The following is a 57,671-nucleotide window of genomic DNA, read 5'->3' as shown; positions in this document are numbered from 1 at the left end:
GCTGCCGCTGTCGCTCAGCGGAGCCGTGGTGGTGCTCAGCTCGGTCGGCATCGCGGCGCTCCAGGTCGCGGCCACCCGGCTCGCCACCTCGACCACCCGCGCCGCGCGCACGGCCGTCGGCGCGGGGGTTGCTCTGGCGGCGAGCTGCCTGCTGCTGGCGGTGACCGGTTCCACCGGCACGGGTGTCGGCGTGGGGATCGTCCTGATCGCGGCCCTGCTGCACCTGGCGGGCGAACTGGGCTACGTCGCCGCCGGGTGGCGGCTGTCGATCTCCCTCATGCGACCGCACGCCCACGGCGCCTACCAAGGGGCGACCGAGGCGGCCACGGCCACCGCGCAGATGCTCGCGCCGAGCTTCTTCACGGTGGGGCTGGCCGGCCTCGGCGCGGGCGGGTGGGTGCTGGCCGCGGCCGTGTTCCTGGCCGCAGGCGCGGCGGTGCCCGCGTTGACCCGGTGGGCGGTGCGCACCCGCTGATCAGGACTCCGGCCCGTCGAGCCAGATCAGGTGGAGCTTCACGTCCCCGTCCACCGCCCGAGCGAAGGTGGTCAGCGCGCTCTCCGGGCTCGCGGCGCGGGTGTGGAAGCCGCCTTCGACGGAGAAGACCTCGGCCCGGTCGTGGAACGCCATGCCGTAAGCGGCGATCCAACCGTCACGGCGCTCGCCGTACTCGTGGGCGATGGCGAACAACCTGGGCGCGTCATCGGCGGCCAAGCCCTTCAGGAACCCGGCGAAACCGGCCTCATCCCACAACTGCTCCTGCTCGGCCTGCGCGGTCATCATGTCCATGCTCCGGGTTTCGGTGCACCCGGCTCGCGACCGCAGTGCTGCCGCAGGTGTCGAAAGTGGTGACGCGGCCGTGTCACCCCCGCAGCACCCCGGCCTGCTGCCACACTCGGCGAAGGGCGGTTCGACACCAGGAGGTGGACCGATGGGCGACGGGATTCCGAGCTGGGCCCGGCGCATCCGAGCGCTCCGCGAAGCCAGGGGGTGGTCGCAGGCAGAAGCCGCCGAGCGGATGCGCGAGCACAGCCGCGCCGCGCTCCCCGACCCCGATCACCTGCTGCGGCGGTGGAAGGCGTGGGAACGCGGCGAGAACAAGCCGAGCCCCCACTACGCACCGCTCATCGCCGCCGCGCTGCACACCGTCACGACCGCCCTGTTCCCGCCCGAACACCGCGCGCGAGCGGAAATCCTCGGCGTGACCGGCATGGACACGATGGAGATCGTGTCGCGGTTGCGGGCCTCGTCGGTGGACGAGGCCACGGTGCAGGCGCTGCGGATCACGGTCGACCGGCTCTGCTCCGAGTACGCGCACCGCCATCCGGACGAGCTGCTCGTCGAAGGGCGCGAGTGGCTGCGACGCATCGTCGACCTGCAGGAACAGCGCCTCGGCTTCCGGCAGCGGCGGGACACGCTGGAGCTGGCCGGGTGGCTGGCGCTGCTGGTCGGCTGCCTGGAGTACGACACGGGCGACCGCCGGTCCGCCGAAGCGACCCGGCAGGCAGCCCTCTCCCTTGGGCAGGAGGTCGGCAGCGCAGGCGTGCTCGGGTGGGCGCACGAGATGAGGGCGTGGTTCGCCCTCACCTCCGGCGATCACCGGGGAGCCGTCGCGGCGGCGCGAGCGGGGCGAGCCGTGTCGGGCGGGCACTCGGTCGGCGTCCAACTGCTGGCGCAGGAGGCCAAGGCGTGGGCGCGCATGGGCCGTCCGGCCGAGATGGAGGACGCCTTGGAGCGTGGCAGAGTGCTGCTGGACTCGCTGCCCTACCCGGACAACGTCGACAACCACTTCGTGGTCGACCCGTCGAAGTTCGACTTCTACGCGATGGACTGCTACCGCCACGTCGGGGGCGACCGGCTGGCCAGTGCGCTGGCGAACGAGGTGATCCGAGGGGGCACCGACTTCAACGGCTTCGAACGCTCGCCCATGCGGATCGCGGAAGCCCGGATCACTCTCGGTGTCGCCGCGGCACGCGAAGGCGACCTGGAGGGCGCCGTGGCCTTCGGGCGGCAGGCGCTCACCGGGCAGCGGAAGTCGTTGCCATCGTTGGCGATGGTTTCCCAGGACCTAGCCGCTGTCCTGAGCAGCCGGTTCTCCGGCGAGACCGAGGCCGAGGCATACCTGGCCCAACTGCGCGAGATCCACCACGCCCGCTGAGCGCGAGTCGCGCGTTCGGACACCGCGAGCCGAGCGTTCGCGCTTCCTGGCCGTCGGTGCGGTGTCGGCGTCGACCTCAACGGTCGGCTTTGACGATCAACTGTTCACAGAATGTGAACCCACACCGAGCCGACTCTTCAGCGACTTCAGCTCCCACGTGCGCACGCGGGCGCGCTGATCGAGCTCGATCAGCAGTTCGCGGGCCACCGGGTCGTGTCGGATGCGTTGCGGCGCGATCCGGTCGGCGGTGTCCAGGTGCCGCAGCGCCGCCGCGTCCCGCGAGCCGCCCGCCTGGCAGTGGGCTCGGGCGAGGTCGAAGTGCAGCGCGGCACGCCGGTCGGCGGCGGTGAGGGCATCGGCGTAACCAGGAGTGGCCTCGACCCGCTCGGCCTCGACCGGGCCGCGTCCGGATTCCACGGCCACGGACAGCGCCCACGCCCGCACGTTCGCCGGGCCGAAGCTGAACCACAGCGCGTTCCGCTCCCCCGTCCGTCGCGCCAGTTCGACCGCCTCCGCGAGGTGCGCCGCCGCGTCCGCCGCGCGTCCGGACTTGGCGGCCAGCTGCGCCGACGACAGGTGCAACATGCCGGCCGCTTCCGCCGCCGCGGTGTCCGACGCGGTCGGGTCGGCCACGTCCACGAGGTGCTCCAGGGCGGTGCGGGCGATCCGCTCGGCCCGGTGCCGAGCGCCCAGCCTGCTCAACACCCCGGTAGCCGCCATGGCTGTGAACCCCTGCAGTGCCGGGGACTCCACCCTGCGGGCAGCCTCCTGCGCACGGGCGGCGGCGGTGACCGCCAGGTCCGCGTTGCCGAGGCTGCGGGCGACACCACAGGCCACTAGGCAGGTCTCCACCAGGGCGATGAGCGCGGCTCGGCGGTCCTCGCCGGTCACGACGTGGACGTGCAGGTCGGTCAGCAGTGAACCCAAGCCTCGTCCGGCTGCCGCGTAGCGGCTGTGCGCGGTGTGCTCGTTCGCCTGAGCCGCCAGCCCCGCCAACTCGTGCAGCGGCCGGGCGGGCAAGTCCGGAACATCGTCCAAAGTGGCGTCGTACAGGGCTACGGAGATTTCCGGCAGCGCGGTCAGCGCCTCAGCGGCCACGCGGTCACCGGGCAAGTACGGCTGGCCGGTCAGGTCTGCGACGGAGCAGCCCAGCGCGCGGGCGATGTCCTCCAGCAGACCCCGCCGCTCGAACCAGCGCTGACCGCGTTCGAGCATGGACAGGTACGACTTCGTGATCCCGGCCAGCCCGGCGGCGGTGTCGAGCCCGAGGCCGCGGCGCCTCCGGATGGTCCGCACGCGTTCACCGATCTCGGGCGGGGTCGGCTCGGATCGTGAGCCTTCTGCGACGTTCATCGGCACCTCCCGGCTGCTGCCGAGGGTAGCCGGCCCGGCCCGAACACGATCGAGTCCGTCCACGCCGCAAGCCGCGCGTTCGAGTGGTCGGGTAGTGGTTACCGGCCCCGAGGAGCACGTCGGGTAGTACTTGCAGACGTTGAGGGGCGGTGGAAGCGGAAGTTCAGCGGCGGTAAAGCGCGGCTCCCTACGTTGGCGCCGTGATGCGATTCGCCCACCTCGTCCTGCTGGCCCTGGTCGTGGGCCTGCTACCGCCACCGGTCGCCGCGGCCAGCGGTGTCTCACCGTCCACCTCGCTGGTCGGCACCCAGCAGGTGCTGTTCCGCACGGGCACCAACGGCTACGGGTGCTTCCGCATCCCCGTGCTGGTGCGCACCGCCGCGGGCAGCCTGCTGGCGTTCTCGGAAGCGCGCAAGTCGCCGTCCTGCGCCGACCGCGGCGACATCGACCTGGTGGTGCGGCGGTCCACCAACGACGGCCGCACGTGGGGGCCCATCCGGGTGGTCCTCTCCGGCACCCCCGACGACCCGAACGCGCCGTTCACCAGGGGCAACGCCGTGCCCGTGGTGGACCGGCGCACCGGCCGGGTCGTGCTGGTGACCACCTCCAACGAGGCCGTGCCCGGCGGACAGCGGCTGCCGTGGGTGCAGCACAGCGACGACGACGGCCTGACCTGGAGCACCGCCCGTCCGCTGGGCGCGAGCTTCGACGGGACCAACGACGGCTGGTTCGCCACCGGGCCCGCGCACGGCATCCAGCTCCAGCACGGCGAGCACGCCGGGCGGCTGGTCGTCGGGGCGCACCAGAAGCCCAGGAACGGCACCGTGCTGGCGGGCGTGCTCTACAGCGACGACGGTGGCGACACCTGGCGTGCCAGCACGGTGCCCAACTCCTACGTGGAGGGCCAGCTCAGCCCCGGTGAGATCGCCGTGGCGGAGCTGCCCGACGGCGCGGTCTACGCCCTCGCGCGCAACGAGGTCACCGACGGCAACCACCGGGCCAAGGCGGTCAGCCTCGACGGCGGCACCACGATGCCCTCCTTCACCACCGTGCCCTCGCTGGTGACGCCGACCGTGCAGGGCTCGGTGCTGGCGCTCCAGCGGACCTACCGGTCCACCCCCGGCGACGTGCTGGTGTTCTCCGGCCCCTCCGACCCGAACGACCGCGAGCACCTCAAGATCCGCTACTCCACCGACCGCGGCAACACCTGGCTCAGCCCGGCGAGCGGTCTGGTCACCAACGACCGCTCGGGCTACTCCGACCTGGCGGAGTTGGCGGGCGGCGAGATCGGGGTGCTCTACGAGGGCGGCGTGGCGTTCTCCGCCGACGAGATCCGCTTCACCCGCTTCACGCCGGGCCAGCTGGGTCTGCCGGGGACCACCCGCGGCACGCCGTCGGCGCAGCCGTCCACCCCGGCGGGCCCGACCACGCCGGACAGCTCGCCCGAGGCCAACGACGCCTACCTGGTCGGGAACGCGGCGCTGGACGACGGACTGCTGCTCGACGGCGCGGGCGATCACGCAGACGTCCCGCACTCGCACACCCTGGACCCCGGCGCGGACGACTTCACCTTCACCACCCGGTTCCGCTACAGCGCCACGGCGAGCAGCCCCAACCAGGCGCTGCTGTGGGCCTACGGCGTCGGTTCCGGTCAGCCGCAGGTGTGGCTGCGCGCGCAGCCCGCGAACGACCAGCTGACCGCGTGGGTGCAGGGCAGCGGTGGCGGCGCGTCGGTCTCGCTCCCGGACACCGCGGCGCGGGTCGCGTTCGGCGACGGGGCCTGGCACCACCTGTCCTTGACGCGCGCCGGGAGCAGGGTCGAGCTGACCGTGGACGGCGTGACCGCGAGCGCCACCGGCGTGGTGGGCCCGGTGAACAGCGGCGTCGGCGGCATCCGCCTCGGCGCCAAGCAGGACGCGGGCGCCAGCGACAGCTTCGCGGGCAGGCTCAAGGACTTCCGGCTGTTCCGCAGGGCGCTGAGCGTCGAGGAGCTGACCTCGGTGCGCGGCGGCTACGGGCCGACGGGCGTGCTGCGGCTGGCGTTCCAGTCGGTCGACACGGCGACCGTGCCGAGCCGGACGGCCACGCCGATCACCGACGACGTGTCCGGCCACTGCGCCACGGCGACCCTGCTGGGCGGGCTCCAGTCGCCGGTGGAGGGCAAGTCCTCGTCCGCGATCCAGGTGAACGCGGCGCACCCCGGTGTGGAGACGCCCTTCTCCCCCGCGCTCGACCTCGGCTCGGGGGACTTCACCTTCGCCACCTGGTTCCGCTACAGCGCCACGGCGAGCAGCCCGAACCAGGCGCTGGTGTGGGCCTACGGGACGACCTCGGGCAAGCGGTCGCTGTGGGTGCGGGCCCAGCCGGGGCAGGACCGCCTCTACGCGTGGGTGCAGACCGACACCGCCCAGGTCTCCGTCGCCCTGCCGGACACCTCGGCGTCGCGCACCGCGTTCGGCGACGGCGGGTGGCACCTGATGGCGCTGTCCCGCGAGGGCGGCACCGTGCGGCTCAGCGTCGACGGCGGCACGCCCGCCTCGGTCACCGGCCTGACCGGTTCGGTGACCGCGGAGCAGGACACCATCAGCGGGTTGCGCGCGGGGTCCAAGATGGGCGGCACCGACGTGCTGCAGGGGGCGTTGGACGACTTCCGGCTCTACCACCGCGCGTTGACCGCCACCGAGCTGGCGCAGGCCGCGGCGGGCCGGTTCCCCGGCGACCTGCCCGCGGTGTGGTGGACGTTCGACGGCCAGCGGACCCAGTCGCACGACATGGTGGACCCGGTCACCGGGCCCAGCACCCCGGACGCCTCGGCGCACTGCGTGCGCGCGGCGGCGCTGGGCGACCCGGCCGTGGTCACCGGGAAGGTGGGCGGCGCGCTGTCGTTCGACGGCGTGGACGACGCCGTGCGGCTGCCGTACGCGCCGAGCACCGCGCTGGGGTCCGGCGACTTCACCACGTCCGCGTGGGTGCAGTACCGCGCCACGAGCACGACCGCCGACCAGGTGCTGTTCTGGGCCTACGGCTCCGGGTCCACCGAGCGCAACCTCTGGCTGCGCGCCCAGCCGGGCAGGGACCGGCTGCACGCCTACGTGCAGACCGACGCAGGCGTCGCCGAGGTGTCCGCACCGGACCAGTCGACGGCGGTCGCGTTCGGTGACGGGACCTGGCACCACGTGACCCTGCGCCGCTCCGGCGACTCGGTGGCGCTGCTGGTGGACGGCGCCCAGTTGGGCAGCGCGGCCGTGTCGGGCTCGCTGACCTACGGCGACACCTTCGCGGTGGACGGCTTCCGGCTCGGCGCGAAACCCGACGGCACCAACCGGTTCAAGGGCCTGCTCGACGACTTCACGATCCACCGCAGGGCCCTGACCGACGTCGAGCTGACCGCGCTGCGCCGGGGAACCGACTTCGGTCCCGTCACCGCGGTCCGACTGCCGCTGGACAACGCGGGCTGACACGTCCTCGCGAGTCGAACGCTCGGGTTGCCCGAGTTCAACGCCTGGGCAACCCGAGCCCTACCCGAACGCGGAACTCGCGCCACCCCGGCGTTCGACTCGCGCCACCCCGGCGTTCGACTCGCGGGTCCGGGCGAGGAAGCGGCGGACCAGCGGGTGCCAGCGGTACCGGCCGGGCCGGGGCTGCGCCAGCAGGCAGGCCCCGGCCAACGCCCGCAGGGCGGTCCCGGCGTCGAACACCGGGCACCCGGCCACCGCCGCGGCGGTGCGCGCGCTGAACTCCGACACCGGCAGCGGAGCCCACCGCAACGCCACGTCGCGCAACTCGGCGGGCAACGCGGCGAACCACCCGGCGAACGCCCCGGCCACCGACTCCCCGCCCACGACCAACCGGTCCAGCACCCGATCCGGGGGAGTCTCGGCCAACCACCGGGCGGCACCACCGGGGTCGGCGGCGGCGATCCGCAGCGCCAGCGGCAGGTGGCCGCACAACTCCGCCAACTCCTCCGCCGCCGCCCCCCGCTCCCCCAACACCTCCAGCGAATCCCCGACCGCCAGCACGTCCAGCGGCAACGCCCGAGCACCATCGCGGACCACCAGGTCGCCGAGCCGGTTCCTGCTGGTCACCACGACCACCGCCGACCCACCCGGCAACAACCGCCGCACCTGCGCGGCGTCCTCGGCGTGGTCGAGCAGCAGCAGGAACCGCCGATCCGCCACCGCCGTCCGGTAGCGCCGGTCCGGCTCCCCCGTTCCCCGCCCGTGCGGCTCCACGGTGCGCAGCAGCCGCGCCACCGGGTCACCGGGATCGCGCAGGTCCAGATACAGCTGACCGTCGGGAAAGCGGTCGCGCACCCGATGCGCCCAGTGCACCGCCAGCGCCGACTTGCCCACACCGGGCATCCCGCTGACCACGCACACCCGCACCCCGCCCGCGCGCTCCCACTCCTCCAACCAGCCGGTCAGCTCGGCCAGCTCCCGCTCCCGCCCCGCGAAACCGGGAACGTCGTGCGGCAGCTCAGCGGGTCGCGGCCCCGCCTCCCGCCCCTGGAGGATGCTCCGGTGCAGCCCGACCAGGGCGTCACCGGGGTCCAACCCCTGCTCGACGGCCAACCCGCGGCGGAACGCGTCATAAGCCGCCAACGCCTCGGGCACGCGGCCCGCACGGGACAGCGCCACCATCAGCTGCCACGTCAGCCGCTCCCGCAGCGGGTGCTCGCGCACCAGCGCGGTCAGCTCGCCGATCACCCCGGCGTGCCCGCCCAACGCCAACTGCGCCTCGGCGAAGTGCTCGAACGCGACGACCCGCCGCTCCTGCAGCGCCGGTCCCTCGCGCGCCACCAGCGACTCCGGCACACCGCCCAGCGCGGGGCCGCGCCACAGCGCCAGCGCCTCGCGCAACGCCTCCGACGCCGCAGCGGCCCGACCGCGCGCCAACTCCTCGACACCGCGCCCGACCAGCCCGGTGAACACCTCCAGGTCCAGCTCGCCGGGTGCCACCACCAGCCGGTAGCCGCGCGACTCGCGGACCACGGCCGCCTTGCCCAGCAGTCCGCGCAGACCCGACACGTAGACCTGGAGCTGGCCGCGCGCGTTGGCGGGCGGGTGGTCGCCCCACAGCAGCGCGCACAGCCGCTCGTCGGCGACCTCCCGGTTGGCGTGCAGCAACAACACCGCCAGCAGGCCCCGGCGCTTCGGTCCGCCCACGCGCAGGGGCCCGGTCGCGCCGTCCGCGGCGACCGGGCCCAGCACGCGGAAGCGGACCGGGGACCGCGCGGCCCCCGGCCGTTCCGGTTCGGTCACGACGTCGGGATCTCCCGCCCGTAGAACCTCATCGCGCCGTTGGCGTTGAGGTAGGAGAACAGCAGCTCCGAGGTGTTGGAGTTGCGGTACGCCAAGGCGAACGGGTCGGTCGCCACCGGGTCCGGGTTCGGGCCGGACATGTCGTACACCGAACCCCACTCGTTGCTGGCCGTGGCCGTCTCCCAGATGCCGTGCGCCTCCCCGTCGGTTCCGCGCACCACGACCGCGACGCGGCCGAGCGCCGGGTCCAGGATCGCGGCGGGCGCACCCGCGGAGGTCAGCGCACCGACCGGCGTCCAGTCCGCAGGCCACGCGCCGCTGCCGTCCTGGAGCTTGCTCACGATCGCACCGCCCGCGTCGCGGACGAACACCTGCGCCGAGTAGCCGGGGCGCACCACGACGGACGGAGCGCTGTTGAGGCCGACGCCGCCCAGGTCGGCCCACGCCGAGACGGAACCGTCGTCGTAGTACTGGATCACCTTGATCGACCCCGCGGTGGTCAGGCCGAACACCTGAACGCCGCTGCGCACCGCGACCACCTCCAGCGAGCCGGTGAGGTCCTGGTCGCCCAGGTTGCGCCAGTACGGCACCGAACCGGTCTGCGCGTGGGCCCACAGCTTGCCGTCGGCGTCCACCGCGAAGTGCACCGCGGTCCCGGCGACCAGCGCGGTCTTCGGCGGCGACGCCATCGAGCCGCCCAGGTCCGCCCACGCGCCCCAGCTCACCGCGTCCAGCGCGGTCTGGGTGATCGACCGCAGGTCGCCGTCGGTGTGCTGCGCGGTGATCCGCACGCGGCCGTCGGACAGCCGCACCAGGGTGGGCTGACCGGTGAACGCCTCGTTGCCCGAGAGCACCTGCCACCGCACGGCGCCCACGACGTCGGGGTTCTCCTGCAGGCCCGCCACCACGCGACCCGAGTTGTCCACGTAGGCGTGCCAGATCTTGCCCGTCAACGCCCCCTCGACGGGCGGCAGCTGCAACGCCGCCATCCGGGTGTTCTTCGCGATCTCCAGCGTCGGCAGCGGGTCGGCGAACCAGCCCAGCAGGTCCACGACCACGTGCGCGGTGCCGGAACTGCCGTTGCGGAGGCGGATCTTGCCGTCGGTGCCGGGCTTGAGCACGATCATGTTGTCGCGCCAGGAGTCCGCCTTGAAGTCCATCACGCTGACCGACGGCTCGGCCTGGCCGACCGGCCACGCCTTGAGGTAGCCCGCCTCCGCGGGCGTGACGACCACGTTCACCGCCGCGCCCGCGATGCCGCGGGTCGGCAGGCCGTTGGTGCCGCCCACCTGGACGTCGATCGTGCCGTTGGCGGCCACCGGCAGGCCCGCGCCCGCCGTGCGGGTGTTGAGCAGCCGCTTGGCCACCGGTCGGTAGCCCGCGCCCTGGCTGGCGTTGGCGGTGAAGTAGCCCTGCACGGTGACGCTGAGGTTGACCGCGGCGGAGCCGTTGTTGCGGAAGACCACCTTGCCGTCGGCGGACAGCGGGATGATCGCCTGCGACTGGGTGGACCCGGCCGCGTAGTTGAACACCGGCCGGGTGCTGGACGCGCCCGCGTTCAGCCAGCCCCCCGCGCTCGCGCCCGGCACCAGCAGGTTGACCACGACCGCCGCGGCGCCGACCGGGACCAGGCCGCCCGCCAGCGTCACGGTCCGGTTCGCGTCCGAGGCGATCGTGCCGGTCGTGGTGCCCAGACCTTCACGGGTGTCGACGACCCTGGTGTGCGCCACCGGGACGAACCCGCCGCCGGTGGTGCCCTGGCTGCTCTTGAAGTAGCCGTGCACCTCGACGCCGATGTCCACCTTGCCGGAGGCGTTGTAGACGGCCAGCTTGCCGTTGGCGCCGACCTGCACCACGGCGAAGTTGGAGATGGTCTCGCCCTTGACCGCCGAGATGTGGGTCAGCGTCGGCCGGGCCGCGCCGTCGGGCCACAGCTCGGCGAAGGTCGACTCGGTGGGGTTCATCAGCGTGATCCGCACCACCACCGACCCCACACCGGAGGTGGGCACCCCGCCCACGCCCAGCACCGGGAACGCGGTCGTGCTGGCCGCGCCCCGCTCCCCGGTCACCCCGCCCACGCCGGACCGGGTGTCCAGCACAGCCGGGGCCGCGGGCAGCGGCACGTAGTCGCCGCCGCCGCCCGCGGCGTCCGCCAGCGCGGCGGGCGCCTGCGGCAGGGTGGTCACCAGCAGCAGGGCCGCCAGCGCCATCGTTGTTCTTCTGAACACTTCACTCTCCTCGACCGAGCTGGCTCGCGCAGCTCGCGTTCAGGGGACGGGCGGCGGTCACGGTGTGGCCCCGACGGGGACGGGCGCGCCGCCGTCCTCGATCAGGCCGAGGTTGTGCCTGCCGCCGGTCTTGGGGCTGTAGATCGTGTTGGGCACCACGGCGTGCATGTTGATCCCCGGTGCGCCGCCCTCGTACATGCCCTCGGCGGTCATCTCGTAGGACACCGGCACCGTGCGCCGCCCCTTGTAGATCGGGGTGACCTCGTAGCGGACGATCTGCTTGCTCCTCAAGGCCGCCTCGACCTTCTTCTCGAAGTTGTACATGTGGTGGTTGATGGGCTGGTCCCTGGTGGCGACCTTGGTGGCGTTGGCGGTCCGGCCGCACGTGGACAGGTTGCGCAGGTCGCTGCCGCTGCCGCCGAACTGCTTGCCCAGCAGGTGGCACCGGTTGATCCAGCGCGTCAGCTCCTCGCGCTCGACGCCCAGGCTCCGGGCGTACCCGAAGGCCCACCCCATGCCGGGCGGGTTGACCGAGGCCGGGGTGCCCTTGCCGTTGTCGAGGTCATCGATGGTCAGGCACGCCTCCACGCCGGTCGCCCGGCCGCCCCTGGCCGTGTCCACCGGCTTGTAGTTCGGCTCGGGCAGCTGCTCGCGGCAGTCGCCGCCGCGCGCGTTGGTCACCCGCATCGAGTACGGGTCGCCGAGCGAGCTGACCGTGGCCACCACGACGCGGGCCGCGCTGGACACGTCGTGCACGAGCCTGCCGACCCGCCGCACGGCGTTCTGGTAGATGTCGTCGGTCGCGGCCTTGGCGTCCTTGACCACGTCGCGGCTGGTGCCCAGCTTCGCGGCGGGCTTGGACGGCGAGGACGACACCAGCTTGGGCAGCGTGACCACCGGCGCGGTCGCCCCGGCGGGCAGCGCGATCGGCGTGTTCTTGGCCGCGTGCTCGTTCTCCGCCCGCGCCTGGTCGGAGATCCGCTTGGCGCGCAGGTAGGCCGCCAGCCGGGCCGCCGCCGCGATCTCCTCCGCGGTCGGCCCGCCACCGCCACCGCCGCCCGGACCCGCGCCGGTTCCGGGGGAGGCGTCGGTGCCGGGGTCGCCGACGGGCGGGTAGAACCTGGTGCCGCTGCCGCCGCACTGGTTGGTCCACGGGTGGGTGTCGCAGAACCGCTCCAGCACCGACGGTTGGTGCTGCCAGCCGGCGCTGTAGTACACGTCGCAGGTCACGCCGTACCGGCCGGTGCAGGAGGAGTCACCGAGCGGGGTCGGCTTGATGACGTTCCAGATCATCCCCAGGCCGATGCCGACCCAGCCGAACTTGCCGCCCTTGGGTCCGCTGGGCGCCTTCGGCTTGGTGGGGGTGTACGGGCTGGCCGGGTAGGGGCGCGGGCCCTGGAAGTGGCCGGTGGGGTCGTTGTAGCCCACGGGGTCACCGGCGCCGTAGGCGTAGCGGTTGGCGTAGGAGGCCGAGCCGCCGGAGGTGTCCAGCGTGTCGCGGGAGGAGAACCCGCCGGTGCTCGGGTCGTACCAGCGCACGCCCGCGTCCACCCGCCCGGTGGCCGGGTCGGTCCAGTCGCCCTGGAAGCCCAGCGCGCCGGTGTCGCCGTTCCTGGCGGTCACCTTGCCGAACGGGTCGTAGCCGGTGGAGTCGGGCAGCGCGGTCAGCGCGCTGTCGACCGGGTCGAAGCCCGCCACCACGTCGCCGTGGGCGTCGGACAGCGTCAGCCGCTCGGTGGTGCCGCGCGCGGTGGCCACCAGCTCGTCGCCCGGTCCCCTGGCGAAGCTCTGCGCGCCGTCGGAGACGACCTCGTCGGCCAGGCCCGCGTAGGTGAACCGGGTGGCGCCCCTGGTGGCGACGCGGTCCAGGTCGTCGTAGCCGTAGGTCTGGCCGTTGGCGGACACCATCCGCTCGAACGCGTCGAAGGAGTACTGCTCGGTCTGCTCCGCGGTCGTCTTCGACCGCAGGCCGCCCCTGGCCGAGTAGGCGTAGGTGCTGGTGCCGTCGGACAGCAGCCGGTTGCGCTCGTCGTAGGTCGCGGTCCTGCCCGCGGCCTTGGCGCGGTTGCCCGCGTCGTCCCACTCGTAGGTGGTGGTGGCGCCGCCCGCGGTGACGCCGGTCAGCCTGGCGGCGTGGTCGTAGGTGTAGGTCGTGGTGCCCGCGCCCGCCAGGCCCGCCGTGGTCTCGCTGGCGACCGTGTCGTCGGGGTTGTAGCCGTAGCCGATCGAGGCCACGGTCTGCTTGCCCGCGTTGGTCAGGGTGTCCGAGGCCAGCCTGCCGACGTCGTCGTAGCCCAGCGAGCGCACCCGGCCCGCGCCGTAGTCGATCGCCTTGACCGCGCCCGCCTGGTCGTAGGTGAACTTCTGCGCGGTGCCGGTGAGGCCGTCGGTGATGCTGCTGAGCCTGCTCCTGGTGTAGCCGTAGCTCGCGGTGCCCGCGGCGTCCTCGCGGGTGGCGGTGTTGCCGTCGGGGTCGTAGGTGAACTCCGCGACACCGCCGGGGCCGGTGGTGCTCAGCAGGTTGCCCCGGTCGTCGTAGGCGTAGGTGTTGGTGCCGCCCACCGCGCCTGCCGAGGTGAGCCTGCCCGCCAGGTCGTAGCCGATCTCGCGGGCGGCGGTCTCGGCTTCCGCGCCCGCACCGGTCTCGTCGGTGGGCCGGTTCGCCGCGTCGTAGATCCGTTGCCGGGTCACGCCGCCGGGGGCGGTCAGCGAGACCGGGTTGGCGTTGCCGTCGTAGCCCACCGTCCAGGTCCGGTCGGCGGTGTTCGGGTGCGCGGCGGTCGCGGGCTCGGTGGTGGACTCGGCCAGGCCGAGGTTGTTGTAGGTGGTGATGGTGGCGTTGCCGCGGCCGTCGGTGTAGCGGGTGCGGTGGCCCGCCGCGTCGTAGCCGGAGGTGGTGGTGATCGACTTGCCGTCCGCGACCGGCTCGACCTGCTTGACCAGCCGGTTGGCCGCGTCGTAGGTGTAGGTGCTGGTCTGCTTGAGCGGGTCGGTGGCGGTGGTCAGGTTGCCGACCGGGTCGTAGCCGTAGCCGGAGCTGCGCAGCACGGTCCCGTCGGCCTTCAGGATCGCCTCGGCGACCTTGCGCCCGAACAGGTCGTAGGTGCTCTGCGCGGTGCGGCCGAAGCCGTCGGTGGTCCGCACCCGCCTGCCCATGAAGTCGTAGCCGTGCTCGACCCGCACGTCGTTCGGGTCGGCGGACTTGATGAGCTGGCCGAGCGTGTCGAAGGTGTTGGTGGTCGTGGCCCCGCTGGGCAGGGCGGAGGTGAGCACGTTGCCCGCGTCGTCGTAGCCGACCCTGGTGGTGAACGCGCCGGGGACGGGGCGGCGCTCCACGGCCGTGGCGGTCACCTGGCGGTCGAGGTCGTCGTAGGTCGCCTCGGTCCGCGCGCCAGTGGGATCCACTGTGGACAGCAGTTGGCCGGATCGGGTGTAGGTGAACCAGGTGGTGGCGCGCTCGTCGTCGGTGGAGGCGGGCTGGTCCAACTTGGTCAGCCGGTCGAGCTGGTCGTAGGCGCTGCGGGTGGTGTTGCCGCGGGCGTCGGTGACCTCCACGGCGTTGCCGTTGCCGTCGTACTTCGTGGTGGTGGTCGGCGTGATCGGCTTGCTCGCGCCCGGCGCCTGGTAGGCGGGGGACGACTTGCTCACCGGCCTGCCGAGCCGGTCGTAGGCGGCGCGGGAGACGTTGCCCAGCTCGTCCTTGCCCTCGGTCGGCTCGCCGAAGGTGTTGTAGCCGGTGACCACGGTCGGGGTGACCGTCGTCGCGGCCTGCCCGCCGGTCTCGGCGAGCACCGGCGCGCCGGTCGTGGTGACCGGGCGGCCCAGCTCGTCGTGGGAGACGCGGGTGGTGAACGCCGCCGGGTCCGCGCCGGCGGCGGTGCCGCGGGCGTCGGTGGCGGAGGTGGCCAGGCCGCGCTGGTCGTAGCCGGTCTTGGTGACGCGGGTGGTGGTGCCGTCGCTGACGCGCTCCTCGACGAGGTTGTCCGCGTCGTCGTAGACGTAGGTGACCTTCTGCTCGTTGACGGGCACGACACCGGAGACGTTGGACCACTTGCCCGTCGACGTCACCGAGGTGACGTTGCCGTTGCCGTCGTAGGTGAAGGCGTTGGCGCGGTTGAGGCCGTTCGGGTCCAGCACCGCGGTCAGCACCCGGCCCAGCTTGTCGACGGTGTTCCGCGCCACCGTCTTGCCGTTGTCGACCACCTCCTGGACGAGGTGGCCCGCGCCGTCGTAGGTGTTGTCCTCCAGCACGTAGTCGCGCGTGCTGCCGTCGGGGTTGCGAAAGTTCTTCAGCACCGACCGCTTGAGCAGGCCGTCGTCGTAGTGCTCGTGCTCGACCCGGCGGCCCATCGCGTCGGTGGTGCTGGCCAGCCTGCCCGCGAAGTCGTACGCGTAGGAGTTCAGCACCAGGTAGTCGCCGGTGCCGGGGGCAGGCGCGCCCGGCGGGTCGCTGCGCCAGTCCCGCAGCCGGACCTCCGCCAGCGCGTTGCGGGCGGTGTAGGCCATGTCGAAGCGGTTGCCGTTGGGGTCGGTGACGGAGGTGACGTTGCCGAAGGCGTCGTGGTCGTAGCCGGTCTCGCCGCCCTCGGCGTCGGTCACCGTGAGCGGGCGGCCGTGCTCGTCGTAGTCGGTCGTGGTCACCCGCGGCTGGTCCCCGCCGAGCAGGTCGGCCTGCTCCACGCGGGTGGGGTTGCCGTCGGCGTCGTAGTCGGTGGTGGTGCGCAACTGGTGCTTGACGCCGCTGATCGGGTTGGTGGTCACCGGCCCGGTGGTGGTGCGCGGGCGGGACATGCCGTCGTAGGTGAACGTGGTGACCACTCCGGACGGGAAGGAGTCGGAGATCTCCTTCTCGGTGGTGCGGCGGCCCAGGGCGTCGTAGGTGTACTCGCGCACCAGGCCGTTGGGGTGGGTGATCCGGGCCAGGTCGCCGTTGGCGTAGTAGGCGAAGCGGGTCACCTTGCCGCGGCCGTTGGTGGAGCCCGCCAGCAGGCCGGCGGGCACGCTGCCGCCGCCGACCGCCACCTCGGAGCCGTTGGTGTAGGTGTTCGAGGTCGTGCTGTTGTCCGGGTTGGTCTGCGAGGCCAGCTGGCCGGTGAAGTGGTAGCTGTAGCTCGTCCGGTAGGTGTTGTCGGTCGGGCCTGCCGACCGGCCGTCGCGGGATTCGACGGGCAGGTCGTTGCGCGGGTCGTACTGGTTGGTGATGGTGGCCGGGTAGGTCTTGTACGAGGTGTGGCACACCGTCGCCGTGCGGCAGGTCTTGGTGGAGGTGACGTTGCCGCGGGCGTCGTAGGTCAACCAGGTGGAGTCGCCGTTCTCGTCGGTGACCGTGGTGAGGTTGCCGTTGTCGTCGTAGGAGAACGCCCGGATGCTGGTGCCCTCGGTGCCGTAGCGCACGAACACCGGGCCGCCGGAGTCGTCCGGGATCGTGGTGCAGAACGCGGGGTCGTTGGGGTCGGGCTGGGTGCAGGTCTCCACCGGCTCCGGCTCGCTGGGGGCCGGCTCGCCGGGCTTGTCCTCGGAACGGGCCTCCACGCCCAGCGGCAGGCCGTAGCGCAGCAGCCAGCCGCCGATCGCGTCGTACTCGTACAGGCTGGGCCTGCCCGCCGGGTCGAGCACCTCGACGCTGCGGCGCAGGTCGGTGTCACCGCCGTAGACGGCGGGCGCGCCGATCCGCCACGTGCCGCCGTCGGCGTCGGTGTACTCCTTGAGCCGGTCGCGGCTGACGTCGTAGGTGGCGGTGGCGGCGACCCGGCCGCTGGGCAGGGTCACCTTGGCCAGCTGGTCGGCCTTGGCGGTGGCCGCCTTGTAGTGCGCCGCGACCGAGGCCGCGCCCAGTGGGCCCGCGTAGAGCGAGACCTCGTCGATGGTGCCGTTGTAGGACCGCTGGGCGGTGGCGCCCCAGGCGGGCCAGGACGCGGGCGTGCCCGCGTAGGCCGCGCCGATCTGGTTGAACGTCAGCAGGGCGTGGTCGACGGTCTTGCCGGTCAGCTCACCGACCTTCGCGCCGTCCAGGTACAGCGTCTGCGTGCTGCCCATCGAGGACAGCACCACGTGGTGCCAGCGCCCGTCGTTGACCGTCGCGACCGAGGTGATCGGGGAGATCGAGCCGGTGGCGAACTGGCCGCGCAGCTTGCCGTCCGTGCCGACGTACAGCACGGGCACACCGGTGGTGGACGCGCTGCCCAGCGCCTTGTCCTGGTAGCCCAGCAGCGGACCGCCGGAGCCGCTGGGGTTGTTCTTGAACCACAGCTCGACCGCCGCGTCGCGGCTCTTCTTCAGCGTGCCCTTGGGCAGCTCCACAGCGGAGGTGGAGCCGTTGAACGCCGTGGACTGGTCGGTGGTGCCCGCCAACGGGGTCTCGGTGCTCGGGGTGGTGCTCTTGTAGGTGCCGACGTCCTTGCCGAGGTTGACGGCGACCTCGCTGGAGGCCGCGGTGCCCTCGGTGTCGCCCAGCCGCCAGTACGACTCGGGCCGCGCGTCGAGCACGGCGCTGCGGTAGTGCGAGCCCGCGCTGTAGTCGTAGCCGGTGCACGCCGAACCGGGCGCGCACACCTTCTTGAGCACGTCGCCGTCGTAGGTGTAGTTCCACGTCAGCGCGGTGCCGTCGACCGGGTCGGTGCGCACGCTGGTGACGTGGTTGCCGGTCCAGGTGAACAGCAGCGCGCGACCCGCGGTGCTGGTCTGGCTCACCGACGCCTGGACCTTGCTGAGCTTGCCCTCGGCGTAGGTCAGCACCAACGAGCGGTTGGCCACGTCGGTGATCCTGTTGAGCTTGCCGGTCGTCGCGAACTGGTAGGTGGTGCCGGACTTGTCCAGCAGCTTCCACGAGGTGCTGTCGGAGGTCAGCGACGCGGTGCGGCCCGGTGGGGCCGCGTAGGTGCCGTCGGCGTTGCGGCCGAACCGGACGGCCTGGCCGTCGGGGTAGGTCACCACGACGTTGCCCGAGCCGTCGTCGTCGGGCACCACCTTCATGTCGTAGCTGGTGCTCCAGCCCGCGCCGAACAGACCGTCGCGGCGCGGGTCGAGGCTGTTGTAGGTGCGGGTCAGGGTCAGCTGCGGACCCACCGTGGCCGCCGTCGCGTCGACAGCGGAGGTGGTGTGGTTGCCGCTCTGCGGGTCGAAGTCCTGGTTCTGGTCGGAGTAGGGCGCGCCCGCGATGCGGGAGGTGATCTCCGGCTGCGGCACCTGGGCCAGCAGCACCGAGTACGGCGAGGGCACCTCCGTGGTGGCGTCCTTGACGAAAGCGCGCCACTGGTAGGTCCTGCTCCACCGCAGGGTGCCCGCGGGCACGGTCCACGCGGTCTTGGCCTGGTAGCCGGAGTTGACGCAGTTGACCGGTTTGCCCGCCGCGTCGCTCTCGCAGACCTCGAACTTGAACTGCAGCGACGAGGACGGCGGGGCGTCGATGTCCAGCGCCCGCGCCCACAGCTGCGGGGTCAGCGTCGGCGCGCGGAACCCGTTGGGCGGGAACAGCTCCTGCACCACCGGTGGGATGTCGAAGACCTGGAGCACGATCCGCCCCGGCGGGACCTGGTGGTCGGTGAAGACCGGCCCGCCGGAGCGGACCATGGTGAAGTCGAGGAAGTACTTGCCCGGCGGCAGCGCCTTGATGGTCGCTTCCAGGGTGACCTTGCCGCCGCGCGCCACCGTCGAGGTGAGGTTGGCCGCGCGCTGCTGGACCACCGAAGCGCCGGTGTCGGCCTTGTAGGCGCGATAGGCCAGGTAGTAGTCGCCGGGCGCCCAGGCGGCGGCGCTGCGGTTGGTGACGGTGATCTTGACCTTGCCGTCCTGGTTCTGCAGCACCGGCGGCTTGGGCACCGGGTCGGCCAGCTTGTAGGTCGCGTTGTACGGGCTGTGCGTGACGAACAGCTTGGGCGGGTTGGCGGTGCCGGGGCCGGTGAACTTCTTGGCCCCCGTGCCGCGCAGGGACAGGCCGTGGTTCGCCTGCTCGCCGTCGACCCAGCGCTGCACCAGGTCGCGGCCCCCGGAGCCGAGGTTGAACAGCTCGCCCGCGCGTGGGCACGCCGAGGAGGACTGGCCGAACGCGATGTAGCCGTGCGCGAAGGACTTGCTCGCCAGCGCCCCGCCCACGGACGGGCCGGGGTAGGAGTAGTCGCCGTCGGAGACCCAGGAGCTGGTGACCGGGTGCACGGTGACCTGCCGCGGGTTGCACGACTCGGCCTCGTAGTTCACCGCCCACAGCTGCGCGCCGAAGATGGTGTGGTGCTGGAGCCTGCTCACCAGGCCGCCGAACCTCAGGTACGCGGCGGCGTTGGGGCCGATGGAGAAGTCGTTGCCACCGGGAGAGGAAGCACCACCCGAGACGTACATGCTGCTGTCCGCGGCGTCGCCCGCGACCGGCAGCTTCACCGTCGGGTCCACCGAGACGGGGAACGCCCGGCCGGGCTCGCGCAGCCAGCCGCCGTCGACGCTCACCTGGAGCGCGGGCGCGCCGCCGGAGGTGACCAGGCGGTAGGAGACGCCGGTGGAGCGCGCGGACTTGGCGTCCACCATGTCGCCCGCCGGGATGACCGCCCGCCGGGCGCCGGAGGCGTCGGCGAACACGACCTCGCCGTCCACGACGCTGGGCGTCAAACCCTTGAGCGTCAAGGGGAACAGGTACTCGGTCGGCGCGTCGGGCCCGGCCAGGACGAGGGTCTCCTTGGCACCGCTGGGCACCGACTCCACCCTGAGGTCCACGCCGGGCAGGACACCGGGGTAGGTGACGGTGGTGCCGTCGGCCGTGGCGGTCGCCCGGTTCGCGCCAGCCAGCGAGTAGGACACCGAGTGGTCCTGGTCCACGGTCAGGGTGACCAGGTCACCGCCGGACTGGCCCGCCAGGCGCACGTCCACTTCGTCCGCTGCGTTGTGCCAGCCCTTGCCGGGGTCCGCCACCAGCGAGGGGTCGACCGGCTTCCAGGAGCCGTCGGCGGCGCGGTAGTTCACCTTGGCGGTGGAGAACTCCGTGGTCTGGGTGCCGTCGGCGTTGGTGTAGACGCGCTCGTGGGCGGTGCGCGCCTCCGGGATCTCCTTGCTCGTGGCGGCGTCGTACCCGGTCGTCCGGGCGACCGGTGCCTCGACCTCCTCGACGGTGTTGTCGACCTTCTGGTCCCACACCTGCTTGGGGTAGCGGCCGCGGATCGACTCGGGCAACGTCCGGTTGTCCGGCTTGCCCTCGACGTGCCCCGCGGCCGCCGCCGCGGCCGCGGAGCCCCACAACTGGTCGGGCCCGCGCAGCGCGGACAGCACCGAGCCGTCGACCGGACCGGCGCCGCCGAGGACGGCGTCACCGGCCGTTCCCCCGGCGAGCACCGCGACGGTGAGCCCGATGGCGAGGAACTTCACCCCGCCCGCAGGCAGGAACAACAACCCGGTCAGTCCGGGACGAGACCGACGACCGCGCACGAACACCCCCAGCCGAAAGACGGCGACTTGTTGCGCCGCGCGAACTATCGGTGGTGCCGCTTGCAGAATCCTTGCAGTCCGATCGTGTCCACACAGGACCGGAACGGTGTGCGCACGAAGGTTAACAGCAGTTGTCCACAGGGAGAAGCCGAGGAGAACCCAGGGCCTCACTTCGCCACCTGCGGCCGAGCACCTCGCGGCAGCCGGGATGACGCCGGTCGACGTGAGCGGCGGGTCGCCGTCCGCCACGGCGGAGACGTCCACGGCGCCGCGGTGGTCGGCGCGGCGGGTCGTGCCCGGCCCCGCAGGACCCGGTGGCGCAGGTCGACACCGAGGTGGGCGGCGAGGTGCTCGCCGACCCGGCGGGCAGCGCCTGCTCGGTGCGCATGACGCCGAGCATCGTCACCAGGTCCACTCGTCGGAGAGCCGCACACACGTGGGCGCGGTGTCCGACTGTGGCAGGCGCCGATGCCTGATCGGCCCGCAGCAGCGCGATGGCGTGCCGCGCCCGCCATCCGCGCCGGCCTCCGGCATCGCCACCACCCGCTTCCCCGCGGCCCGCCCTCGACTGCCGGTACCACTCCCCCGGACGCGTGTGCCGCGGTGATCCGCCTCGGTGGTGACCGGTAGGCGGCGGGGAGCGCTTGGTGCTCGACGGCTCCGGGGCCAGGGTGGACGGGACGGCCGCGGCCCGGCCGCCCGCGAGGGGCGGCCCGCGGTGATCGCGACGACGGGAGCACCGATGACGACCACCCCCGCACTCCGCAGGACCGGTGTGCCGCCGCCACCGCCCCGCTCCGACGAGGTCCGCGGATGACCCGCGGGCGCGACGACGTCGCCGCGGTGGTGGAGAAGCTCGTCGCGCGCTGGGCCGCGGGCGACGCCTCCGGCGTGGCCAGGCTGTTCTGCCGGGGGTTCCGCTGGTGGGCGGCGCGAGTGCCGGGGGCGCCGTGGCCCGCGCAGGTCCGCAACCACCGCGAGCTGGAATCGTTCTTCCTGGGCTACCTCTCGGCGTTCGACCTGACCCGGATCACCACCCGCGGACTGGTCGTGGAGCACGCGAGCGGCGTGCTGCTCGGCCGGGTGCACGCGCGGGTGCCGCGCACCGGCGGCGAACTGGTCTACGACTTCGCGCTGTGGATCGGCGTGCGGGACGGGCTCATCTGCGAATTCCGCTTCTTCCACGACACACTGGCCATCGCCAGGGCACTGGACCCGCAATCGAGGCTGCCGTGACTTTCCCGGAATTCGTCCGGCCGCCGTCATGTTCTGCGGGTATCACCGGTATGCATTCGGTGGTGGGCGGGCTGTCGGTGCCAGACTGGGCGTGCGCACCAGCCCGTCGAGAAAGGGGAATCAGCTGTGCCGCGGCCAGCCACCCGAGACGACCAGGACGAGCGACCCCTGACGACCTCCGCACTCCTGCCCCTGGTGCGCCGGAGGCACGGCCTCACCCAGCGCGGCCTGACCGAGAGACTGCACGCCGTCTCCGGCAACCGGGGCGTCACCCGCGAAGATGTCTCGCGCTGGGAACGTGGTAAGCGCATTCCGGGCCCGTACTGGCGGCACTGGCTCAGCGACGTGCTGGAAGTCCCCCGCGCGGAACTCGAGCGGGCCGCCACCGCCGCACGCAGATCCCGCCGGCTCCACCGCGACGGTCCGTCACCGACCGCGCGGCGCTGAGCCCGGCTCCGGAGCGGCGGGCAGGCGCCGCTCCCGCGGTCGGGTGCCCCGGCGGGCGGCCCTGCGGAGGGGGCCGCGGGCGCACCCGACCGCGTCGGGCTCGCCATCCCGACGACTCCCGAAAACATTCGGAAAATTCCGCTGAGCGGCACCAGTGCTTTTGGCGGACTGCCGAAAACGGCCAGCGGAAACCGCGTCACGGCCGGGCGCGCAGGCGACTGTCCTCCGACCCGTATCACCACCAGGGGAAGTCGTCACCACCGGCGTCCGACTCCAACCGCAACCGGTGTGCCACCACGTCGTCGGCCACGGCGGTGAGCCTGCGTTCGGTGCAGTAGGCGTGCGCGCGCAGCCGCGCGGACGCCGTGGCCAGGTCGCTGTCCAGCTGCACCGACAGCACCCCGATCGCCTGCTGCACGCGGACCCAGCGGGCCTCGACCGCGTCGGTGTGCGGATCGCGCGCGGCGCCCGCCGGACCGCCGCGCAGCAGCACCAGCATGGCGGAATCGGCCAGCAGCAGCCCGTCGGCCCACTCCTGCGGGGTCAGCGGGCCCGCGGCGGCACGGTGGACCTCCAGGCAGCCCACCGCGACCGCGCCCATCATCACGGGGAAGGCGAACACCGCCGCCACGTCGCGGGAGACGGCCCAGGAGGCGAACACCGGCCACCGGGCCGCCCCGGTGGGAGCCATCAGGTCCGCCGCCGGGACCGGGCAGCGGTGCCGCAGCGCGCTGAGAGCGGGCCCCTCCCCCAGGGTCACCTCCGCTTCCCCCAGCTCCTCGGCGGGCGGCCCCGACAGCGCCACCGGGCGCACGCCCGCCTCGCCCCAGCCCTGGTAGAGCAGGACACCCGTGCCGTTGAGCGCCTCCCCCGCCGCGCCGCACACGTGCCGAGGCATGACGGCGGTTCCCTCCAGCGCCGCGCGCCGCTCGATGCGCTGCCACACCAGCGCGTTGCGCTCCTCGTCGGCGTGCCACTGGTCGTCCCTGTTCCCGGCCGCGAAGCCCATGGCACCGGACTACCGCATGGGAGGTGGTCCGAAGCGCGTCACCCCGGAACGGACGCACCCGAACGGGCCGCGCCGCGGTGGTGGGCCCACCACCGGAGAATCACAATCGGGGCTCGATGTCACCAGGCGACCAGGCGCGCGGGACCAGGGAGGTCCTGCTGACCGCCGCTGCGGCGGTGTTCGCCCGCGACGGGTACGTCCGCGCCACCGTCGAGGACGTGTGCCGGCGGGCGGGTGTCACCAAGGGCGCGCTCTACGGCCACTTCGACTCCAAGCACGCGCTGGCCACGGCGGTGCTCGACCGGCAGGCGACGGTGTGGCGGCGCAGGCGCGACCACCTGCTGCGGGTGCACGCCAGCCCGTTGCAGGTGCTGGTCGACCTGGGGTACTCGGTGCGGCGCGAGCCCGACGGCGCGCACCCGACCTCCAGCGCGCACCGGATGCTGTTCCAGTACCCGATGTGCGACGAGCTGGCCGAGCGCGAGGTCGAGCGGTGGACCGGTGCGGTGCACGGCCTGCTGCGGGCCGCCGCGGCGCGGCGGGAGCTGCGCGACGGGGTGGACCAGCGGCGCTGCGCCGAGGGGATGGTGACCTCGCTGGTGGGAGTGCACATCGCCTCGATGGCGATGGACGACTTCCAGGACGTGTCGCGGCGGGTGGCCCAATTGTGGCGGACCTGGCTCCCCGCCGTGGCCACACCCGGCGCGTGCGCGGCGCTGCGGCTGGAGCCCCCCGAGGTCAGGTGGTGAGCACCACCCAGAGCACCGAGCCGCCCGACCACGTCGTCGACCAGCCCCCGCGCGGCAGCAGCGCCCGCGCGCCCGCCAGCGCCCGGCGCACGTCCCGGTGGTCGCACGGGATCTCCACGTCGGCGCTGAGCGCGACGGTGAGCCGCGTCCCGCGCAGGGTGAAGCCGATCGACACGCGCGCCTCCGGCACCCGGCGCACCAGCTCGCACATCGCGCCCGACACCTCGGCCACCGCGTCCACCGCCGCGTCCAGGCCCCACTGCAGGCAGGTCTCCTCGGCCAGAAGCCGGGCGATGACCGCCGCGCTGGAACCCACCGGCAGCGGCAGCCTCGGCGTGCGGCGGGCGCGCTGCTCGCCGACCGACGCCAGCGCCGCGGCCACGCTGGGGTGACCGGGTCGGTTCCACGGTTCGGGCGGACCCGCGGCCAGCAGCAGCGGCACGCCCGGCCAGTCCACGATCTGCGCGCGGACCGCGAGGAACACCCCTTCGGCCCGCTCGTCGGTGCGCAACGCGGACAGGTCCACCACGACGGCGACCGGTTCGGCCAGCACACTGCGGAACAGCACGTCGAGCATCCGCGAGTAGGTCGCGGAGCACAGCAACCCGCGGGGGCGCAGCACCAGGGCGCCACCCCGGCCGGTCACCTCGATGTCGAGCCGGTCCTGGGACACCAGCGCTCCCGCGTTGACCTTGCGCCGCACGCCCCCTTACGGTGGGTGTCTGGGGCAATGCAGCACGTGAGGAAGTGGGGCCGTGTGAACGACGTTGCCCGAGGAGCCCGCACCAGGGCCTGCCTGGTCGCCGCGGCCATCGAGCTGTTCGACCGCGACGGCTACGAGCGCACCTCGCTCAACGCCGTCTGCCGCAGGGTATCGGTCACCAAAGGCGCGCTCTACCGCCATTTCCCGTCCAAGCAGGCCCTGGCCACCGCTGTGGTGGAGGAGCTGTTCCGCACCTGGCACGACGTGCGCGACGACTTGGAGCGCGCGGGCGTCGGCCCGCTGCAGACGCTGGTGGACGTGACGCACCGGATGAGCGCGCGCACCCTCGTCGACCCGTCGGTGCGGGTGGGCGCGCGACTGCTGTTCACCAGCGACCTGTTCGAGCTGCTGGCGGGCACCCACTTCGTCTGCCTGGCGGTGATGGTGCGCGACCTGCTCGACCGCGCTCTGGCCGGTGGCGAGCTGCGCCCGGAGGCCGACGTGCGGGCGGAAGCCGAGCAGATCACCGCCGTGGTGGTCGGCGCGCAGGCGCTGGGCGCGATCACCAGCGGGGAGGTGGACCGGCTGACCCCGTTGTGGCAGAACATGCTGCCCCGCCTGACGACCGCCGAGGCGCGCGGGAGGGTGCGTGCGCACCCTCCCGGCGCTCCGGCCCTCACCGGCGTGGGCCCGAGCACCTGACTGCCCACAGAGGACGGATGCACCACGTCGACCCGACCGTCCTCTTAGGATCGCGCTGTCCTTGATCGCTCCTTCCCGCAGCCCTTCCCCCCCTGGGCCGCTTCGCCCACCGCCCTCCTGCGCGCTGCGGCGCGGACGCCGGACGTGGCACCCTGGACATGGCACTCCGGACGTGACACCGGTCGCCGAGCCGTCGAGGGGAGGGCGTCGTGGAGCCGGTGAGAGCACCGTGACGGGGCGCCCTGGGATCGCGATGTGGCGGTTGACCTCGTGCGACGGGTGTCAGCGGGTGTTGTTGGACTGCTTCCCGGAGGCGCGGGCGCGGCCGGGGCCCGGTCCCCACCGCGTGTCGGTGGTCGTGGGCTCGGTGACCACCGCGCACGACGTCGAGCGGCTCACCCGGATCAGGGCGCGCTCGGAGGTGCTGGTGGTGGTCGGCGCGTGCGCGACCGCGGACGGCATCCGCGCCTTGCGCGGCGTCGACGGGGTGGACGGGTTCGAGTCGATCGTCTACGCCTCACCGGGGTTGATCCGCTCGTTGGACACGGCGACGTCGGTGTCCGAGCACGTGCGGGTGGACCTGGAGCTGCGCGGCTGCCCGGTGGACCGGGAGCGGCTGCGGGGCGTGCTCTCGGCGCTGCTGGCCGGACACGAGCCGGACCCGCTCGACGAGAGGGTGTGCGTGGACTGCAAGCTGCGGGGTCTGACCTGCACCGCGGCCACCGACGGCGTGCCGTGCCTGGGGCCGGTGACGCACGTGGGCTGCGGGGCGCTGTGCCCGACCCGGCGCTGCGGCTGCTCGGACCCGCTGTCGCCGCCCGCGCTGATCCCGCTGCCCGAGCGGTCCTGACACCGGTCAGCCGCCATCGTCCCGCGCCTTCACCGCGCCTCCTGGCTCGGGCGCACCACGGCCAGCGGGCACGGCGCGTGGTGGACCAGAGCCCGGCTGGTGGAGCCGAGCGGTGCGCCGACGGCCTCACCGAGCCCTCGGCTGCCCACCACCAGCAACCGCGCCCCGCGCGCCACGCCCAGCAGCGCGCGCACCGGCGGGTCGCGCAGCACCAGCCGCTCGACCCGGACGTCGGGGTACTTCTCCGGCCAGCCCGCGAGACGTTCGGCGAGCAGCCTGCGCTCCTCCGCCCGCGAGGCGGGCTCCGCCTCACCGGTCCGGGCGATCACGGCGGTGAGCGGCACCCCGTGCAGCGATGCCTCCTCGAAGGCGAACTCGACCGCGCGCTCGCTGGCGGGAGACCCGTCCACGCCGACGACCACCGGACCGTCCTCGGTCCCCAGCCCCCGGACCACGACGACGGGGCACGCGGCGTGCTCGGTCACCGCGACCGCCGAGGCCCCGGCACGCGGGCCGGTGGAGCCGAGGACCACCAGCCGCCCCCTGCGGGACTGGCGGACCAACGCCTCCACCGGCCCGGCGGGCACCAGCTCGGTGGTCAGCGGCACGTCCGCAGCGGCGGCGCGCGCAGCCCGCTGGGACTCGGCCAGCAGGCTCCCGCCCCGCTGCTCCGCCGTCCGCCTCAGGTCCTGCGCGACCAGGACGATCTGCGGGTAGCTGCGGGTGGGCGGGTCGTAGGCGTGCACGAGGCGCAGCGGCACGCCGTGCCGCGCGGCCTCCACCGCCGCCCACCGCACCGCGGCCAGCGCCGCGTGCGAGCCGTCCACGCCCACCACGATCGGTCCGGTCATCGGCCGCTCCTCTCCGGTCCCACCTCGACGTTAGGCGCGCGGAGGGGACGGGACAGGGGTCCTTGGTCCCCCGCGGCGCGGGACTTCGTGCCTGGACCGCCTTTCGGCCCGCGCCGGTTGGCCCGATCGGCGCACTCGCACCGAATCCGGGCCACCGATGACGGACCGGCTGGAATACTCCGCGGGTTCGCGAGTCCGGTCGGTCGCCGACCGGACCGGTTCACAGATGGGGGATTTCCTTGAAGAGCAGAAGGATGGCGTTACTCGCCACCGCGCTGATCGCGGCCGTGGGCGCGGCGGTGCTGCCCGCGATCGCGGACGCGGCACCCGCGCCAGGGGTGCGCGCCAGCTACGCCAACCCGGTCCGCTCCGGTGGTCGCGTCGACGCCGCGGCCACCGTCGCGCGGCTGCGGGCGCTGAACGCGAACACCTACGCGTTCCTGGTGCACAACGAGAACGACTGGAACGACTTCGAGCCGTTCCTGCGCGAGGCCCAGGCCGCCGACCTGACGGTGTGGGCCTACCTGGTCCCTCCGTCCGAGTGCCCCGGCGGCGAGGACACCTGCGCGCAGTACCTGCCGCACAAGAAGAACTACGTCGCGTGGGCGCAGGCCGTCGGCGCGCTGGCCAAGAAGTACCCCGTGCTGCGGGCGCTGGCGATGGACGACTTCTACTACAACAGGTCCTTCTTCACACCGGCCTACACCGCGCAGGTGCGCGCCGCCGCCGGGATCGACTTCTACCCGGTGGTTTACGGCAACCAGCTCACCGCGGACTTCGTCACCCGCTACGGCAGCACCATGGACAGCCTGATCCTGCCGTTCAACGACGCCCCGAACCGCAACACCCTCTGGACCGGTTCACTGCGCGGCCAGCTGGACAGGGCCATCGCCCTGCTGGCGGAGAAGAACCGCAAGCTGATCCTGATGGTCTACGCGTCGACGCTGTCCAACACGACGGTCACGCCGGACGTCGGCTACGTGCGCGCGGTCACCGCGGTCGGCGTGGAGTACACCAAGGCGGGCAGGATCGCGGGTGTCATCCAGTACGCCCTGCCGCTCACCCCGGACGTCCCGCAGAACAAGGACGTCTCGTTCGCGCACACCGGACGCGGCGGCCTGGTGTTCACGGTGCACGGCAACACCACCACCCAGGCGGGCGACTTCGCCGCGGCCAGCACCACGATCCGCCTCGACGAGGGCTCCACGTCGTGCTCCATGGTGCTGTGGCACAGCGATGACTGGGAGCCCGCCACCGCGGGCTACCACATGAAGCAGGCGCTCGTGGCGGGCACGCGGGTGTGGCAGCGCGATGTCGCCAGCGAGGGGACCGACTGGTACACCTCCGCTCCGAAGGACCTGACGCCGTACCTGACGGGTGGCTCGGCCACGCTGACGCTGCGCCTCTACGAGGCGAAGGGGGTCGGCAACTACCGGGTGGTCGCGCGGTTCGACGACGTGCTGCTGACCGGTTGCCACATCGCGAACGCCGACTTCGAGACCACCGGCGGTTGGACGTTCACCAGGGGCAACGGCCCGGTCAACGGCGGCATCCACATTTCCGACCCGGTGTACTCGTCCTCGGTGCACGCGGCCGTCGCGGCGCTCTACGCGAGCTGATGCACGAGGTGTTGCCGCCGGTGGCACCGGCGGCAACACCTCGCCCACGCCCGGATCGCGGCGGCGGTAGTCCGAAGTGACCATGCCTGTCCCCCGTGCGAGCTACACGCGAGTGTCCACAGCGCGGTGACGATTTCGTCCGGCCGAATCCCTAGTTTTCCTGGCAACCGCGGCGCACCCGTCGCGGACGTCTGACTAAGGATCGATCGTGCGATTGTTGAAGCAGCTGGTGGTGGTCGTGGCCATCGCGTTCGTCGGCAGCGCGGGCGTCGGCGCCGTGCAGTGGAACCCGCCCCTCACCCTGGCGATCGGCGTCGCGACGGCGGTGCTGTCGCTGCTGGGGTACGCGTGGGTAGTGCGGCGGAGCGAGCACCGCGACCCCGTGGAAGTCGCCACGCGGGGAGCGGTCGGCGCGCTGAGCCGGGGGCTCCTGATCGGCGCCGGGATGTTCGCCGCTGTCATCGCCAACATCGCCTTCCTCGGCGGCTACGAGGTGATCGGCTGGGGTTCGGCGGCGGGCGCGGTGGCGTTCTTCGGCTTCACGGCCGCCGCCGCGGTGACCGAGGAGGTGCTCTTCCGCGGCGTGCTGTTCCGGATCGTCGAGGGGCGCATCGGCACGTGGGCGGCGCTGGCGCTGACCGCGCTGCTGTTCGGCGCGTCGCACATATTCAACCCGAACGCCACCCTGTGGACTTCGCTCGCCATCGCGATCGAGGCGGGCGGCATGCTCGCCGCCGCCTACGCGGCGACCCGCAACCTGTGGGTGCCGATCGGCGTGCACTTCGGCTGGAACTTCGCCCAGGGCGGCATCTTCAGCAGCAACGTCTCCGGCATGGACAGCCCGAAGGGGTTGCTGGAGAGCGCGACCTCGGGTCCGGCCGTGTTCACCGGCGGTGAGTTCGGGCCGGAGGCGAGCGTGTACTCGGTGCTGGCGGGCGTGGTGGTGACCGCCGCGTTCATGTGGCTGGCCCGGCGGCGCGGGCACATCGTCCCCCTCCGCCGACGCACGGCCCCGGCGGCTACCCTCGTGCCGTGATCGACCTCCGGCGAGTCCCGGACCTGTGGCGGGGATTCGACGTCACGGTCCGGGACCTCCCGCTCGCGCTGCTGCTGGCACTCACCTCGCTGGTGCCCGCGGTCAACAGCCACGGCACGCAGCTCGGCGACCTGCCCACCCGTCCCATGGACGCCGCGGCCGTCGCCGTGGTCGCCCTGGAGTGCCTCCCGCTGGTCGTGCGCAGGCGGTGGCCGCTGACCTGCCTCGTGCTGGTGTCCATCGGCTTCGCCGCCGACCAGCTCCGCGGCTACCACACGGTCGCGGGCACCGCGCTGCTCATCGCGCTGCTGAGCACGGCGCTGCACCTCGAGCACCACCGGCGCACCACGGTGGTCCTGGCCTCGGCCGCGTACGTGCCGCTGGCCGTGTCCCTCGACCGGATCGGTTCACCCGAGGGCGCGGCCGGGTTCACGACGTTCTACCTGGGACTGGCCATCGTGTGGGGCTCCGGGGTGTGGCTGCGGCGCTCCAGGGCCGCCGAGGCGGAGCTGCGCCACCACGTCGCCGAGGCCACCCGTGCCGCGGAGCGCACCCGCGTCGCCCGCGAACTGCACGACATCGTGACCCACCACGTGACCGCGATGGTGGTGCAGGCCGAGGCGGCGCGCTATCTGACCGCTTCCCCCGAACGCCTCGAGCAGACCCTGACCGCGATCACCGACACCGGCAGGCGATCCATCACGGACCTGCGACACCTGCTCGACCTGCTCAACCCCGACCACAGCGCCGAGCCGCGCACGCCCTCCGTCGGTGAGCTGCGCGCACTGGTGGAGCAGACCAGGCTGGCCGGACAGCCGGTGGAGTTCACCGAGGAGGGCGGCCCGCCGGAGATGGTCGGCAGCGCGCAGGTGGCGGCCTACCGGGTCGTGCAGGAGGCGCTGACCAACGCCCTCAAGCACGCCCACGGCAGCCGCACCACGGTTCACGTGCACCACGGCGAACGGGAGATCACGGTGGAAGTGGGCACCGACGGCTCAGGGGCGCACACCGCCTCCCCAGGGGGCAGCGGGCGCGGCCTGGTCGGGCTGCGCGAGCGGGTCGGCCTGCTCGGCGGCGAGTTCAGCGCGGGCAGGCGGAACGGGGGCGGTTTCGTCGTGCGGGCCCGCATCCCCGCGGGGAGCTCGTCGTGACCGCGCCGGTGCGCGTCCTGGTCTGCGACGACCAGGCGCTGATCCGCACCGGTTTCGCGACGATCATCGACGCGCAGCCCGACCTGGAGGTGGTGGGCGAGTGCGGGGACGGCAAGGCCTCGGTCGACCTCGCCAACCGGCTTCGCCCGGACGTGGTGGTGATGGACGTCCGGATGCCGGTGCTCGACGGCATCGAGGCGACCCGCCTGCTGGCGGGCGCCGCGGTGGCCCATCCCGTCAAGGTGCTCGTGGTGACCACGTTCAACCTGGACGAGTACGTGTACGAGGCGCTGCGCGCGGGCGCCAGCGGGTTCCTGCTCAAGGACGCGCCGCCCGCGCAGCTGCTGCACGGCATCCGGACCGTCGCCTCCGGCGCGGCGCTGCTGGCCCCCGAGGTGACCCGCGCGCTCGTGGGCCGGTACGCCGCGCGCATCCGCCCCGCCGGGGGCGGGACGGACGACGTGCCGCTGACCCCCCGCGAGCTGGAGGTGCTGCGCCTGATCGCGGAGGGCCTGTCCAACAGCGAGATCGCCACGGCAATGGTGATCAGCCAGGAGACCGTCAAGACGTACGTCTCGCGCATCCTCACCAAGCTCGACCTGCGCGACCGCGTGCAGGCCGTGGTCTACGCCTACCGCCGCGGCCTGGTGACCTGAGCCCGGCTCCCCCACCGGACCACCTGCGGGAGCAGCGCCCGGGCACGCTCCCACACCCTCGCGGCAGGCCCGCCCCGCGCGCTCCGACGACCTCGGGCACGACTTGAGCGTTGAACTCAGGGGTCTTGGAGGTTCGACTCGCGACGGGGCGCTTGACAGCGGATTATGGAAGTGGTTGATTAATTACATCCGCACGGTCCAAGAGATGTGCTGGACGACCACAGAGCTGTTCCGTCAAGCCAGTCGTACAGGCGGCTCTAGACGCCCTGTGAGGTGAGCGGTTAACCGCTAACTTTGTGAAGTCCATCCGACGAAGTGAAGGTTCAGGCATGAACGACACCGCCCCTACCCAGCAGCACGCCGACCAGGTCCGCGCCGCCGCGCAGCAGGCGTTCCGGGACCACTTGGACCACCTGGCCGCGGGCCGGGTCGCCGAGTGGGCGGACCTGTTCACCGAGGACGGCGTGCTGGAGTTCCCCTACGCCCCGAAGGGCTACCCGACCCGGCTCACGGGCAGGCGGGAACTGCTCGCGCACATGGCGAACTTCGCCGAGCAGTTCCGCGTGCGGTTCACCGACCTGCGCTTCCACGAGACCGTCGACCCCTCGCTGGTCATCGCCGAACTCAAGGGCGAGGGCCTGGCCCTGAAGACCAACCGGAGCTACGACCAGAGCTACATCTCCGTGGTCGAGACCAGCGACGGCAAGATCAGCCACTACGTCGACTACTGGAACCCGCTGGCGGCCATCGACGCCCTCGGCGGAGAGGCCGACGACATGGTCTCGGCGTTCAGCGACGACTGAGCGCACCGACGCCGCGGCTGGGCGGTTTGACGGCCGGGCGGTTTGACGGCCCGGCACGGGGTTGGTTGATTACTCGCATGGAGACCAGGACGCGACAGCGTTCCACCGCCGAGCAGCGTCGGGCCACGGTCATGCGCACGGCGATCAAGACCTTCGCCGAGCGCGGGTACTACGGCACCTCGACGATGGACGTGGCCAAGGGCGCGGGCATCTCGCAGGGCTACCTGTACCGGCTGTTCAAGGACAAGGAAACGCTGTTCGCGGCCCTGGTCGACTACTGCTCGGACCGCCTGCGGGAGTCGGTGGCCACCGCGGCGGCCTCGGTGCGCGGCACCGATCCCGAGTCGGTCCTGCGGGCGATGACCGCCTCGTACGACGAGGTCATCGCCGACCGGGACGTGCTGATGATCCTCATGCACGCCCAGTGCAGCGTCGGCGAGCCGGTCATCGGCGAGGCGGTGCGCAGGTGCTACGCCCGGCAGGTGGAGTACATCCGCTCCGTCTCCGGCGCCTCGGATGAGCAGATCCGCCGCTACTTCGCCGACACCCTGCTCAGCAACGTCGTGGTGGCGATCGACGCCGCCGCCATCGACGCCCCGTGGGCGCGCGCGCTGCGCGCCCGGCCGGGCAATACGTGAACCGCGCTCCACGTCAGGGTCGACGACCAGATGGACGTACCCAATCGGACGGATCACCCGGAGCGGAGGCAGGTTGCCGCTCAGGGCATTCCCAGGAGCACGGTCGCCACATCGGTCCACTCGTACGCCTTGTGGTCGCGGTTGAGGTCGATCAGCGTCACCGAGGACACGGTGACCTCGGCCGTGCGCCTGTCATGGGCGTCCAGCGCCGCGGCGACGGGTTCGGCGGGACCCGCGGTGTTGCAGTAGCCCAGGCTGACGTGTGCCCGGAATCCGGCTTCGGGCTCGGGTACGTCGTCCGGTCCCCACACCTCGCCGATGGCGGCGCGGATGGCCAGTCGCAGCCGTGCCAGCGGCTCCAGCGGCCGAGCGGGCATCTGGATGGTCTCCGGGTCGACGTGGGCCGGGCCGATGGTGACGGTGAACGGCTCCAGCTCGGCGCAGCGCTTGCGGGCGGCTCGCGCGATCCGTTCCACGTCGGCCCGGTCCACCTCGTCGGTGAAGCCGATGCCCTGCAGCGTCAGGTGCAGCCACCGCGCCGGGACGGGGTCGAGCTGGGGCAGCCGCGCGAGCACCGGCGCGTAGTCGGAGACGAGTCGCCGCGCGCCGGGCTGGTCGGCGAGGGTGACGTGCCAGGTGTAGAACGACCTGCCGACCTGCCAGCCCGGCCGCCACCACCAGTGGTCCCGCATCGGCTCAAGTCCGCTCACGGGCCCAGCTCCCTCGTCGCCACGGTGTTGCCGCGGAAGTCCGCGACGGCTCCGCGGATTCGCCTCGCCGCCGCGCCGCCGGTCCCGCCCGCCTGTGCCGCGAGCACACCCACTTCGGTGACTCGGTGCACCAGGGGGCGGACCCGCTGGGCGGCAGGCGTGTCGAGCACGGGCCGCAGCGCGTCCTCCGCCGATCGCAGGTCGCCCAGCGCCAAGTGGGCCTTGACCTGCTGGAGCCGGGCCATCCGCTCGCTTCCCCGGTTGCGGCGCTGCTCGGCAGTGGCCTCGAACGCCGCCACTGCCCGGTCCGCGAACGACAGGGCGGCGTCGGCGCGACCCAGCGCCAACTCGGCGTCCGACCACAGCGACCCGGCGCGGTCGGTCGAGCACGTCAGCGGTCCGGCCAGCTCGTCCTCGGCGGGCGCGGCGGTTTCGGCGACGTGCTGTGCGCGCAGCAGCGCCCGCTCGGCGGCCTCAACCTGCCCAGCGTGGGCCAGGTCCACCGCGAGCGCACTGGACAGGAACAACCGCGCCGTGCCGGTGCCGCCGTAGCTCAGGCCGTCCGCGGCGTACTGGGCGGCCGCGGTGTAGTCGGCCTGCCAGAACGCGGCGGTGTGCTGGGTGGCGCGCACCCAGGCGCGCAGCGCGTTGTGATCGGCCCGCTCGGCGCACATCCACGCGGCGCGCGCGTGGTCCTCGGCGGCGTCAGGCCGCCCTAGGTCCACCGAGATCCACGACAGCACGGTCAGCGACCACCCGGCGGCGGCGTACAGCTCACGGGTGCGGCGCGGGTCCTGGTGCCCGGCCAGCAGGGTGAACGCCCGGTCCCGCAGCGCCTTGGTGCGCGCGAACAGCGGCAGGGTCGGCGCTTTGAGGTAGCTGTGCGCGATGCGCCGCACCTCGGCGTGCATCTGGTCGACGGTCAACTCGCCGACGTTGGTGGTCTCCGCCCACGCTAGGAAACCGGAAGATTCTTCGGCCGCGCTCATCAGCAGCTCCTCCACGGTGTTCGGCGTCGCCACCGCGCCGACGGGCGGGGTCGCGACGAGGGCCGGGGGCCGGTGCGCGGAGAAGCCGAGGTCGACGTCGGCTGCCACGCCCAACACGGCACGCAGGGCGGCGCGGTAGTGCTGGGAGGGACGCCTCACCACGCCACGCTCCAGTTTGGCGATGTAGTGGGCGTCCAGCGCCGCCGTTCTCCCGGTGGTCTCGTGCAGCCACGCGACAGCGGCGTCGGCCAGTTCCCGGCGGGACATGTGCGCGCCCGCGACCTGTCGGGACGCGGTGGCTTCGCGCACCGCGCGAAGCAGGCGGTTGGGCTCGGGCACCACGCGAGCCTAACCGTGTCAACGCAACGCGCGAGTGCTCCGCGTGCCCCGATCCGCCCCGTGCCACCCCGCGATCCGGCCTCCCTCCCCGTACCCGAGTACCGGATGGTCGGAGCATGTCGGGAGCATCCGTCGTCCTCGCCCTACTGGCTCTCGTAGCCGTCGGTCTGGTCGCCTGGCTCTGGCACCACGTCCGTCGGGAAGCGCTGCGCCACCGCACGTCCGGACCGCCCTGTCATCCCCGACTCCGTCCTGGGCGCGTGCGGCGGTTGCCCGACGTGCCGCGCGCCAGGGTCGGTCCCAGCGGCGAGGCGGGGCGGGCGCGGTGAGTGGCTTGATCGTGCCCGGCCGGGCGGAGGCGGAGATCGTCCGCGCGTACCCGCCGCTGCGGCACCTGCTGTACCTGCGCGATGCCGCGTGGCGATTCCTGCCGCTCCAGCCCGGCCGCGACCAGATCGACGGCGTGCGCGTGTGGCCGGACGGGTGGCGCGACGCGATCCGGTTCCGCGACGCCGACGACGCACTCGGACTGCGCCTGGACCGCGACACCGCGATCACCTGGGAGCACACCGGGGCACTCGCCGACGTGGTGCAGGAGCTTCTGGCGCTGCCCCACCCCCGCTCACGACTCGCGCCACGCCTGGCCAAGGGGCGGGGACCGGAGCTGCGGTGACCGGAGGCGTCGACAGACTCTGCCACCTGGTGCTCTGCCCGGTCCGGGCCTGCCTGTCGCGCATGGCACGCCCAGCCGAAGTCCCAGCCGCGAGGCCGGTGGTCACCCGGTCAGCCCGGCCGCGGTCGCGGTGAGGTGCTCGACCAGCACCTGCGCCGCGGTGTCGGCGTCGCGGGCCAGCGCCGCCTCCTCCAGTCTGCGGTGCTCGCCGACGTGGTCCCGGCCGGGGTTGCGGCGGGCCGACCAGCGGCGGGCCAGCTCGCTCGCCGACCACAGCCGGTCGAAGGTCTCCAGCAGCACCGGGTTGCCGCACCCCTCCAGGAGGGTGCGGTGGAAGACCCGGTGGGCTTCGGCCCACTCGTCGCTGTAGTGCTCGCCCTGCCCCGGCGCGAAGGCGGGGGTGCGGGCCAGGCGGTGGTGGGCGGCGCGCACGCGGGCTTCCCAGTCGAGGTCGCCGCGCTCGACGGACAGGCGCAGCACGAGCGGTTCGACGGTCCGCCTGGCCTCCGCGATCTCCTGCCAGCGGCGGTCGGTGAAGGCGGGCACGGCGAAGCCGCGGTTGGGCAACCGGTCGGCGAGGCCGTCCCCGACGACCCGCACGAGCGCCTCGCGCACGACGGCCAGGCTCACGCCCTGCTCCTTGGCGATCTCCTGCGGTTTGAGGGCGTCACCGGGGGTGTAGTCGCCGCGCATGATGGCTCCCCGCAGGTGCGCGTAGACCTGCTCGGAGAGCATCTGCTTGCCCGACGAGGTCGCGGGGCGGGACGTCCTGGCCATGCCACCAGCTTAGACGATCACGCAGATAATCGATTATATACGCTATAGTCGATCTATGGTTTCCAGCACCGATCCCCTCGCCCGCCTGCCCGAGGCGACTGCCTTCACCGTGGTCAGCACCACGATCACCGACGGTTCCGCCCTGCCGCGCGAGCAGTTCTCCCACCTCTGCGGCGGGAAGGACATCTCCCCGCACCTGTCCTGGAGCGGCGCTCCGGAGGGCACCAGGAGCTACGCCGTCACCGTCCACGACCCCGACGCCCCCACGGGATCGGGCTTCTGGCACTGGGCGGTCGCCGACATCCCCGCCACCGTCACCGAACTGCCCGAGGGCGCGGGCGACGACACCGGCTCGGGACTGCCCGAGGGTGCCTTCCAGCTGCCCAACGACACCCGCGCGGCCCGCTTCACCGGCGCCGCGCCGCCCGCCGGGCACGGCCCGCACCGCTACTTCGTCGTGGTGCACGCGCTCGACGTCGAGGCCATCGGCGTGCCTGCCGACGCCACGCCCGCCCTCCTCGGCCTCACCATGGCCCCGCACACGCTCGGTCGCGCGGTCCTGATCGCCACCGCGCGGACACCGCCCGCGAGCGGGGACGCCGAGCGCATCGAGGTCTCCCGCGTCGTCCCCGCCCCCGCCGACGCCGTCTTCGCGGTGCTGACCGACCCGAAGGGCCACGTGGAGATCGACGCTTCGGGCACGCTCATGGACGCCGAAGGACAGCCGGTCCAGCGGCCCGGCGACCGGTTCCTGGTCCACATGGACCGGGCAGCCCTCGGCGACGTCCCGCTGGGCAGGTACCAGGTCGAGGTCGTCATCACCGAGCTGATCCCGAACCGGGAGATCGCCTGGACCGTCGAGGGCCCGGCGCGGTCCCACGCCCGCCACGTCTACGGCTACCGGCTGGAGCCCGCCGAGGGCGGCACCCTCGTCACGTCCTACTACGACTGGTCGCAGGTCGGTCCGGAGTGGAGGCGGCGCCTGAGCTTCCCGGTGGTCCCCGAGTCCGCGCTCAAGGCCACCCTCGGGGTCCTCGCGCGCACCGTCCGCCGCAGGACCGCCGCCTGACCGGGCGCTCAAGCCCCCGGCAGCAGGCGCTCCACCCGGTCGGCGGCGGCCAGCAGCAGCGGTTCGCGCCGGTCGTGGACCCGCGCGTTGGGCGAGTCGGGACCGTGCCGCCGCAGCATGTCCGCCAGCCGCTGGCCGATCGCCACGCGCCGCCCCCGGCTGTCCACGGTCTGGTCGGCGTAGGTCAGCGCGTCGGCCACCGGGGACACCTCCTGCGGGAACTCCGCCAACCCGTCGGCCACGCCCACGACCCGCGCCACCAGCCGCGCGCCGGAGTGGTTGGCCACCAGCGCGCACAACCGGGGCGGCCACCCGTGCCGCCGCAGGTACCGCGCGCCGTCGAGGGGGTGGAACCCGGTGTCCACCACCGCTTCCGCGTAACCGATGTCGTGCAGCCAGGCCGCGGCGATCAGCAGCTCCCGATCCCGCCGCGGCACCGCCGGGGCCAGTTCCGCGGCGCGGGCGGCCACCCCGGCGCAGTGGCGCGCCCGGTCGGGCAACCCGGCCAGCAGCTCCTCGGTCAGGGCACGCGCGTGGGCGACGCCGAACGGGTCGGCGGTGCCGTGGCCGCCGATCATCGGCGGACGCACGACGCGGGCGAGGGCAGGCCGCGCGGAACCCCTCGCCGGGTCAACGCCGCAGTCCCGCGCGCACCACGAGGGCGTCGTGGTCGGTGTGGGTGGTCGGCTCGATCTCCAGCCGCGGCGCCGCGAGGTCGCCGTAGGCGTGCTGGATTCCGGGGGCCTGGGTGGCTTCGGCGTCGGTCAGCGTCCAGTGGTCGGGTGGAGCGCACGAGGTGCGCCGGTTGACGTCACCGGCGAAGACGGTCGGCCTGACTCGGGAGGCCAGCAGCGCGGTCAGCTCGGCGCACTGGACGGAGTTGGCGCTGCCGGGGGCCTCGCCGCCGGTGGACAGGTGCGTGGTGCACACGTCCACGCCGCGCGCGGTCGTCACGCACAGCCAGCGCCGTTGTTCCACGCCGTTGAACACGGAGAACGGCGCGTCCTCCGAGGCCCGGATCGCCTCCTTGACCAGCACGGCGTTGCCGAAGACCCCTCGCCCCTCCGGCGACTTGCAGGCCAGCGGAGCGCCTCGGTAGACAACGGTGGCGAAGCGGAAGTGGTAGCCGGTGCGCGCCGCGACAGCGGCCACGTCACCGCTGCACGCCTCGTTGAGGGTGACCGCGTTGACGTCGTTGGCCCGGATGCGCTCCACCACCTCGTCGACGATCGCGGGGTACTCGGTGCGCGGGTAGCAGCCCGCGTACCCGCTGGAGCAGACGTTCATGTGCAGCAGCGAGTAGGGCGGTCGGCCCTCGCGCGGCTGGGCCTGCGCGGCGGACGCGGCGACACCGGGGACCAGCAGTCCGGCGACCAGCAGGCAGCCCAGCAGCACGGCGCGCGGACGGGTGGGGAGAGGTCGGATCACGACGCGATTGTGCTTGCCCGCCTGGGGAAACCGGAGAGCGCTCGACAAGAGTTCACCGCCTCGACGCCCAGGCGAACCACAGGTGGCCCCGTCCTCGCGCGGCGCTATCGTGGTCTCGGGTCGGCCGCTGCGCCGGATCGGGTGTCCCACGACCGGGAGATGGGTGATGGAGTCCGCCGCGCACCGGCGTCCCGCACTGCTGGACGCGCCCTCGAACCTGGGTCTGCGCCCGCCCGCCCCCGGACTGGTCCCCGGCTGCTACAAGGCCCCCGGCGTCTACCGCGACCACGGCCTGCTGACCAGGCTGGGCGCGGTGGACGCGGGGGTGGTGACCCCGCCGCGCTACCGGCCCGACTGGACGCCGGGGTCGGTGCGCAACGAGGAGGCCATCGCCCGCTACTCCCGCCTGCTCGCCGACCGGGTCGCCGCCCTGCTGGACCGGGAGCACTTCCCGGTCGTGCTGGGTGGCGACTGCAGCATCGTGCTGGGCACGTCCCTGGCGCTGCACCGGCGCGGCCGCTTCGGGCTGGCCTACCTCGACGGCCTGGACTACCGGCACGACACCGAGGACGTGGGGGCGGCGGCGGGCGAGTGCCTGGCGATGGTCACCGGCCTGGGCGGGCCGCTGGCGGAGCTGGGCGGCACCCGTCCCTGCGTGCGTCCAGGGGACACCGCGGTGCTCGGCCTGCGACCGGGCGACGAGTACGCGGCCGAGGCCGCGGCGCACGGCCTGCGCCTGGTCGACGCCCCGACCGTGCGCGCCGACCCGGCCGCGGCCGCCGACCGGGCGCTGGAGGTGCTGGAGCGCGCCGACCTGGACGGCTTCTGGGTCCACGTCGACGCCGATGTCGTGGACGGCGCGCTGCTGCCCGCCGTGGACAGCCCCGAACCCGACGGCCTGACCTTCGACGACCTCGCGGCGGTGCTGGGGCGGCTGCTCGCCTCGCCGGGCGCGGTGGGGCTGGACGTGGCCATCTACGACCCGGACCTCGACCCCGGCCTGCGCGGTGGTCGCCTGCTGACCGAGGCCCTGGTCGCGGCGTTCGCCGAGCGGGACGGTCACCTCGTCCGGGCGTGACCGGCGGGTTGCTCCGTCCGCGCGGCCGATCGTCCACCGGCACCCTTACCCGCCACTCCGGGGATCACTAGCGTCGCAGGGAATGGAGGCTCCCGGCACGTCCTGCACGCCGCCGCGGCGCGCGTGGCGCCTTCCGCGCAACCGAACCGGGAGGTACCTGTGTCGAGCGAGGATTCCTTACGCCGCTGGGGGGTCGCGGCGGCGGCGGTGGCACTGCTGGCCGCGAGCGGGACGCCACCGGCGTGGGCGGCCACCGCGCACGATTCCGCGCACGATCCCGCGCACGACCCCGCCGCATGGCCGGTCGCCGCCGAGCGGGCCGCCGAACCGGTCCCGGTCACCCTGATCACCGGCGACCGGGTGGTGCTCAAGGGGGAGCGCGTCCTGTCGATCACCCCCGGCCCCGGCCGCGAAGGCGTGTTCTTCCACCACTTCCAGGACGCGGGGCGCGAGCACGTCGTGCCCTCCGACGCCCTGCCCGCGATGGACGCCGGGAAGCTGGACCGACGCCTGTTCGACATCACCGGGTTGGTCGAGGCCGGCTATGACGACGCGCACCGCGACACCGTGCCGCTGCTGGTCACCGGCGGTGGGGCCACCCACTTGCGGGGCACCAGGAGCCTGACCGCGGTGGACGCCGTCGCCGGGCAGGTGGCCAAGACCGACGCCGCCACCGCGTTCCGCGCGCTGATGGCCGACCCCGGCGTGGACGAGATCCTGCTGGACGGAGTGCGGCAACTGGCCCTGGACCGCAGCACCGCGCAGATCGGGGCACCCGCAGCCTGGGAGGCGGGGCTGACCGGCGAGGGCGTCGTGGTCGCCGTGCTGGACACCGGTGTCGACGGCGAGCACCCCGACCTGGTGGGGCGGGAGCTGGCCGAGGCCAACTTCAGCGCCGCGCCCGACAACACCGACACCGTCGGCCACGGCACTCACGTCGCCTCGACCATCGCGAGCACGAGCGCGAAGTACCGGGGCGTCGCCCCCGGCGCGCGACTGCTGGACGGCAAGGTGTGCGAGACGAGCAGCTGCTCCGAGTCGGCGATCCTGGCGGGCATGCAGTGGGCCGTCGACCAGGGTGCCGACATCGTCAACCTCAGCCTGGGCGGCGTGGACACCCCGGCGGTCGACCCCTTGGAGGAGGCCGTCGACCGGCTGTCCGAGCGCAGCGGCGCGCTGTTCGTCATCGCCGCGGGCAACTCCGGCAGGCCTGGCACGATCGACTCCCCCGGCAGCGCCGACGCCGCGCTGACCGTCGGCGCGGTGGACCGCCGGGACGCCGTCGCCCACTTCTCCAGCCGCGGCCCGCGCGTCGGTGACGGCGGGATCAAGCCCGACGTCACCGCTCCCGGAGTGGACATCGTGGCCGCCAAGGCCGCGAAGGGCGGCGCGGGCACCCCCGTCGACGAGCACCACGTCGCCCTGTCCGGCACTTCCATGGCCACCCCGCACGTCGCGGGTGCCGCCGCGCTGCTCGCCCAGCGGCACCCGGACTGGTCCGGCTCCCGGATCAAGACCGCGCTCACCTCCTCCGCCCGGCCCAACCCGGCATCGACCCCGTACGACCAGGGCACGGGCCGGATCGACGTGGCCGCCGCCCTCACGCAGGCCCTCACCGCCGAGCCCGCGAGCCTGTCCTTCGGCAACCAGCGGTGGCCGCACCACGACGACGCCCCGGTCACCCGCGAACTGGTCTACCGCAACACCGGCACCGAGCCGGTGGCGCTGCGCGTCACCGCGGAGATGACCGGCCCGGACGGCGAACCCGCCCCGGCGGGCCTGGTCACCGCCTCCCCCGCCGAGGTCACCGTGCCCGCGGGCGGCCAGGCGACGGTGACCGTTGCCGCCGACACCCGCGTGGACGGCCCCGACGGCGGCTACGCGGGGTTGGTGACCGCCTCCGGCGGGACGGCGGTGCTGCGCACCCCGATGGCCGTCGTCCGCGAGGTCGAGAGCTACGACCTCACCTTCCAGCACCTGGACGCGAACGGGCAGCCCGCCCAGTACGGCACCCGCCTGTTCGACGTCACCACCGGCAAGATGCTGACCGTCGGGTCCGGCGTCAACCGGCTGCCCGCGGGCGACTACCTCGCGACCGCGAGCATCTCCACCGGCAGGACCGTCGCCCTGCTCTTCCAACCGGACTTCCGGGTCGGCGGCGACGCGGCGGTCACCATGGACGCCAGGGCGGCCAAGCCGGTCCGGGTCACCGCCCCCGACCCGACCGCGCAGGCCATGCTCGCGGGCGTCGCGGGGCGGCGGGTCCACGAGGGGATCACCTCCGGCTGGAGTCTCGTGGTGATGTTCGGCGGCTTCGACGACGTCCCGATGGCAGTCGGCCACCTCGGCCCGGAAGTGGCCCCGGACCGGTTCGCCACCAAGGTGACCGCGGAGTTCGCCACCGAACCGACGACCGACCCGAGGGTCCGCTACCGGTTCGCCTGGGGTTCGCGCGGCAAGGCGTTCACCGGGCTGGACCGCGCGCCCGCCAAGTCCGAACTGGCCGAGGTCCGCACGACGTCCGGCCTGTTGCCGCAGGGTCGGGGGGCATCGCACGGCGCCGAGTCCGACGTGGCGGGCATCCGGGGGCTGGTGTGGTCGCAGGGCGCAGGCCCCACGGGCGAGTCGGTCGACTACGTCACGACCGAGGACGTCCGGTGGACCTGGTACGCCTCGCAGTGGTCGCCGCCGTCGACCACCGAGGCGCAGTTCACCAGTCCGGCACGCACCTACCGCCCTGGGCGGAGGTACGAGGAGGGCTTCAACCGGCCGGTGTTCGGCCCGGTCCCGCCTGAGCGGGGTTCGCGGCACCTGCACCGCGCGGGCGACCGGATCACCTTCGACCTGCCCCTGTTCGGTGACGGTGCGGGCCACACCGGCACCTCGCTCACCGCGTCGGCGCGCACGGCCCTGTTCCGCGGGGGTGAGCTGGTCGGCGAGACCGCCACCGCGGGGCGGGGCGACTTCGACGTGCCCGCGGGCGGGGGCGACTTCCGGTTGGAGACCCGCGCGGTGCGCGCGACGGGCGTGTCGGCGTTCAGCACCGAGGTGAGCGGGAGCTGGACGTTCCGCTCCGAGGGCGGTGATCGCGCGCTCCCGCTGACCACCGTCCGCTTCGCCCTCCGCTTGGACGCCACCGGCTCCGCGCCCGCGGGCGGGCTGCTGCCCGTGCCGCTGGTCGTGGGGCAGCAGGTGCGGACGCCCGTGCGCGACTTGCGGGTGGAGGTGTCCTTCGACGACGGCGGGACCTGGAGCCGCGTCCGGGTGCTGGGCAACGCGGCGCTGGTGCGCAACCCCGACGCGCCGGGGACGTTCGCCTCGCTGCGGGTCGAGGGCTCCGACACGCGCGGCAACGCGTTCCGGCAGAGCGTGCTCCGCGCCTACCGGCTCGGCTGACGATGGGGATCGTCCGGGCGCGGCCCCCGCTCACCGCAGGTTGCACAACTCCAGCGGCGTCCCCTCGGCCGTGGCGCACGGCAGGTACCCGGCGTCCTTGACCCGCACCCGCGCGGTGTCGTGCGTGCGCAGGTAGCGCAGGAAGGCCTCCTGCAGCGATCCGGGCTTCGGCTCGGTGCGGGTGTAGAGGTACTCGACCGTCCAGAAGGGATAGCCCGCCTCTACACCCGCCGCCGCGTCGAACACCCGGCCGTCCAGGCTGATCGCGCTCAGCGCGCCGGTCTTGCGGGTCTCGGCCACCGACGCGGCGTCGGCGTAGCCGATGGCGCCCTCGACCGAGGCGATCTCCCGCACCACGTCGGCGTTGCGGGAGCGCTCGCAGCGGATCACCGGGGCGGCCGGGTCGCGGTCCTTGGTGCGGCAGTCGTCGGAGGACAGCCCGCTCTCCCCCGCCAGCAGCACCCTGCGCTCGAACAGCTCCCTGGTCCCGGACTCGCCACCCCGGCCGACGATCCGGATGGGCAGCGCGGCCCCGCCGCGCAGCTGGCTCCAGTCCGTGTAGACGCCCGCGTAGATGTCGCGCAACTGGGCGGTGGTCAGCGTGTCCAGCCCGACCGAGCTGTGCACCACCACGTGGTAGACGACCACGGCGACCTGCTGCGCGGGCAGGTCCACCCCGTCCTGCTTGCCGTCGGACAGCGCCATCAGCCCGCCCGCCCCGGCGGGGTCCTTGGCGGGGTCCACGGCGGCGACCGCGCGTGCGCCCTCGATGCTGCCGGTCGGTTGGGTGGTGATGGTCGCGCCGGGGCAGATCCTGGTGTACTCGTCGGCCACGGACTTCAGCGCGGGCATGAACACGCTCGACCCCTCGACCCGCAGCGCGCCGCCCGCGCAGGCCACCGACGGGTCGGCGGCGGGCGGCGCGAACCACAGCGTGACCAGCAGCACGGCGGCCAGCACCACGCCCAGGCCACCGGTGAGCCTGCGCAGGGTGAAGGTGCGCTGCCGCTTCTCGTCGTGCAGCACGCCCGCGCCGCCCAGCCGTCCGCTGATCTTGACCTCCTTGTCGATCTCGCCGCCGTCACCGGGCTGGCGCAGCACGACCACGAGCTTGAACTTCTGCTTGCGGGGCAGGGTGAACGGCTCCAGCCGCACGCCGTGCCACAGCGGCTCGGCGGTGTCCGCCGCGGCGGTGTCCGCGGCCGGGTACCACCACCTGACCAGCCGCTGCCCCAGCCGCTCGCGCACGGTCCGCAGCGTGTCCCGGTCGGTGGGAGCCGCCTCGGAGCGCAGGAAGCGCAGGTTGCGCCGGACCTGTCCGCGCAGCTCGTCGGAGGCGGCTTCGGAGACCCTGGCGTTCCACACCACCCGTTCGCCGAAGGTCACCGACAGCGGCTTCTCGAAGTCGTCGGGCTCGATGTCGTAGTTGCCGCTGTTGCGCACGCGCAGGACCACGATGCTCATCCGGTCCAGCAGGTCGACCAGCTCGCGCAGCCGGGGCGCGTCGGTCGGGGCCCCGTCCGCGCCGTCGTGCAGCTGCTCGGGGCCCAGACCGATCTTGGAGTTGTAGAGCACGCGGTAGCTGATGCGCTTGCGCCGCACGAACAGCCGGTCGATGACCGGGGCGGCGAACAGCAGGGCGATCGCCAAAGCGACCGGACCGGGTCCACCGAGGAATTCCAACGCCGATCGGAGGAATCGCACGGCCGATTGTCGATCGGTCCGTCCGCTCGCCGGACCCGTGATCGCGATGCGTTCACCAAGGCTTCACGTGCGGCTCACCCCAATGGGGGCGAGATCCACGATCGGGCAGGCGAAGGCGGAAGCGAATGTTTTTTCGAGAGCGGCCCCGGATGTCAAGCCTTGCTTAAATCAGCGGCGATGTGACCGACGTCTCCCTATTCTCATCCCATGAGACTGCTGCTGTGGATCACGCTGCTGTGCGTGTCGGTGGTCGGCGGCGCCTGGATCCTGCCGGTGCTCGCGGGCCTGCTGATCGCGTTCTGCTCGCACAAGTCCTCGCGCGTGCGCCGCGGGCGCAGAGCCGTCCGCGACCTCCGCCCGACCTCCGCGATCGCTACTCCTCGACCGCACCGCTGATCCGCCGCAGGTGCGCGCGGAAGGAGTAGGACGGGTCAGCGGCGCGGCGTGCCAGGTAGTCGTCGAAAGCGGTCTGCGCGCGCAGCGCCTCACCCGCGCGAATCCGGTCGGCCTGGTCGCGCTCGACGCGGTGGATCTCCCCCGCCGTGGCCAGCACCGCCTCGACGTGCTCGCCCGCGACGAACAGCGCGCCGTCGTCATCGGCGAAGACCACGTCCTCGGAGTTCACCACGTGCGATCCGACGCGGGCGTCGGTCAGGGCGTCGGGTTCCCACCGGGGCTCGCGCACCGGGCCGCAGGGGTAGCGGCCGTAGCTGAACACCGGCAGGCCGATGCCGACCAGTTCCGGGGTGTCGCGGTGCAGCCCCCAGACCAGCAGACCGGCCAGGTCCGCCCCGGCGGCCTCCAGCACCACCAGGTCGCCGACGCAGGCCTCGTCGGTGCGGCCCCCGTTGTCCACCACCAGGACGTCGCCGGGCGCGGCCGAGCCGATGGCCGCCAGGAACACGTCCACGCTGCCGTGGTGGCGGGCCGGGAGCACACGGCCCGCCAGCCGCTGGCCGGGGACCAGCGCGGTCACCCCGGCGGGCGCGAGGCGCGGGGCGATCCCGTGGCGCAGGCACGCGTCGGCCACCAGCGGTGTGGACAGGTCGGCGAAGGCATCGAGCACGGCGCTCCCCTGGCTCGGCACCGCCAGCCCCAGCGGCGCGGGACCGCGATCCTACGACCCCCGCGCCTGCAAGTACTACCCGTGTGGTCCCACAGCGCGCGTAACCACTACCCGGCCCGAAGCCGGGTAGTGGTTACCGGCCCGCGTGGGCGGGGCGGGTAGTACTTGCCGGTGCGGTGGGGTGGGGCGGGATGATCACGGCATGAGGGTTCTGGTGATCGGCGCGAGCGGGTTGGTCGGGCAGCACGTGGTCGAGCGGCTGCGACAGCGCGAGCACGACGTGACGGCGGTGGCGCGCACCGCCCGCGAGGGCGTGGACCACGCCCTCGACGCCACCACCGCCTCGGTGACCGAGCTGCGCGCGCTGCTGGAGGGCCACGACGGCGTCGTGTTCGCGGCGGGCGTGGACGACCGGGAGGTGCCGCGCAAGCCGTGCTACCCGGTGTTCCACCGGGGCAACGTGGCACCGGTGGCGCGGCTGCTGACCGCGGCCCGCGAGGAGGGGCTGACCCGCGCGGTGGTGCTGGGGTCGTACTACACGCACTTCCACCGCGAGCACCCCGAGTGGCGGCTGGCCGACCTGCACCCCTACATCCGCAGCCGCGTCGAGCAGGCCCGCGCGGGCCGGGAGGCGGCCGGGCCCAGGCTGCCGGTCGCGGTGCTGGAGCTGCCGTTCGTGTTCGGCCGCGCGGGCGACCGGCTGCCGAACTGGGCCGCCCCGCTGGACCGCTGGGCGCGCTCGCGCTCGCCGCTGCTCGCGCCCGAGGGCGGCAGCGCCGCCACCACCGCGCGCAGCGTCGCCGAGGTGGCGGTGCGGGCCCTGGAGGAGGCGTCCGGGGAGGACATCCCGGTCTGCGACGAGAACCTCACCTGGCGCGACCTGCTCGACCGCGTGGCCGCCGCGACCGGGAACCGCCGCCCGGTCCGCGCGCTGCCCGCCGCGGTGGTGCGCGCCGGGCTGCGGCTGACCGGTCTGGCGCAGGCGCTGACCGGCAGGCAGTCCGGCGTGGACCCCGCGCACCTGTCCCGGCTCCTGCTGCGGGAGCTGTTCGTCGAGCCGTCCGCGTCCGGTTCGGCGTCTCGTTCGGTGGATGCCGCGATCGCGGAGACCTTCCGACTTCCGCTCCGCTGAGTGATGATGGCCAGCGTGAGCACCGAGGCAGAGCCGCCACGGGCCGATCCGGGGTACCCTGGCGCGCCGCTGACGCTGTACCTGGTCAAGCGGCTGGAGATGGTCATCCGGGCGCTGTTGGACGACGCCCTGCGACCGCTGGGGCTGACCACCCTGCAGTACACCGCCCTCAGCGTCCTGCGCAGCCGGGGCGCGCTGTCCTCCGCCCAGCTCGCGCGGCGCTCCTTCCTGCGCCCGCAGACCATGCACGAGATGGTCCTGACGCTGGAGAAGCGCGGCCTGATCACGCGCACGCCCGCGCCGGGCAACCGGCGCATCCTGCTGGCCAGCCTCACCGAGGCCGGGCACGCGCTGATGACCGAGTGCGTGCCCGCGGTGCGGGAACTGGAGGACCGGATGCTGATCGGGCTGAGCCCGCAGCGGCAGGCGGAGTTCCGCGGCGTGCTGCAGCACGGGATCTCCTCGCTCGCCGCGATCGCGGTGGCCCGGCGGATCGCGGTGGGAGGACGGGACTGAACCACCCGCCCCACCGCGGGAACGCGCGGCATCAGGGAACCTGAGCCCAAGCGCCGACCGGACGCCGCCGGTCGGCGACGGCGGGAACGCCCTCAGACCACCAGCGACGGCACCACCGGCGAGGCGGTGGTGCCCGCCGAGAACCGCCGCCAAGCCGCCACCATCCGGTCCACCGCGGCGTCGACGACCTCGACCGGCGCGCTGAAGGGCAGCCGCAGCCGATCGCCGCTGCCGCCGGTGGGGTCGAGCGAGCCGCCGGGCAGCACGGCCACCCCGTGCCGCAACGCCACCTGCGCGTAGGAAGCCGCGTCCACGCCGGGCAGCCGCACCCACAGGGTCTGGCCGCCCGCGGCGGGCGCGAACTCCCACTCGGGCAGATCGCGCCGCAGCCGCGCGCACAGGTGGTCGTGCTGCGCGCGCAACGCCGCCACGCGCTCCTCGCGCACGTCGGCGTAGTCGGCCACCAGCTCCGCGGCGGCGAGCTGGTCCAGCACCGCCCCGCCCAGGTCGTGCACGGCCTTGAACCGGGCCAGGCGCGCGATCAGCGCGGCGTCGGCGCGGACCCAGCCCACCCGCAGGCCGCCCCACACCACCTTGCTCAGCGACGCCACGGTGATGGCCGCCGCCTCCGGCGGGCGCGGCGGCCCGGCGTCGAAGTCCAGGTCGGACAGCACCTCGTCGAACAGCAGCGGCACCCCGCCCGCCACCCGCACCAGGCGCTGCCGCTCCAGCGTGCTCATCGAGGTGCCGGTGGGGTTGCGGAACGACGGCATGGCGTACACCAGCGCCGCTCGTCCGACAGGCGCCGCCGTCAGGTCCCGCTCGGCCCTGACCACCGCGGCGGCCTCCCGCAACAGGTCCAGCGCGCCGGGGTAGGTGGGTGCCTCCACCAGCACCTCGTCGCCGGGTCGCAGCAGCGCGCGGACCACCAGCGCCAGCGCCTGCTGCCCGCCCGTGGTCACCAGGACCTGGTCCGGGGTGGTGGGCACGCCCAGCGCGCGGTACCGGGCGGCCAGCGCGGACCGCAGTCGCGGGTGGCCCAGCGGGTGGTAGCCCAGGTCGTCGGCAGGCAGCCGGGCCATCGCCCGCTGGTAGGCCGCGACCAGTCGCGGCGGCGGCGACGCCGGTCCGGCGCAGGCGAACTGGAGCACGCCGTCCTCCGGTTCCAGGAGGTTGACGAACATCGGGTTGGCGGTCTCGGCCCGCGCCGCCGCCGCGCCGCCCGCCGAGACCCACGTCCCGCTGCCCCGCCGCCGGGTCAGCCGCCCCTCCTGCCGCAGCACGTCGTAGGCCGCGACCACGGTGGTCCGGCCGACCGCGAGGGCGGCGGCCAGCGCCCGGTCCGGCGGCAGCAGCGTCCCGGCGGGCAGCAGCCCCTCGTCGACCAGCTCGCGCAGGCGCGCGGCCAGCAGCAGGTACAGCGAGCCCCGGCCCGCCGACCACCGCCCGAGCCGCCCCGCCAGGTCGTCCACGCCGATTGGCCTCATCGGCAGACCAATTTAGCCGCATTGGCACTGCCCGCGCAGCGCCGCCGCGCCGATGATCGGCCCATGCGACCCGACACCCGCGTTGTGCGCACCGAGATCCCCGCGCAGACCGGCAGCAGGCCACTCGCCGTGCCGCTCTACCAGACCTCCAACTTCGCCTTCGACGACCTCGACGTGCTGGCCGACAGCATGACCCGGCCGGACGGGGCGTTCGTCTACACCCGGTTCGGCAACCCGACGGTCCGGGTGCTGGAGGACGCCGTCGCGGCGCTGGAGGGCGGTGCGGCGGCGCTGGCCACCTCGTCCGGGATGGGCGCGATCAACGCCGTGCTGCTGGCCAACCTCAGCGCGGGCGACCACGTGATCGCCCAGCGCTCGCTCTACGGTGGCACGCACGCCCTGCTGCGCGACCTGGCGCGGTGGGGCATCGCGGTGAGCTGGGTCGGCGGCCACGACCCGGACGAGGTGCGCGCGGCGGCGCGGCCGGAGACCAGGGTGCTCTACCTGGAGAGCATCGCCAACCCGAGCGGGCACGTGAGCGACCTGCCCGCGCTGGCCGAGGCGGTCGGGGACGTGCTCGTGGTCGTGGACAACACCTTCGCCACACCGCTGCTGTGCCGTCCGATCGAGCACGGCGCGGACGTGGTGGTCCACTCCGCCACGAAGTACCTGGGTGGGCACAGCGACGTCACCGGCGGTGTGGCGGTCTTCGCCGACGAGCGCCTCCACCGCTCGACGTGGGGCCACTCCGTGGAACTGGGCGTCACGCCGGACCCGTTCGCCGCGTGGTTGACCATCCGGGGTATGCGCACGTTGGCGCTGCGGGTGCGCAGGCACGAGGAGAACGCCGCCGTCCTGGCCCGCCGGTTGGCCGAGCACCCGGCGGTGCGGGCGGTGCACTGGCCGGGCCTGGCCACCCACCCCAGCCACGCGGTGGCCTCGCGCGTGCTCGACGGGTACGGCAGCGCGTTCTCCTTCGACCTGGCGGACGCCGAGGCGGGGCGGAAGTTCGTGGCGGGGTTGGGCCTGGTGGTGCTGGCGCCCTCGTTGGGCGGGCCGGAGACGCTGGTGCTCCACCCGGCCAGCACGTCGCACCGGCAGTTGGACGAGGCGGAGCTGAACGCCGCGGGCATCACCGGCGGCACGATCCGGCTGTCGGTGGGCATCGAGGACGTCGAGGACCTGTGGGAGGACCTGGCGCGCGCGTTGGACGCCTGAGCGTCGAACTCGAAGGTGCCGTGCGTTCGACTCGCGGGTTAGGACAGCACGGCCCAGCCGTGCGGGGGCAGGTGGACGCCGCGCCGGAGGTCGGCGGTGCCCACTTCGGGAGCGCCCGCTTCCAAGGTGGTCACGCCCGCGACGGGCAGGGTGGCGGGCTGGTCGTCGAGGTTGAGCGCCACGACCAGCCGCCCTTCGCCTGCGGCCTCGAAGGCCAGGTGCGCGTTGGTCAGGTGCAGCACCGCGGTGCGCGCCCGGTGCAGCCAGGGGTGCCGCCTGCGCAGCCCGATCAGCCGCTGGTGCAGCCGGTAGGTGTCCCACCCGTGCGGGGCGAGGCCACCGGGGTCGTCCGGGAACGGCGGGCGGACCGCGTCGTCGCCGCCGACGCGGTCCTCCTTCACCCCGCGAAAGGCCTGCTCGTCACCCGCGTAGACCGTCGGCGTGCCGCCGACGGTCATCAGCACGGCCAGGGCGTGCGGCAGGTGCCGCACGTCGTGCAGCCTGCTGGCCAGGCGGGTCACGTCGTGGTTGCCGACGAAGGTCAGCGGGGCGAACGAATCCAGGAAGCCGTTGTGCCGCTCCAGCGCCCACGCCAACTCGTGGAGGTTGACGTCGTTGAGCGAGCTCCAGATCGCCTTCCACAACTCGTACTGGGTGACCGAGTCCATCCCGGACTCGGCGACGATCGCGGTGTAGTCGCCGTGGATGACCTCGCCCACGACGTAGGCGTCCGGGTGCGCGGACCGCACCCGCGGCAGCACGCGCGCCCAGAACCGCGGCGGCACCGCGTAGGCGGCGTCCAGCCGCCACCCGTCGGCCCCGCGGTCCAACCAGTGCGCCATGACCGCGGCGACGTGGTCGGCGACCGCGGGCTCGTCGTGGTTGAGCGCCACCAGCCCGCGGTGGCCCTCGAAGGTGGCGTAGTCGGGTTCGGGCCCGTCGCCCCAGGACAGGTGGAACCACGACGCCGTTGACGCGGCCCGCCCCTTGGCCAGCACTTCGGCGAACGCGGGGAAACCGCGCCCGACGTGGTTGAACACCCCGTCCAGCAGCACCCGCAGGCCGCGGCGGCGGGCGGCGTCGACCAGCGCGTCGAAATCGTCGTCGTCGCCCAGCCTCGGGTCGATCCGGAAGTGGTCGACCGTGTCGTAGCCGTGGGTGTGCGAGGCGAAGACCGGCCCCAGCGCCAGCCCCGAGGCGCCCAGCTCGACCGCGTAGTCCAGCCAGCGCTCGATGCGGCGCAGGCGGTGCTCGACCACTGTGGACAGCGGATCGCCCTCGGCGGGCGCGCCGACGAACCCGAGCGGGTAGACCTGCCACCACACCGCGTGCCGCGTCCACTGCGCCATGGCCGCACTGTACTGAGACCGGCTCAGCCCCGCCGGGTGACGATCACCGCGCGGTCCACGCCACGAGCTTGCCCATGTTCGCCACGAACGCGCTGGTGCTGATGACCAGCGGCCGCTCCTGCGGCTGGTACGGCGGCTCCTCCGGGGGCGTGCGCGGGTCGTAGGGCGAGGTGTCGTGCAGGTCGCCCACGTGCTTGCTCATGTACGCCTGCCCGTCGTACGGGGTGGCCGGGGGCGCTCCCCGGTACGGGTTGGTCACCGCGTCGACCGGGGTGAGCCAGTGGTCCTTGTCCCCCAGGTCGGCCACCAGTCCCCCGGCTTCGGCGTCGGTCACGGCGGGCAGCGGCAGTGGCGCGTCGCGGAACAGGTCGGTCAGCTCCAGGTCGCGCAGCGAGAAGAACCTCGGCAGCGGGATCGCCCCGCCGCTGAGCGGTGAGCGGGCGCGCAGGTCGGCGACCTGCTCGTCGCTCAACGACATCAGCTCGTCATAGGTGGCGCGCAGCGACGCGGTGTCCACGGCACGGCCCGCCGAGTAGTGGCTCAGCGTCCGGCGGTGGTCGTGGTCGAAGTAGTAGGCGCCGTTGCGCACGTTGGAGCCGAACCGGTGCACGAACCTCGCGCGGTTGGTCCCCAGCTCGACGAACGTGGGGTGCGTCCGCCCGGCCAGCAGGGGGTTCTCGGCGACCTGCTGGTCGGTGAGCGGGCAGCTGTCCAGCCAGGCGATCGCTTCCGGCACGCGGGTCAGGAACGCGCGGTCGCCGGTGAGCCGGAAGTAGTGGAACAGCTGGCGGACGTTGGTCTGCGTGGTGTGCGTGGCCAACGCCCTCGGCTCGTAGGAGCGGGCTCCCGCGGGTGCGCCCGCCGGTCGGCCGCCCGCCGCGGTGGACAGGTGCTGCAGGCCCCAGCCCGCCTGCGGCGCGGGCTGCTGGAGCCGTCGCAGGCAGCTCATCGCGCGCCGCACCGGCCCGGCCAGCTCGTCGCGGTCCAGGGTGGACATGCACATCAGCAGGAATTTGACGTTCTCGCCCAGCACGTCGTCGTTGAAGGTGACGTGCTGGGTGTACTCGCCGTCCTCCATGCCGTGCGCCACGTCGTCGGGCAGCCATGACGGGCGCTGGTCGGGCCACGGCGTCTGCGCCACCGAGCCGCTGAACCGGGGGAACCGCTGCGGCCAGCCGCCGTCGGCCACGCCGCCGCGGAACTGCGCCTTGAGCACGAACCGGATCGCGCGCTCCAGTGACGCCCGGAACCGGGGATCGCGGCGCTCCAGGTACAGCCGCAGGACCAGCTGCGCGGCCGAGGCGGTGCCCGCGTCGTCGAACGTGGCGTTGCCGTAGTGGTGCTGGAACTCCTCCAGCCGCCAGCCGTTGGCCCCGACGGTCCGGTACCAGCGGCGCAGCGACGCGGTGCCCGCGAAGTCGTGGACGTAGTTCCACCCGCCCACCGGCAGCTGCGCGGCGACCAGCGCCAGGCCGGTCCGCTCGGCCGCGCGCAGGAACACCTCGTCCCCGGTGGCGTGGTAGGCGTCGAGCATGGCGTGCCCGACCGAGGGCGTGCCGGGCGGCTGGACCCAGCACATCGTGCGGTTGGCCTCCATCTCGCCCCAGGAGCGGGACAGGTCGGGCAGGTAGTTCCAGACGTAGGCGCCGCGGTAGGAGACGTGCTCGTCGAGGAAGGCCGCGGCCCTGCGCATCGCGGCGAGCACTTCGGCGCGGGTCGGTGCGGTGGCGGCCCTGGCGGTCGTGGCGGTCGTCGTGGCCGCGGCGGTGGCGACCGCGGGCACGACGGCGAGACGGCCGAACTGGCGGCGGGTGAGCGTCATCGTCGACAGACACCTTTCCGGCTGATTCACATTCATGAAATTTCACATTCATGAATTTCGTCGGGCGGCGCGGAATCGCATGCTGCCAACGCGGCAGCGCGCAGTCAACGATCTGCCGCATCGGGCGAGGTCCTAGGGTGGCGGGCGTGATCACCGAGGAAGAACGCACCGCCCGCTCGCAACGCGCCCGCGACGCCGCCGTCGCCGCCGCGACAGCGCTGGGGCTGGACGCCTCCGAGGCGACGGTCCTGTACGACGTCTTCTCGGTGGTGGTGGACCTCGCGCCGTCGCCGGTCGTCGCGCGCATACCGGTGGTGGTCCCGCGCGGCACCACTTCGGCGGGCTTCCAGCGCACGGAGTTGGACGTGTCGAGGTGGATGGCCTCGCGCGGCGCGCCGACCGTGGTGCCCAGCGGGCTCGTCCCGGCGGAGCCCGTCGAGCGCGACGGGTTCACGATGACCTTCTGGGAGAAGGTCGAGGGCGTGCTCCCCAACGACTACGACGCGGTCAAGCGGATGCCCGCCGTCGCCCGCCTGCACTCGATCCTGGCCGACTACCCCGGCCGGACCGGCTTCTTCCCCGGCATGCAGGGCTACGTCGACCTCGCCTTCGACGACCTCGAAGGCCGTGAAGACCTGCTGCCCGCCGCCGATCTGGCCCGCGCCCGCGCCGAGTGGGCCGCCCTCTCACCCGCCATCGCGTCGCCCTCCGCTTTCGCGCGGATGTTCCCCGGTGTTCCCGTTCAGGTGGTCCACGGCGACGCCCCGTACTACAACCTGATCGAGACCGCCGACTCAGTGCTGTACTCCGACTACGAGCACGTCGGTGTCGCCCCGGTCGAGTGGGACCTCGCGCACACCGGCGAGGAAGCGATCTCCGCCTACGACGCCGCCGCGGCCGACCTGGGCCTGCGCGCGGTCGACACCGGTGTGCTGCGCGCCATGGAGCGCCTGCGCGACCTGCAGGTGGTCGCCTGCCTGGCGCTGGTCCCGCAGCTGCCGCTGCTGGTCGACGGCCTGTCCCCGTCGCTGGAAGCCTGGCGGGCGACCGAGCCCTGGCAGGACCGGAAAGCCCCCTCGGCGTGAGGTGGGCAGGCTGATGACGGCCCGTGCTCCCCGGTAGCCGACGTGGACGGGCCGTCGAGCCGCGCTGGGTGGAGCGCGGCCGTATTCGTGCGGTAGGCATCGGCGGCCAGGATCACTAGGGTTGCGCTTTGAGCAGTCGGCGCTCGACGTAGGGGGCACGGTGGAGCAGGACAGGGACTACGAGGCCCGACTCACCGAGCAGCGCAGGCGATTAGCCCAGCTCCGAGCGGGTGGCGTGGCGCCGCCGCCCGCGGCGGACCCCGAGATGGAGGACTCGGTCGGCACGGCCGGTGCGGGCGCGGTGCGCGTCGTGGTGCGCGACCGCCGGATCCTCTCGGTGGAGATCAAGCCCAGCGTGCTCGGACAACCTCCCAGCGCGGTGTCGGCTCTGCTGCGGGAGGCCGTCAACCCCGCGCTGGCGCAGTCGCTGATCGACACTCCCGCCGCCGGGGACCCCGGCCCGGACCTCGGGGCGCTGGGTGAGCAGCTGGCGGAGTTCACCCGCCAGGGCGGCCAGGCCCTGCGCCGCATCCAGGACGCGCTGGACGCGTCGATGGCGAAGCTGGCCGACAAGACCGGCATCCGCGGCGACACCTCGCCCCAGTACGTCGACTTCCTGTTCCAGGACGCGCTCGACGTGGTCGGCTCCACGCGGGCCGCGCTGGCCGCGGACCCGGCGCCCGCGGCCACCGGTGAGGGCCAGGACGAAGCCAACGAGGTCTCCGCCGCCGTCACCAACGGCGAGGTCATCGCGCTCGACCTGACCACCGTCGCCGTGCGGCTCTCCCCCGCCGAGTTGGGGCGGGCGGTGCTGCAAGCGGTCAACGCCGCGCTCGACGACTGGGAGCGGCGAGCCGCCACCGCCGGGCGCGCGGCGCTGGACGTCGAGGCGCTGCGCAGGATCGGCGAGCGGGCCGAGCAGGTCCGCGAGCAGAGCATGCAGCACCTGCGCGCGTACACCTCCAACCTGACCGCGATCATGCGCGACATCGACTGAAGGGCAGCGCGATGTTCAAGCAGATGAACGTCAACGCCGCGGCGATCGGCGAATCCGCCCAGCAGATCCTGAGCACCGGCGACGCGCTGGCAGGCGAGGTCGCCGCGTTCCGCGGCCAGGTCGACGCGCTCGCCGACGCCTTCGGCGGCGACGACCTCGGCTCGGCGCTGGCCACGATCTACCAGGTCGTCTCCGAGGCCGCGTTCGAGTCCTTCACCGACAACGCCGAGGGCCTGAGCGAGGTCGGCCGCACCCTCCAGGCCATGGCCGACGACTACTCGACCGCGGAAACCGCCAACAGCGACTCGTTCCGGCAACTGATGGGAGGCCTGGGATGACCTCCGGCATGATGCTGCCGCCCGAGCTGTCCGGTCTGCTCAACACCCTCGGCTTCAACTGGCCCGAGAGCGACGAGGGCAAGCTGTTCGACCTCGGCGGCCTGTGGTCCGGCTTCGCCGACCGCCTCGCCCCCGCCGCCGCCGAAGCCGACGGCCGGGCTCAGCAGGTGCTCAGCACCAACAGCGGCGCGGCCGTGGAGGGGTTCAAGGCGTTCTGGACCGACGGCGAGGCGCCCAAGCAGAACCTCGACGACGGCGCCACCGCCTCCTCGCTCGTCGGCACCGGCCTCTACGTGTGCGCGGGTGTCGTCGTCGCGCTCAAGATCGCCTTCGTCGTGCAGCTGGGCATGCTCGCCGTCCAGATCGCCCAGGCCATCGCCACCGCGGTGCCCACGTTCGGCGCGTCGCTGCTGGAGATCCCGATCTTCAAGGAGATCACCTCGCTGCTGCTCGACCAGGCCGTCGACTTGGCCATCAGCCAGGTGCTCAATGCCTAAGACGAAGAAGCCGAAGAAGGGCGGGGTCAGCACCGCCAACGCCAGCGCGGGCATCTTCACCCCCGTCGTCAAGAACCTGCGCACCGGCAAGCGCCCCGCCGGGTCCGGCGGCAACGTCAAGCCGCTCGACGTGGGGACCTACGACGACCTCAAGAAGCGCGAGAAGGTCGGCGACAAGCTGGAGCACGACCACATCCCGTCCTCGGCCGCGCTGAAGAAGGCCATGGAGAAGCAGCTCGGCCGCAAGCTGACCCCGAAGGAAGCGCGGGACATCCACCAGCAGGGCGCCGCGATCGAGGTGCCCAAGGACGTCCACGCCAAGAGCGACACCTTCCGGGGCAGGAACACGCAGGCGCAGATCGACGCCGACGCGGCGGACCTCAGCGCCGCGGCCAAGAGGGACTACGCTACGACCCGCCAGAACCTCATCAACGCGGGCTACTCGGCCAAGGACGTCGACGCCGCCCTCGACAAGATGCGCGCCCTGAACCGCCAGAGGGGGATAACGTGACGGCGACGATCACCGGTGAGATGGCCGTGCTGCTGGGCGTGCTGGGACACCGCCAGGGCGACAGCCGCATCCTCGACGCGATCGCCCTGGTGGGCCCGGACATGGAAGTCGAGGAGTTCGACTTCGACGGCGAGAAGTCGACCTACTTCACCTTCAAGCAGGCGGGCACGGACCTGCTGTTCGAGGACGACGTGCTGGTGTCGGTCATGGTGCGCACCCAGCCGGACGAGCAGGACGAGACCTACGGCCGGTACCCGCGCCCGGCGGCGCTGGTGGACGGGCTGTCCCCCACCGCCACCCGCGCCGAGGTCACCGCGCTGCTGGGCACCCCCGAGCAGACCGGGCCGAGTTTCGACCGGTACCGGGTCAACAACCGCTACCTGCACTTCGAGTTCGACCCGCACGACCGGATCACCAAGCTCTCCGCGCTGCTCGAACCGGTCTAGCCGAACCGGAAGCCGTCCCCGCTCGAGCGGGCGCGGCGGGCTCGCGGCCCCCAGCCGTCGGGTGCGGTCGGCCCGGCACCGGGGTGTGCGGCTGGGGACGGCGGGGTGGTGAACGTCAGGCGCTGGGCACCAGGACGACGACCTTGCCGGGCAGCGTGCCCGCGGCGGCGTCGGCGTGGACCGACGCCAAT

General features: G+C 73.3%; 45 protein-coding genes (1 of these 45 only partly in view). 27 read left to right on the top strand and 18 right to left on the bottom strand.

What is annotated here, in order from left to right; all coding sequences use genetic code 11:
* Positions 1–475 carry the 3' portion of an MFS transporter gene (locus IEZ00_RS12700; RefSeq protein WP_189223431.1) on the top strand. It extends 716 nt beyond the left edge of the window, so only the last 475 of its 1,191 coding nucleotides appear in the window; the start codon falls outside the window, past its left edge; it ends in the stop codon at positions 473–475.
* On the opposite strand, the gene IEZ00_RS12695 is transcribed toward IEZ00_RS12700, so the two are convergent.
* Positions 476–778, bottom strand: coding sequence for a hypothetical protein (locus IEZ00_RS12695; protein ID WP_189223430.1), 303 nt, complete (start codon positions 776–778; stop codon positions 476–478).
* Positions 779–929: 151 nt separating this feature from the next.
* On the opposite strand from IEZ00_RS12695, the gene IEZ00_RS12690 reads away from it, so the two are divergent.
* On the top strand, positions 930–2,156 hold the full coding sequence (locus IEZ00_RS12690; protein WP_189223429.1) for a helix-turn-helix domain-containing protein: 1,227 nt from the start codon (positions 930–932) through the stop codon (positions 2,154–2,156).
* 96 nt (positions 2,157–2,252) lie between these two features.
* Here IEZ00_RS12690 and IEZ00_RS12685 read toward each other — a convergent pair whose 3' ends face one another.
* Entirely contained in the window at positions 2,253–3,509 is a 1,257-nt protein-coding gene (locus IEZ00_RS12685) for a helix-turn-helix domain-containing protein (protein WP_268248699.1), read from the bottom strand.
* A gap of 203 nt (positions 3,510–3,712) precedes the next feature.
* On the opposite strand from IEZ00_RS12685, the gene IEZ00_RS12680 reads away from it, so the two are divergent.
* A complete protein-coding gene (locus tag IEZ00_RS12680) occupies positions 3,713–6,967 on the top strand; it encodes a sialidase family protein (RefSeq protein WP_229795707.1) in 3,255 nt (1,084 codons plus the stop codon).
* Between the two features lie 60 nt (positions 6,968–7,027).
* On the opposite strand, the gene IEZ00_RS12675 is transcribed toward IEZ00_RS12680, so the two are convergent.
* The 3 genes from IEZ00_RS12675 to IEZ00_RS12665 are packed head-to-tail and all read right to left on the bottom strand — an operon-like array spanning position 7,028 to position 20,367.
* On the bottom strand, positions 7,028–8,770 hold the full coding sequence (locus IEZ00_RS12675; protein ID WP_189223426.1) for an AfsR/SARP family transcriptional regulator: 1,743 nt from the start codon (positions 8,768–8,770) through the stop codon (positions 7,028–7,030).
* Positions 8,767–10,998 (bottom strand): DUF8189 domain-containing protein, encoded by a 2,232-nt coding sequence (locus IEZ00_RS12670; RefSeq protein ID WP_189223425.1) that lies wholly within the window; start codon positions 10,996–10,998, stop codon positions 8,767–8,769. Before IEZ00_RS12670 ends, IEZ00_RS12675 begins: the two co-directional genes overlap by 4 nt.
* Positions 10,999–11,055: 57 nt before the next feature.
* Complete coding sequence (locus tag IEZ00_RS12665) at positions 11,056–20,367, bottom strand: LamG-like jellyroll fold domain-containing protein (RefSeq protein WP_229795545.1); 9,312 nt, start codon at positions 20,365–20,367, stop codon at positions 11,056–11,058.
* 849 nt (positions 20,368–21,216) lie between these two features.
* On the opposite strand from IEZ00_RS12665, the gene IEZ00_RS12660 reads away from it, so the two are divergent.
* Positions 21,217–21,639 carry a nuclear transport factor 2 family protein gene (locus IEZ00_RS12660; protein ID WP_189223423.1) on the top strand — a complete coding sequence of 141 codons (423 nt, stop codon included), beginning with the start codon at positions 21,217–21,219 and terminating at the stop codon, positions 21,637–21,639.
* A gap of 682 nt (positions 21,640–22,321) precedes the next feature.
* Here the strand turns inward: IEZ00_RS12660 and IEZ00_RS12650 are convergent.
* Positions 22,322–23,095, bottom strand: a complete 774-nt coding sequence (locus tag IEZ00_RS12650) for a hypothetical protein (protein WP_189223422.1) — start codon at positions 23,093–23,095, stop codon at positions 22,322–22,324.
* Between the two features lie 116 nt (positions 23,096–23,211).
* Here IEZ00_RS12650 and IEZ00_RS12645 point away from each other — a divergent pair, with 116 nt between their 5' ends.
* Positions 23,212–23,844 (top strand): ScbR family autoregulator-binding transcription factor, encoded by a 633-nt coding sequence (locus IEZ00_RS12645; RefSeq protein ID WP_189223421.1) that lies wholly within the window; start codon positions 23,212–23,214, stop codon positions 23,842–23,844.
* On the opposite strand, the gene IEZ00_RS12640 is transcribed toward IEZ00_RS12645, so the two are convergent.
* On the bottom strand, positions 23,834–24,547 hold the full coding sequence (locus IEZ00_RS12640; RefSeq protein WP_189223420.1) for a hypothetical protein: 714 nt from the start codon (positions 24,545–24,547) through the stop codon (positions 23,834–23,836). The genes IEZ00_RS12645 and IEZ00_RS12640 overlap by 11 nt on opposite strands.
* 54 nt (positions 24,548–24,601) lie before the next feature.
* Here IEZ00_RS12640 and IEZ00_RS12635 point away from each other — a divergent pair, with 54 nt between their 5' ends.
* Both IEZ00_RS12635 and IEZ00_RS12630 read left to right on the top strand, forming a co-directional pair.
* Positions 24,602–25,249 (top strand): TetR family transcriptional regulator, encoded by a 648-nt coding sequence (locus IEZ00_RS12635; RefSeq protein ID WP_189223419.1) that lies wholly within the window; start codon positions 24,602–24,604, stop codon positions 25,247–25,249.
* Between the two features lie 289 nt (positions 25,250–25,538).
* Positions 25,539–26,099 carry an NADH-quinone oxidoreductase subunit B family protein gene (locus IEZ00_RS12630; RefSeq protein ID WP_189223418.1) on the top strand — a complete coding sequence of 187 codons (561 nt, stop codon included), beginning with the start codon at positions 25,539–25,541 and terminating at the stop codon, positions 26,097–26,099.
* Between the two features lie 29 nt (positions 26,100–26,128).
* On the opposite strand, the gene IEZ00_RS12625 is transcribed toward IEZ00_RS12630, so the two are convergent.
* Positions 26,129–26,950 (bottom strand): universal stress protein, encoded by an 822-nt coding sequence (locus tag IEZ00_RS12625; protein WP_189223417.1) that lies wholly within the window; start codon positions 26,948–26,950, stop codon positions 26,129–26,131.
* 254 nt (positions 26,951–27,204) lie between these two features.
* Here IEZ00_RS12625 and IEZ00_RS12620 point away from each other — a divergent pair, with 254 nt between their 5' ends.
* From IEZ00_RS12620 to IEZ00_RS12595, 6 genes are all read left to right on the top strand, one after another.
* Positions 27,205–28,569, top strand: a complete 1,365-nt coding sequence (locus tag IEZ00_RS12620) for a hypothetical protein (protein ID WP_189223416.1) — start codon at positions 27,205–27,207, stop codon at positions 28,567–28,569.
* A 208-nt stretch (positions 28,570–28,777) separates the two neighbouring features.
* Positions 28,778–29,605 carry a CPBP family intramembrane glutamic endopeptidase gene (locus tag IEZ00_RS12615; RefSeq protein ID WP_189223415.1) on the top strand — a complete coding sequence of 276 codons (828 nt, stop codon included), beginning with the start codon at positions 28,778–28,780 and terminating at the stop codon, positions 29,603–29,605.
* Positions 29,602–30,756: a sensor histidine kinase gene (locus IEZ00_RS12610; RefSeq protein WP_189223414.1), complete on the top strand. Its 1,155-nt coding sequence runs from the start codon at positions 29,602–29,604 to the stop codon at positions 30,754–30,756. The genes IEZ00_RS12615 and IEZ00_RS12610 overlap by 4 nt, the downstream gene beginning before the upstream one ends.
* Positions 30,753–31,412, top strand: coding sequence for a response regulator (locus IEZ00_RS12605; protein ID WP_189223413.1), 660 nt, complete (start codon positions 30,753–30,755; stop codon positions 31,410–31,412). Before IEZ00_RS12610 ends, IEZ00_RS12605 begins: the two co-directional genes overlap by 4 nt.
* A 329-nt stretch (positions 31,413–31,741) precedes the next feature.
* Complete coding sequence (locus tag IEZ00_RS12600) at positions 31,742–32,215, top strand: nuclear transport factor 2 family protein (RefSeq protein WP_189223412.1); 474 nt, start codon at positions 31,742–31,744, stop codon at positions 32,213–32,215.
* Between the two features lie 77 nt (positions 32,216–32,292).
* A complete protein-coding gene (locus IEZ00_RS12595; protein WP_189223411.1) occupies positions 32,293–32,853 on the top strand; it encodes a TetR/AcrR family transcriptional regulator in 561 nt (186 codons plus the stop codon).
* Positions 32,854–32,933: 80 nt separating this feature from the next.
* On the opposite strand, the gene IEZ00_RS12590 is transcribed toward IEZ00_RS12595, so the two are convergent.
* Both IEZ00_RS12590 and IEZ00_RS12585 read right to left on the bottom strand, forming a co-directional pair.
* A complete protein-coding gene (locus tag IEZ00_RS12590) occupies positions 32,934–33,563 on the bottom strand; it encodes a 2'-5' RNA ligase family protein (RefSeq protein WP_229795541.1) in 630 nt (209 codons plus the stop codon).
* The gene (locus IEZ00_RS12585; protein ID WP_189223410.1) at positions 33,560–34,891 is read right to left on the bottom strand and encodes a hypothetical protein; all 1,332 of its coding nucleotides are present in this window, start codon (positions 34,889–34,891) and stop codon (positions 33,560–33,562) included. The genes IEZ00_RS12590 and IEZ00_RS12585 overlap by 4 nt, the downstream gene beginning before the upstream one ends.
* A gap of 325 nt (positions 34,892–35,216) precedes the next feature.
* Between IEZ00_RS12585 and IEZ00_RS12580 the strand changes: the two genes are divergently transcribed.
* The gene (locus IEZ00_RS12580) at positions 35,217–35,564 is read left to right on the top strand and encodes a hypothetical protein (RefSeq protein ID WP_189223409.1); all 348 of its coding nucleotides are present in this window, start codon (positions 35,217–35,219) and stop codon (positions 35,562–35,564) included.
* A 102-nt stretch (positions 35,565–35,666) separates the two neighbouring features.
* Here IEZ00_RS12580 and IEZ00_RS12575 read toward each other — a convergent pair whose 3' ends face one another.
* A complete protein-coding gene (locus IEZ00_RS12575) occupies positions 35,667–36,299 on the bottom strand; it encodes a GntR family transcriptional regulator (RefSeq protein ID WP_209624188.1) in 633 nt (210 codons plus the stop codon).
* 97 nt (positions 36,300–36,396) lie between these two features.
* Between IEZ00_RS12575 and IEZ00_RS12570 the strand changes: the two genes are divergently transcribed.
* Positions 36,397–37,410, top strand: a complete 1,014-nt coding sequence (locus tag IEZ00_RS12570) for a YbhB/YbcL family Raf kinase inhibitor-like protein (RefSeq protein WP_189223407.1) — start codon at positions 36,397–36,399, stop codon at positions 37,408–37,410.
* Positions 37,411–37,418: 8 nt separating this feature from the next.
* Here the strand turns inward: IEZ00_RS12570 and IEZ00_RS12565 are convergent, their stop codons facing one another.
* Positions 37,419–38,000, bottom strand: a complete 582-nt coding sequence (locus IEZ00_RS12565) for an HD domain-containing protein (RefSeq protein ID WP_229795539.1) — start codon at positions 37,998–38,000, stop codon at positions 37,419–37,421.
* A gap of 40 nt (positions 38,001–38,040) precedes the next feature.
* Entirely contained in the window at positions 38,041–38,838 is a 798-nt protein-coding gene (locus tag IEZ00_RS12560) for an endonuclease/exonuclease/phosphatase family protein (RefSeq protein WP_189223406.1), read from the bottom strand.
* Between the two features lie 166 nt (positions 38,839–39,004).
* On the opposite strand from IEZ00_RS12560, the gene IEZ00_RS12555 reads away from it, so the two are divergent.
* Entirely contained in the window at positions 39,005–39,916 is a 912-nt protein-coding gene (locus tag IEZ00_RS12555) for an arginase family protein (protein WP_189223405.1), read from the top strand.
* Positions 39,917–40,075: 159 nt separating this feature from the next.
* Positions 40,076–43,312: a S8 family serine peptidase gene (locus IEZ00_RS12550; protein ID WP_189223404.1), complete on the top strand. Its 3,237-nt coding sequence runs from the start codon at positions 40,076–40,078 to the stop codon at positions 43,310–43,312.
* A 30-nt stretch (positions 43,313–43,342) separates the two neighbouring features.
* On the opposite strand, the gene IEZ00_RS12545 is transcribed toward IEZ00_RS12550, so the two are convergent.
* Positions 43,343–44,962: a PstS family phosphate ABC transporter substrate-binding protein gene (locus IEZ00_RS12545; RefSeq protein WP_229795537.1), complete on the bottom strand. Its 1,620-nt coding sequence runs from the start codon at positions 44,960–44,962 to the stop codon at positions 43,343–43,345.
* A 261-nt stretch (positions 44,963–45,223) separates the two neighbouring features.
* Here IEZ00_RS12545 and IEZ00_RS12540 point away from each other — a divergent pair, with 261 nt between their 5' ends.
* Entirely contained in the window at positions 45,224–45,412 is a 189-nt protein-coding gene (locus IEZ00_RS12540) for a hypothetical protein (RefSeq protein WP_189223402.1), read from the top strand.
* Here the strand turns inward: IEZ00_RS12540 and IEZ00_RS12535 are convergent.
* On the bottom strand, positions 45,390–46,082 hold the full coding sequence (locus IEZ00_RS12535; protein WP_189223401.1) for an RraA family protein: 693 nt from the start codon (positions 46,080–46,082) through the stop codon (positions 45,390–45,392). The genes IEZ00_RS12540 and IEZ00_RS12535 overlap by 23 nt on opposite strands.
* 202 nt (positions 46,083–46,284) lie before the next feature.
* Here IEZ00_RS12535 and IEZ00_RS12530 point away from each other — a divergent pair, with 202 nt between their 5' ends.
* Both IEZ00_RS12530 and IEZ00_RS12525 read left to right on the top strand, forming a co-directional pair.
* Entirely contained in the window at positions 46,285–47,214 is a 930-nt protein-coding gene (locus IEZ00_RS12530; protein ID WP_189223400.1) for an NAD(P)H-binding protein, read from the top strand.
* A gap of 3 nt (positions 47,215–47,217) precedes the next feature.
* The gene (locus tag IEZ00_RS12525) at positions 47,218–47,730 is read left to right on the top strand and encodes a MarR family winged helix-turn-helix transcriptional regulator (protein ID WP_189223875.1); all 513 of its coding nucleotides are present in this window, start codon (positions 47,218–47,220) and stop codon (positions 47,728–47,730) included.
* A gap of 92 nt (positions 47,731–47,822) precedes the next feature.
* Here the strand turns inward: IEZ00_RS12525 and IEZ00_RS12520 are convergent, their stop codons facing one another.
* A complete protein-coding gene (locus tag IEZ00_RS12520) occupies positions 47,823–49,217 on the bottom strand; it encodes an aminotransferase-like domain-containing protein (protein ID WP_189223399.1) in 1,395 nt (464 codons plus the stop codon).
* A 63-nt stretch (positions 49,218–49,280) separates the two neighbouring features.
* Here IEZ00_RS12520 and IEZ00_RS12515 point away from each other — a divergent pair, with 63 nt between their 5' ends.
* A complete protein-coding gene (locus IEZ00_RS12515) occupies positions 49,281–50,435 on the top strand; it encodes a trans-sulfuration enzyme family protein (RefSeq protein ID WP_189223398.1) in 1,155 nt (384 codons plus the stop codon).
* Between the two features lie 38 nt (positions 50,436–50,473).
* On the opposite strand, the gene IEZ00_RS12510 is transcribed toward IEZ00_RS12515, so the two are convergent.
* Both IEZ00_RS12510 and IEZ00_RS12505 read right to left on the bottom strand, forming a co-directional pair.
* The gene (locus IEZ00_RS12510) at positions 50,474–51,784 is read right to left on the bottom strand and encodes an alpha-amylase family glycosyl hydrolase (protein ID WP_189223397.1); all 1,311 of its coding nucleotides are present in this window, start codon (positions 51,782–51,784) and stop codon (positions 50,474–50,476) included.
* 43 nt (positions 51,785–51,827) lie between these two features.
* Entirely contained in the window at positions 51,828–53,606 is a 1,779-nt protein-coding gene (locus IEZ00_RS12505) for a pectate lyase (protein ID WP_189223396.1), read from the bottom strand.
* A gap of 146 nt (positions 53,607–53,752) precedes the next feature.
* Between IEZ00_RS12505 and IEZ00_RS12500 the strand changes: the two genes are divergently transcribed.
* From IEZ00_RS12500 to IEZ00_RS12475, 6 genes are all read left to right on the top strand, one after another.
* On the top strand, positions 53,753–54,691 hold the full coding sequence (locus IEZ00_RS12500) for an aminoglycoside phosphotransferase family protein (protein ID WP_189223395.1): 939 nt from the start codon (positions 53,753–53,755) through the stop codon (positions 54,689–54,691).
* Between the two features lie 160 nt (positions 54,692–54,851).
* Entirely contained in the window at positions 54,852–55,688 is an 837-nt protein-coding gene (locus IEZ00_RS12495) for a hypothetical protein (protein WP_189223394.1), read from the top strand.
* 11 nt (positions 55,689–55,699) lie between these two features.
* Positions 55,700–56,026, top strand: coding sequence for a WXG100 family type VII secretion target (locus IEZ00_RS12490; protein WP_189223393.1), 327 nt, complete (start codon positions 55,700–55,702; stop codon positions 56,024–56,026).
* Positions 56,023–56,523 carry a WXG100-like domain-containing protein gene (locus IEZ00_RS12485; protein WP_189223392.1) on the top strand — a complete coding sequence of 167 codons (501 nt, stop codon included), beginning with the start codon at positions 56,023–56,025 and terminating at the stop codon, positions 56,521–56,523. Before IEZ00_RS12490 ends, IEZ00_RS12485 begins: the two co-directional genes overlap by 4 nt.
* Entirely contained in the window at positions 56,516–57,034 is a 519-nt protein-coding gene (locus tag IEZ00_RS12480; protein WP_189223391.1) for a hypothetical protein, read from the top strand. The genes IEZ00_RS12485 and IEZ00_RS12480 overlap by 8 nt, the downstream gene beginning before the upstream one ends.
* The gene (locus tag IEZ00_RS12475; RefSeq protein WP_189223390.1) at positions 57,031–57,480 is read left to right on the top strand and encodes a DUF6392 family protein; all 450 of its coding nucleotides are present in this window, start codon (positions 57,031–57,033) and stop codon (positions 57,478–57,480) included. The genes IEZ00_RS12480 and IEZ00_RS12475 overlap by 4 nt, the downstream gene beginning before the upstream one ends.
* The last annotated feature ends 191 nt before the right edge of the window (positions 57,481–57,671 follow it).

Source organism: Saccharothrix coeruleofusca, from assembly GCF_014648515.1.
Taxonomy (GTDB): domain Bacteria; phylum Actinomycetota; class Actinomycetes; order Mycobacteriales; family Pseudonocardiaceae; genus Actinosynnema; species Actinosynnema coeruleofuscum.
This window is presented reverse-complemented; position numbering and strand designations above follow the sequence as displayed.

Excerpts from the sequence above, each read along its gene's own strand:
- IEZ00_RS12695 (WP_189223430.1), bottom strand. The coding sequence starts at position 778 with ATGACCGCGCAGGCCGAGCAGGAGCAGTTGTGGGATGAGGCCGGTTTC.
- IEZ00_RS12690 (WP_189223429.1), top strand. The coding sequence starts at position 930 with ATGGGCGACGGGATTCCGAGCTGGGCCCGGCGCATCCGAGCGCTCCGC.
- IEZ00_RS12685 (WP_268248699.1), bottom strand. The coding sequence starts at position 3,509 with ATGAACGTCGCAGAAGGCTCACGATCCGAGCCGACCCCGCCCGAGATC.
- IEZ00_RS12680 (WP_229795707.1), top strand. The coding sequence starts at position 3,713 with ATGCGATTCGCCCACCTCGTCCTGCTGGCCCTGGTCGTGGGCCTGCTA.
- IEZ00_RS12660 (WP_189223423.1), top strand. The coding sequence starts at position 21,217 with ATGACCCGCGGGCGCGACGACGTCGCCGCGGTGGTGGAGAAGCTCGTC.
- IEZ00_RS12650 (WP_189223422.1), bottom strand. The coding sequence starts at position 23,095 with ATGGGCTTCGCGGCCGGGAACAGGGACGACCAGTGGCACGCCGACGAG.
- IEZ00_RS12645 (WP_189223421.1), top strand. The coding sequence starts at position 23,212 with ATGTCACCAGGCGACCAGGCGCGCGGGACCAGGGAGGTCCTGCTGACC.
- IEZ00_RS12625 (WP_189223417.1), bottom strand. The coding sequence starts at position 26,950 with ATGACCGGACCGATCGTGGTGGGCGTGGACGGCTCGCACGCGGCGCTG.
- IEZ00_RS12620 (WP_189223416.1), top strand. The coding sequence starts at position 27,205 with ATGGCGTTACTCGCCACCGCGCTGATCGCGGCCGTGGGCGCGGCGGTG.
- IEZ00_RS12600 (WP_189223412.1), top strand. The coding sequence starts at position 31,742 with ATGAACGACACCGCCCCTACCCAGCAGCACGCCGACCAGGTCCGCGCC.
- IEZ00_RS12595 (WP_189223411.1), top strand. The coding sequence starts at position 32,293 with ATGGAGACCAGGACGCGACAGCGTTCCACCGCCGAGCAGCGTCGGGCC.
- IEZ00_RS12575 (WP_209624188.1), bottom strand. The coding sequence starts at position 36,299 with ATGCTCTCCGAGCAGGTCTACGCGCACCTGCGGGGAGCCATCATGCGC.
- IEZ00_RS12570 (WP_189223407.1), top strand. The coding sequence starts at position 36,397 with ATGGTTTCCAGCACCGATCCCCTCGCCCGCCTGCCCGAGGCGACTGCC.
- IEZ00_RS12555 (WP_189223405.1), top strand. The coding sequence starts at position 39,005 with ATGGAGTCCGCCGCGCACCGGCGTCCCGCACTGCTGGACGCGCCCTCG.
- IEZ00_RS12540 (WP_189223402.1), top strand. The coding sequence starts at position 45,224 with ATGAGACTGCTGCTGTGGATCACGCTGCTGTGCGTGTCGGTGGTCGGC.
- IEZ00_RS12530 (WP_189223400.1), top strand. The coding sequence starts at position 46,285 with ATGAGGGTTCTGGTGATCGGCGCGAGCGGGTTGGTCGGGCAGCACGTG.
- IEZ00_RS12525 (WP_189223875.1), top strand. The coding sequence starts at position 47,218 with ATGATGGCCAGCGTGAGCACCGAGGCAGAGCCGCCACGGGCCGATCCG.
- IEZ00_RS12520 (WP_189223399.1), bottom strand. The coding sequence starts at position 49,217 with ATGAGGCCAATCGGCGTGGACGACCTGGCGGGGCGGCTCGGGCGGTGG.
- IEZ00_RS12515 (WP_189223398.1), top strand. The coding sequence starts at position 49,281 with ATGCGACCCGACACCCGCGTTGTGCGCACCGAGATCCCCGCGCAGACC.
- IEZ00_RS12510 (WP_189223397.1), bottom strand. The coding sequence starts at position 51,784 with ATGGCGCAGTGGACGCGGCACGCGGTGTGGTGGCAGGTCTACCCGCTC.
- IEZ00_RS12505 (WP_189223396.1), bottom strand. The coding sequence starts at position 53,606 with ATGACGCTCACCCGCCGCCAGTTCGGCCGTCTCGCCGTCGTGCCCGCG.
- IEZ00_RS12490 (WP_189223393.1), top strand. The coding sequence starts at position 55,700 with ATGTTCAAGCAGATGAACGTCAACGCCGCGGCGATCGGCGAATCCGCC.
- IEZ00_RS12485 (WP_189223392.1), top strand. The coding sequence starts at position 56,023 with ATGACCTCCGGCATGATGCTGCCGCCCGAGCTGTCCGGTCTGCTCAAC.
- IEZ00_RS12480 (WP_189223391.1), top strand. The coding sequence starts at position 56,516 with ATGCCTAAGACGAAGAAGCCGAAGAAGGGCGGGGTCAGCACCGCCAAC.